Here is a 57671-nt window from a genome sequence, read left to right as displayed (position 1 = left end):
CCAGCTCGACCCCGGGTCGCCGGTCTACAACGTCTCCGCGCCGTGGCGGTTCCCGGTCGGCGTCACCGCCGCACAGGCCACCGAGGTGTTCGGCCAGGTGGTCGCCCGGCACGAGTCGCTCCGTACGCACCTGCGGATCGTCGACGGCGCGCTGGTGCAGGTGGTCCGGGCCGTCGAGCCGTTGGAACTGCCGGAGTTGGACCTGACCGGTCTGCCCGCCGACGAGCGGAAGACCCGCTACGACGAGACCCTCGCCGAACTGGCGCGTAGCCCGATCCCGCTGGACACCCCGCCGCCGTGGCGGGCCCGGCTGGTCCGGTTCGCCGCCGACCGGGTCGGGTTGCAGTTCGTGGTGCACCACGCGGTCTTCGACAGCCACTCGGCGGTGCTCTTCGACGCCGAGCTGACCGCGTTCACCCGGGCCGCGCTGACCGGCGCACCCGCCGACGTGCCCGAGCTGCCCATCCAGTACGCCGACTTCGCCGTCTGGCAGCGCGACCAGCTCACCGACACCGAGTTGGAGCGGCAGCTCGCCTTCTGGCGCGGTCACCTGGCCGGTGCGCCGGCGGTGACCGGCCTGCCGCTTGACCGGCCGCGCCCAGCCCAGCTCGGCTTCGCCGGTGACGAGGTGCGCTTCGACCTCCCCGACGGGCTGCTGGACCAGGTCGGGCGGCTCGCCGCCGGCACGTCGACCACCCCGTACATGGTGCTGCTGGCCGCCTTCGCGGCGCTGCTCTCCCGGATCTCCGGTGACCCCGAGGTGGTGGTGGGCGTCTCCACCGCCGGCCGCGACACCGCCGAGCTGACGCCGCTGATCGGCATGTTCGTCAACCCGGTGGCGCTGCGGTGCGACCTCACCGGCGACCCGAGCGTCACCGAGGTGCTCGGCCGCGTCCGGACCGGCCTGGTGGACGCGATGGAGCACGGGCAGACCCCGTTCCAGCGGATCGTCGAGGCGGTCACCCCGCAGCGCGACCCGTCGGTGCAGCCGGTGTTCCAGACCGCGCTGAACCTGATCCCGGACTCCGGCCTGGACCCGGTGCCGCTGGGCACCACCAAGGACGACCTGGCCTTCGACATCACCGGCGGCACCAGCCGGCTGGTCTACCGCACCGACCTGTTCGACCGGGCCACCGCGGAGGCGGTCGTCGCCCGCTACCTGCGGCTGCTCACCGCCGCCGTGACCGACCCGGGGACGCGGCTGTCGGCGCTGCCGCTGCTCGACGACGCCGAACGTGACCTGCTGCGCGCCTGGACCGACACCGGGCACGCGGTCGCCCCGGTCACCCTGGTGGCCGAGGTGGAGCGGCAGGTCGTCGCCACCCCCGCCGCGATCGCGCTGGTCTGCGACGGGGAGGAGCTGAGCTACGCCGAGCTGAGCGCTCGGGCCAACCAACTGGCCCGGCTGCTGGTCGAGCGCGGTGCCGGCCCGGAGACCCGGGTCGCGCTGCTGCTGCCCCGCTCGGTGGAGTTGCTGGTGGCCATCCTCGCGGTGCTGAAGGCCGGTGCCGCGTACCTGCCGGTGGACACCGGCTATCCGGCGAACCGGATCAGCTACCTGCTGACCGACGCCGAGCCGACGCTCGTGCTGGCCACCTCGGAGACGGCCGCGCTGGCCCCCGCCGACGCACTGGTGTTGACCGACACGACCGCCGCCGACCTGGACTCCGCCGACCTCACCGACGACGACCGCCGTACGCCGTTGCGTGCGGAGCACCCGGCGTACCTGCTCTACACCTCCGGCTCCACCGGGCGGCCCAAGGGCGTGCTGGTCGAGCACCGCGCGGTCACCGCGTACCTGGCCTGGGCCCGGGACACCTACCCGGGGCTGGCCGGTGTCGCGCTGCTGCACTCGCCGGTCTCGTTCGACCTGACCGTGACCGGGCTGCTCGGCCCTCTCACCGCCGGGGGCACGGTCCGGCTCGCCGGCATCGACACCCCGGCGGCGCGGGCCGGTGGTCCGCCGACCTTCCTGAAGGTCACCCCCAGCCACCTGCCGCTGCTCGACGACGCCCTGTCGCCCACCACCGATCTGGTGATCGGCGGGGAGGCGCTGACCGGCGAACAACTGGCTGGCTGGCGGGCCACCCACCCCCGGGTGGCGGTGATCAACGAGTACGGCCCGACCGAGGCGACAGTCGGCTGTATCGCGGCCCGGATCGCTCCCGAGCAGCCGGTCTCCGCCGGGCCGGTGCCGATCGGCCGGTCCACCTGGGAAACCCGGGTCCACCTGCTCGACGCCGCGCTGAACCCGGTGCCGCCGGGTGTGGTCGGTGAGCTGTTCATCGCCGGGGCGCAACTGGCCCGGGGCTACCTGGGCCGGCCGGCGCTGACGGCCGAGCGCTTCCTGCCCTGCCCGTACGGGCCGCCGGGGGAGCGGATGTACCGCACCGGGGACCTCGCCCGCTGGCGGGCCGACGGGGCACTGGAATACCTGGGCCGCCGGGACAACCAGGTCAAGATCCGGGGGATGCGGATCGAGCTGGGCGAGATCGAGTCGGTGCTGCGCGCCCGCGCGGACGTGGCCGAGGCCGCGGTGGTGGTCCGCGCCGACAACGGCGAGCCGACCCTGGTCGGCTACCTGGTCGGCCGGGTCGACGAGGCGACGCTCGCCGCAGACCTGGCCCGGGAGCTGCCCGCGCACCTGGTGCCGAGCGCGTTCGTCTGGTTGGACGCGCTGCCGCTGACGCCGAACGGCAAGCTGGACACCGCCGCGCTGCCGGCACCGACCGCCGCCACCGCCGACGGCTTCCTCGCCCCGCGTACCGACGCCGAGGTGCTGGTCGCCGAGGTCTACGCCGAGATCCTGCGACTGGAGAAGGTCGGCGCGCTCGACGACTTCTTCGTCCTCGGCGGCAACTCGCTGCGCGGCATGCGGGCGATGGCCCGGATCCGCGCCGAGGTGGACGTGGAGCTGCCGATGCGGGCGCTGTTCAGCACCCCGGTGGTGGCCGACCTGGCCGCCCAGATCGAGCAGCGGATCGCCGCCGAGCTCGACGAACTCTCCGAAACCGAGGTCGCCGCACTGCTCGCGGCGGAGAAGGACACCCGCTTATGACCGACGTGAAGGACTCGGCCCGCGACGCCGCCCGGCAGGCGCTGATCGCCCAGCGGTTGCGCCGCCGGTCAGGCAGCCCGCCCGCCGCGCGGATCACTCCCCGCCCGCCGGACGCCGAGGTGCCGCTGTCGTACGCCCAGGAGCGGGTCTGGTTCATGGACCAGCTCGCTCCCGGCGAGGCGGCGTACCACATCGCGGTGCCCTTGCGAGTCCGTGGCCCGCTGGACGTCGCGGCGCTGCGCCGCGCGCTGGCCGACCTGACCCATCGGCACGAGTCGCTGCGCACCCGGTTCCCGGCCGACTCGGACGGCCGGCCCACGGTGGTGCTCGACGAGGTCGTCGAGGTGCCGCTGACCGTGGTGGACGCCGCCGACGACACCGCCGCCCAGGCGCTTGTCGACGAGGCAGCCGTCGAGCCGTTCGACCTGGCCAACGGGCCGCTGCTGCGGGCTCTGCTGATCCGGCTGGCCGCCTGCGACGATAATCCGGCCTCCGCGCCGCAAGACGGCACTCCGGACCGGATGAACGTCGACGAGCACGTGCTCTTCCTCGGCCAGCACCACATCGTCGGTGACGGCTGGTCCGTGGACGTGCTGCTGCGTGACCTGATCGCCCGCTACCGCGACCGGGAGCTGCCCGCCCTGCCGGTGCAGTACGGAGACTTCGCGGTCTGGGAGGCACGGGAGTTGGCCGGGCCGGGCGCGCTGCGGCACGTGGACTGGTGGAAGGAGCGCCTCGCCGGGATCACCCCGCTGGAGCTGCCGCTGGACCTGCCGCGGCCGGCCACCCAGACGTACCGGGGTGACTTCGTCGAGTTCACCCTGGACGCCGCCGCCACCGAGGGGCTGGCCGCGCTGACCCGTGCCTACGGCGGCACGATGTTCATGACGCTGCTCGCCGCGTACCAGGTGTTCCTGGCCCGCCACGCCGGACAGGACGACTTCGCGGTGGGCGCGTCGGTGGCCGGCCGGTCCGCTCCGGAGCTGGAGAACCTGGTCGGCATGTTCATCAACATGCTGCCGATGCGTGCCGAGCTGGCCGGCGACCCGACCTTCACCGAGCTGCTGGATCGGACCCGCCGCGCGGTGCTGGACGGGCTGGAGCACGGCGAGGTGCCGTTCGCCCGGGTCGTGCACGAGCTGGGTCTGCCGCGTGACGTCAGCCGCTCACCGGTGTTCCAGGCGATGTTCGTGCTGCAGAACTACGAGATGGGCCGGTTCGAAGGGGTGGCCGAGGACGCCGACGTCGGCTTCGAGTGGCATCCGATGGAGCTGCGCGCCACCCGCTTCGACTTCGAGCTGCACGCCGTCGAGACCGGCAACGGGATCTGGGGCAAGCTGGTCTTCAACACCGACCTGTTCACCCGGGCCACCATCGAGCGGATGGCGCACCGGCTCACCACGCTGCTGCGCGCCGTGGTCGCCACCCCGGATCTGCCGGTCTCCGCGCTCGATCTGCTCGCACCCGCCGAGCGGGAGCTGTTGGCCGGGTGGAACGACACCGACCACGATTTCCCCCGGCAGCAGACGCTGCACGCCCCGATCGAGGAGCGGGCCGCTCGTACTCCGGACGCGGTGGCGCTGCGCTTCGCCGGCCGTTCGGTGACGTACGCCGAACTGAACGCGGCGGCGAACCGGGTGGCGCACCGGCTGCGCGCCTGCGGGGTGGGCCCGGAGACCCTGGTCGGTGTCTGCGCGGAACGCTCGGTGGAGCTGGTCGCGGGCCTGCTCGGCGTGCTCAAGGCCGGCGGCGCCTACCTGCCGTTGGACCCGGAGTATCCGGCGGACCGGCTGGCCTTCATGGTCACCGATGCCGCCGCGCCGGTGGTGCTGGTGCAGGCACACCTGCGCGACGTGCTGCCGACGACCGACGCCACCGTGCTCGCCCTGGACGACGAGGCGGTCTGGGCCGACCAGCCGACGAGTGACCCGACGCCGACGGCCGGCCCGGCGCACCTCGCGTACGTCATCTACACCTCCGGCTCGACCGGCCGGCCCAAGGGGGTGCCGAACACCCACCGGGGCATCGTCAACCGACTGGACTGGATGCAGCGCACCTACCGGCTCGGCGCCGACGACGCGGTGTTGCAGAAGACCCCGGCCAGCTTCGACGTGTCGGTGTGGGAGTTCTTCTGGCCGCTGCGCGAGGGCGCGCGGCTGGTGCTGGCCGAGCCGGGCGGTCACAAGGACGCCGGCTACCTGCGCGACCTGCTGGTGTCCGAGCGGGTCACCACCGCCCACTTCGTCCCGTCCATGCTCACCGTCTTCCTCGCCGAGGACGGCGTCGAGGCGGCCACGGCGCTGCGCCGGGTGATCTGCAGCGGTGAGGAGTTGCCGCTCGCCGCCGCCCGGGACTTCACCGCCCGGCTGCCCGGCTGCGGCCTGCACAACCTGTACGGCCCGACCGAGGCGGCGATCGACGTCAGCTCCTGGGCGTGTGACCCGGCGCTGCTGGCCGAGGTGGCCAGCGTGCCGATCGGTGCGCCCATCAGCAACGTGCGGCTGCACGTGCTGGACGCCCGGGGCAACCCCTGCCCGGTGGGAGTCGCGGGTGAGCTGCACATCGGGGGGGTGGGGTTGGCCCGCGGCTACCACCGTCGGGCGGCGCTGACCGCGGAGCGGTTCGTGCCCGACCCGTTCTCCGGCGAGCCGGGTGCCCGGCTGTACCGTACCGGCGACCTGGCCCGCTGGCAGGTCGCGCCCGGTGACCGGCCCGGCGGTGTGCTCGAGTTCCTCGGCCGGATCGATCACCAGGTCAAGCTGCGCGGCCTGCGCATCGAGCTGGGCGAGATCGAGAGCGCGTTGCGCGCCCAGCCCGGGGTGACCGAGGCGGTGGTGCTGGTCCGCGAGGACACCCCCGGCGACAAGCGGCTCACCGGGTACCTGGTCGGCGCGGCCGAGCACGACGCGGTCAAGGTGGCGCTCAAGGAGACCCTTCCGGAGTACATGGTGCCGGCGGCGTTCGTCACCCTGGACGCCCTGCCGCTGACCCCGAACGGCAAGCTGGACCGCAAGGCGCTGCCCGCGCCGGTCGTCACCCGCGCCGCCTCGGTGGCGCTCGTGGAGCCGCGCGACGACACCGAACGGCTGCTCGCTGGGATCTGGTCCGAGGTGCTCGGTGTGGCCACCCTCGGCATCGACGACGACTTCTTCGACCTGGGTGGGCACTCGATGCTCGCGACCCAGGTGGTGGCCCGCATCCGCAAGGCCGAGCATGGTGGGCGGCCGGTCGGCGTGATGGACCTGTTCCAGCAGCGGACCATCCGCGACCTGGCCACGTTCATGTCCGGTGGCGGTGGCGACGGGCCCCGTCGGCTGCTCTACGAGCTGACCAAGCCGATCTCGCCGGCCCAAAGAGTGATGACTTACGTCTGCGTGCCGTACGGCGGCGGCAGCGCGATCGTCTACCAACCCCTCGCGGACGCGCTGCCGGCCGGGCACGCGCTCTGGTCGCTGGCCATCCCCGGGCACGACGTGGGGCTCACCGAGGACGCGCTGCCCTTCGACGAGCTGACCACCCGGGTCGCCGAGGAGATCATCGAGCGTGTCGAGGGCCCGCTCGCCCTGTACGGGCACTGCGGCGTGGGCAGCGCGATCGTCGCCGAGGTGGCCCGCAAGGTGGAGGCCGCCGGGCGGGAGCTGACCGTGCTCTACATCGGTGCGATGTTCCCGTTCGCCCGGCCCAAGGGCCTGTTCGCGGCAGTGCGCACCAGGCTGGAGAAGCTGCGCAGCAACAAGCACTACGCGAGCTGGCTCAAGTCGATGGGTGTGGACACCGACGAACTGGAGCCGGAGCAGGCGGACCGGATCATCAGCAACATGCGGGCCGACTCCCGGGCTTCCGAGGAATACTTCACCGCCCTGCTCGACCAGGGCGCGGTGAAGCTGCGCGCCCCGATCATCTCGGTGGTCGGCTCGGAGGACCCGGTCACCGACTACCACATCGAGCGGTACGCCGAGTGGCAGTTCCTCAGTGACCGCCTCGGGCTGGTGGTGCTCGACCAGGCCGGGCACTTCTTCCTCAAGTACCGCGCGCAGGAACTGGCCGAGATCGTCACCCAGGTGCACCCGGCGCTGATCGCCGGCGACGTCGGCGAGCTGACCCCGCAGGCGCGGGGCGAGGACGCCGGCTGGGCGGTGGCCGGCACCCGGGGCGTCGACGCCGTCGTCGTCCCGGACAAGCCGGTGGTCCGGCCCAGCATGGCCCGCTTCGTGTCGGTCACCGTCGGGCAGCTCGTCTCCACCACCGGTTCGGCGCTGACCGCGTTCGCCCTGCCGATCTGGCTGTTCACCCGCACCGGCTCGGTGACCGACCTGGGTCTGCTCTGGGCGTTGGCGCTGATCTGCGGCGTGCTGGTGCTGCCCATCGCCGGGGCGATCACCGACCGGATCAGCCGCCGCAAGATCATGATGATCGCCAGTTGCAGTGCCGGTTCGGTCCAGCTCGTGCTGGCCGCGCTGCTCTGGACCGACAACCTGGCGCTCTGGCACATCTACGGCCTGGTGGCGCTCAGTCAGGTGGCCGGCTCGTTCCAACGGATCGCGTTCCAGTCGGCGGTGCCGCAGTTGGTGCCCAAACGCTACCTGGGCCACGCGATGGGCATCACCCAGCTCTCCAACGGGTTCGCCATGCTGCTGATGCCGGTCTTCGCAGCCGGCCTGCTGGCCGCGATCGACCTCAAGGGCATCCTGCTGCTCGACGTGGCCAGCTATGTGATCGCGGTGGTGACCCTGTCCGTGGTCCGCTTCCCCGACCTGCTCGGATGGCGACCCCGGGAGCGACTGCTGGTGGCGGTCGCCAACGGTCTGCGCTACTCGTGGCGGCACCGTGGCTTCCGGCTGATGCTGGGCTACTTCGCGCTGGGCAACATCTTCCTGGCGCCCGCGCTGGTGCTCACCACCCCGTTGGTGCTCTCCTTCGGCAACGCGACGCAGGTGGCCCAGGTGGCCCTCGCCGAGGCTCTCGGCGCGGTCGCCGGCGGCGTACTCATGTCGCTCTGGGGTGGTCCCCGCAACCGACGCATGATCGGCGTGCTGATCGGCAACCTCGGCACGGCGGTCGGCTGCGTCCTGGTCGGCCTGGACGCGTCCGTGGCGATGATCTGCGTCGGTGCGTTCTGGCTGGCCATGTCGATGACCACGGCACAGTCCATCTACGCCACGATCGTCCAGGTCAAGGTGCCGCAGCGCTATCACGGCCGGGTGTTCAGCCTCAACCAGACCATCTCCTGGTCGACGCTGCCCATCGGGTTCGCGCTGATCGCCCCGGCGGCCACCCGCCTGTTCGAGCCGCTGCTCACCCCGGACGGGGCTCTGGCCGGGTCGGTGGGCGCGGTGATCGGCACCGGTCCGGGTCGGGGCATCGGCTTCGCGTACGTCTGCTTCGGCGCGGCGCTGATCCTGATCACCCTGGGCGGGTTCGCGATCCGGCTGCTCCGCCGCTTCGACCTTGAGGTCGCGGATTCGCTGCCCGACGACCTGATCGGTGCGCAGGAGCGGGAGCGTCGGCTGGCGGCCCGGGCCGCGCAGCGCGAGGAGGAACGGGTGCCGGTCGGCGTGTGACGACTGCGAAGGGGCCGCCGCGGTGCCTGCGGTGGCCCCTTCTTGGCCGATTGCCCGGACCAGCCGACCGGCGGCGTGGTACGAGTGCTCGGTGAACTCTGACGGCCGTCGCCAACCGGGCCCGAGCTGGCGGCAGTGTCGGTGCTGCGGCGCTCGTTTGCGTCACCCACTCGCTACACCGAGATGGCCGGACTTCTGCCGATCGGACGATTTCGAGATGCCGTGGCGAGCGCATGAAACGCCGAACGGCGACCCGCTGAATCAGTCGGGCCGCCGTTCGCAGACTCTGGATCAGAGCGGGCGGATGTTCTCCGCCTGCGGGCCCTTCTGACCTTGGGTGACGTCGAACTCCACCTTCTGATTCTCGTCGAGGCTGCGGAAGCCGCTCGCCGAGATCGCAGAGAAATGGGCGAAGACGTCGGCGCCGCCGTCGTCCGGGCTGATGAAGCCGAAGCCCTTGTCGGCGTTGAACCACTTCACGGTACCTGTAGTCATGTCTGCTCCTTGCAGGCTGTCAGAGACCGCACTGTGCGGACCCTTACGCCGCCGCGTTGATCACCCGCGTCGAAACGACACGACAAACGAAAAGCGCCTGATGGGTTTCAGATGCCCCATCAGGCGCTAGAAAACGTCTACGGAAATCAAAACTGCAACTCGGTTACCGTAGCACATGATTTGTCGTCGATTCCACGGAGGTGAGTGGACCTGGTCTTGCCCACCTCATCGATGCCGCCCTGGCCACAACCGTGAAGCGAACGTCGACCAGGCCGTCGCCGTCGCGACCACCCCTGGGGCGGGCTCGTGCTCGCGGGCCCGGCGTGGACAGTGAGACCAGGCCGGGCAACGCCAGGAGGCAACGGAGAGCCCTTAGCTGTGCTGCGGGATGTCCGTCGTGTACGCCAGCTTTCGGCCCGCCTCCACGTCGGAGGTCAGTGCATCGATCCGGGCCTTGACCAGTGAGTAGGAGTCCGAGCCGAGCAGTTGGTGCAGAGGAGCCTTACCCGAGACCGCCACCTCGATGATGGCGGTTGCGGCTCGGACGGGGTCACCGAGCTGGGTGCCCGGCATCGCCAGGTGCGCCTCGGTCATCTCCCGGATCGACTCGTAGCCGGACACGGTGGTCGGCGGCAGGCCAAGGGAGTGCGTACGCAGAAAATCGGTCCGCATGTAGCCGGGCTCCACGAGGTTGACCCGCACGCCGAAATCGCCGACTTCCGCGGCCAGTGACTCGGTCAGCCCTTCCAGGGCGTACTTCCCGGCGCAGTAGAGACCCCAGCCCGGGAAGGAGGTCAGACCGAGGACCGAGGAGATGTTGATGATGTGACCGCTGCGCTGGGCGCGCAGGGACGGCAGCACCGCACGAAGAACGTTCCAGAGCCCAAAGACCTGCACGTCGAACATCTGCCGGACGTCGGCGTCCGTGACCTCCTCGATGGCGGCGAGGAAGCCGTAGCCGGCGTTGTTCACGACCACGTCGATCGCGCCGAAACGGTCGGTGGTGGAGCGGATCGCCGCCGCGACCGCCGGCTCGTCCGCGAGGTTCAGCTCAAGTGGCAGCAGCCGGGCCCGGTCCACGGATCCCAGGGCCGCGTCGAGACGCTCAGCCGACCTCGTCGTCGCCGAGACGTTGTCACCGCGCTCAAGGAGCTGCTTTACCAACTCCAGGCCGAGGCCCCGGGAGGTGCCCGTGACGAACCAGGTGGCGGGTCGGGTGGTGGGGTACGACATCGGTGTTCTCCTTGTGACTGGAGTGGCAGCGCTGTGCCCTGCCGGAAACGCATTTCATGCTGCCGCCGGGCGGGCGAGCCGAACACCTCTGGCCAGGCCCAGCCGTACCTGGGAACGACATGCCCACCCAGCCCCTGGGCGCGGCCCGCCGCGCGCGGCATCATTGGCGACATGGTGCGACGCACAGAACTGGCCGGCTTCCTGCGGAAATGCCGGGCTGACACGACGCCGGAGGCAGCGGGAATCCTCCCGCTGCCGGGGCGACGCGTCCGCGGCCTGCGCCGGGAGGAGGTGGCTCAGCTCGCCGGGGTGAGCGTCGACTACTACACCCGACTCGAACAGGGCCGCCACAGCAGTCCGTCGGAGGCGGTCATCGACGCGTTGGGCCGCGTCTTCCAACTCGACGCGGCAGCCCGGGCACACCTTGTCGACCTGGCCCGGCCGGCCCGGCACCGCACCGGGCAGGTGCCGGGCCAGCGGGTCCGGCCGGCGATGCACCAGATGATCGCCTCGATGGTCGACCACCCGGCCTTCATCGTCGGGCGCCGCACCGACATCCTCGCGTCGAACCTGCTGGCCCGCGCCCTCCTCACCGACTGGGCCCAACTACCACCCCGCGAGCGCAACTACACGCGCTGGGTCCTCCTCGACCCCGGCGCCCGCGAGGTCTACCCCGAATGGGCCACCGTGGCGGCTGACGTCGTGGGCACGCTGCGCCTCTACGCCGGCCGGAACCCCGACGACCCGCAGCTCAACGAACTCGTCGGCGAGCTGACCATCAAGAGCCCGCAGTTCCGTACGTGGTGGCACAACCACCGGGTGCACGAGCGGACCCACGGCACCAAACACATGGTCCACCCCGCCGTGGGACCGATGACCATCCGATACGAGGCGCTGGCACTACCCGGCGACGACGACCAGACGCTCTTCATCTACACCACGGATCCCGGCAGCAGCTCACACGACAACCTGCGCCTGCTCGCGCTCTGGGCGACACAGCAGCGGTACACCCCAACGACCGGCGCCTCCAAGGCCGCTCCCGCCCAGATCGAGGACAGCCCAATCAGGTCTCCGGGCTCAGCCTGATTCCGACGGGCGTCGATCGTCCCTTGACGATCGGCCAGATCCCAGCATCGGGGCAGGACGCCCCGGCCGAGATGTCTTGAGCGGCGAGCCCGATCACCGCGAGACCAGACGTCCGGCGGCTGCGGCGGTGAGGTGGCAACGGTCCGTCAGATATGGGCATGTCCAGGTATCAGCAGATGCAGCAGGCCGAGGCGGAGCAAGCCGCTGCGGGTTGGCACTCGATGACCTTGCTGATCGCCCGCGTGCAGGCGGGGCAACAGCCGCTCGCGACCCCGCCGACGATCGCGTGCCGGCCACAGGAAGTGCAGTACGGCACGCTGCCAGTCAACATGTCCATCTTCTGCGGAGCGGACGTCGAGTACTCGAGCAGCATGTTCGCCGCCGGGGGTCTCTTCTTCACTGCGGCGTCACTGGCCGCGTCGGCCGCGGTCAACGCGAACAACCGGCGCAAGGCGCAGGCGGCTGCCGCTCCGCAGTGGCGCCTGATGGGACGCTTCCCGGCCATCGTCACCAGCGAACGCCTGCTGGTGATGGCGGGGCAGTGGAGTTCGTACTACCACGGCCACCTGCTCATGATCGAGCCGAACCCGCTCGGCTACTCCGTGACGCTGCACTACGAGCGGACCGAGCCGATCATGTTGCATGGGCCGTGGGTCCCGTGGGCGACCGTAGCCATCTGCGCGTCCCGCTGGGGTACCCCGTGGCCGCCCGGCTTCGTGCCGCCGCCGCAGCTCCAGGCGGTGGCGCGGCCGCAGGCGCAGGTGATGCCGCCGCAGCGGCCGCAGGCGCAGGTGATGCCGCCGCAGCGGCCGCCGGGTCAGGCAGCCGAGTAATGCTGATGGCAGAAGACACCCGGGTGATCCTTGGGCTCAGGGCGGCCGGGCGCCAACTGCCGGCGATCTGCCAGAGCCCAAGTCGGTTCAAGCGAGGAGGACGAACGTCGGCACAGCGATGAGGATGCCGGCCAGAGCGCCTGCGACAACCTGGCCAATCGTGTGATCCGCCAGCCGCACGCGGGACCAACCCACCAGGACGACGACCGCCAGCGAGAGGAGCAGCGCCGGTCCGAACACGACGATCAGTACGGACATCGAGCCGCTGGCGACGGCGGCGTGCGCACTGAGCTTCCACACCTGGTTGATCGCGGTGACGATGAGCAGCACGGCGAACATCACCACGACCATGGCGACGAGCGGCCGGGGCGCGCCGGCGAGAACGAGCGCGGCGAGACCAGCAAGGACGGACAGCAGACCGTAGACCAGAGGCATGCGGCGCTGCTCGCGTACGCCGATGTGGTGGTCGGTGAGCCGTCCTCGCCGTACGCCGACCCAGATGACGGCGTACGGGACGGCGGAGCAGAACAGTATGGCGAGCAGTGCCCAGCCGAGGCCGGTCATTACGGCGGGGGCGGTGCTGTGCAGGGCGATGATCAGCGGCATCAGGGCCGCGAAGACGGCTGGCGCACATGCTTCGGTGACGACCCGTGCCGGCGGTGACCGGCGATCGGTGGCTTGATTGTTCGAAGACGTCGGTCATCAGCGGCGCTGCCGATCGGTGCTCTCCGCCCGGCCGCGGGCGGCAGCCTCCAGCCGCTGCACCTGCTCGATCATGGCCACAACTGCGGCATGGCCCTCTGGCGATAGCCGGGCGTCTATCAGGCGCATGGCTACCTGCTTGATAAGCGGATCGGTCAGAGCCTGGGCGAGCTTGTGCTCATGTTGATCTTCCGACGTCTCAGCGAAGAAGGCGGGCGGCTGCCCAAAGAAGGCAGCAATGGCGTCGACGACCGAACGCCGTGGATCGGGCGACCGACCCTGGCGGAGGTTGCTCAGGGTGTGACCAACGGGACTCCAGTGTCATCTCCCGCTGCCAGAGTGCTCCTGCATTCCGGCTGCAGCGCCATCACCACCTGCCGCGCTGGCCGCGGTCATCTCGAGCCGGCTCGCGACAGAGCCTGCCTTGCAGTCGGCGGTATGGCCATGCGCGTGATCACTGAGGGCGGCGAGCCGGTGACGCCCATTGATAGGGTCACCGCCGTGACGGCGCTGCGACGGGGTGGCATCCCTGTCGGGCACCCGCACGACCCGCTTGCGGCGGTCCGCACGACTGCCGGAAAGGACCGATCCGATGACCCTCGGGTCACGAAAGCCGCCAAGTCCTGACGTGCCCGCTCCCGGCCCTGATGTGGATGTCTACTCGCCGGATCGGTCTGTTCGCATCGCCGCATCACGTCAGGGTGATGTCGCGGTCGAGGTAGACGACCTGCACCGCCACACGGATGACTCACTGGCCCGGCAAGTGCGGGCGGCGGCCAGGATCGCGTTGGCCGCACTGCAACCGTCGGCACGCGACGGGGAGCCTTCCGTGTACGAGCGAGGGTCTGGTCGATGAGCGGTCTGATGGGCAGGAAGAAGCTTGCCGTCGTGGCTGGCGCCGTGATCCTGGCTCTGGGGTTGCTCGGCGGTTGGCGGTGGTGGCCGTTCGGTGACGACGAGGTCGTTCCCTCGTGCAGTGACTTGGCCGCAGCCCTACCAGATGTCGTCGAAGGGTCGTGGACCCTGACGCGTACGGAGCCGAAGCGTGAGGCTGATAGATCGCGGGTCCGCTGCGATCTCGATTTCACGTCTGCTGATCAGTCGTATCAGGGCAGGGCCGTGCTGAGCGTCATCGAGAGCAACGACGAGGCATTCCTGCGTAGCACGGCCACGACCGGCCCGTGCGACGGCGATCAGGTCCCGAACCCGAGCGCGGCACGATACGAGGTGGCGCGCTCCTGCTCGACAAAGATCAACGACAAGGTTTACGCAGGCGTCTTCCTAGCCTCCGACAAGCGTTACGCCCATATCCTCGCGGACTTCAGCAACGCCGGATCTGCGGTCGAGCAGCTCGTCACGTACGCCAACACCAGCGCCCAGCGCATCACCGATCGAGCGATGACGCTGAAGGCCACGGATTAGGAGGAAGCCGTGGGCAAGTTGGAGCGCTACTTCGAGGACGTGGCTCGGATCAAAGCCGAAGGCGTCTCCGTCAACGGTTGGGTGACGGTCGTCCGGGAGCACGACGGCGACCTGAAGGTCGACATTCGGCCGGGGACGCTGCGCCGGTGCAGTCCGGACCAGGTGGCGTCCGAGATTCGGACGGCCCTGCTCGCGGCGGTGGCGGATCATCGGCGGCAGTACCGCCAGCTGCGCATCGACTACTTCGGCTCGCCCGTTGGTGTCGAGCTGTTCACTCCGGGCGAGCCAACGCAGGGGGAGGGGCACGCATCATGACCACTGATACGTCGGCCCTGCGGGTCGAGTCGCGGGCCTTGGTGGCCTTCGGAGTGGAGCGTTACGAGGACGCGGTGACCTACAGCGCCGTTCGCCGCTACGCCGGCGACGTCGGTGCGATCCCGGTCGCCGCCTGGGGCACGATCGAGGGGATCTCCGACAGGCTCAACCGGGACTGGGCGACGGCCCTGGGTAGCAGATTGTCCGAGGCGGCGATCGCCCGCAACGAGATGGAGCGCATCGCCGACGGGCTGATGCAGATCGCCGCCGACTACGAGGGCACCGAGCTGGACGTCGCCACCAACCTCGACGTGTTCAACCGGGACCTGGGGCCCTATCTGCCGCTCGGCGACGGCTACGGCAGCAGCGTGCGAGTCCGTCCGGGTGGCGCTGGCATCCTGTCCCAACCGCACGACCGCAGACTCCCGGACGACCAGCCGGTGGTGGTCATCCCGGACGGCAACGACCGGCTGGGCGCTACCCGCAACGAGCGGCTGCCGCGGACCCGTGTCGTCGAGGAGCCGATCACCATCGGCAGCAGCGACGGCAACAATCTCGGCTTCAGCGGCGGCCGGACCACCTACTACGAGAACGGCGAGGGCGACCAGCTCGACACGTTCATCCACGAGCACCGGGACACGCTTCTCCAACTGGAGGCGATCCTGATCGAGCTCGGCACCGGGGACCGCCTTCCACTGACCGACCTGATGGTCCACGCCTGGCGCTCGGCACCCAAGGTGATCTGGAACCGGGCCGACCTCCTCCATTCGGTCGCCGGCACCTACGCGGAGCTGCGCGCCGAAATGGACGGCGAGCTGCGGAACCTCAAGCTCTACTGGGAAGGCAGCGCCTCCCTGGCGTTCAGCCAGTACGCCGAACGCGCCTCGGCCTACCTGCTTCAGCTCGAGACCCAGACGCGCTGGCTGGCCGAGGAGGGCAAGAAGGCCGCCAGCATGCTGGAAGGCCTCCGCAACGCGTACGCCGGCCTCGGCTACCAGCACATCGGCAAGCTCATCGAGGCCCTCAAGGGCTACATCGAAGCCGTCAACGGCCTCTTCTCGTCGTGCTCGAACCCGGAGGCCGCGCTGCAGAAGGTGGTACAGGAATTCGTCACCTTCCTGTTGGAGGCCGAGCGCCTGCACGCCGAAGCCATGTCCGACCTGATCAAGATCGATGAGCAGGAGCGTAAGGAACGCCCCGACCTCGGCACCCGAAACCACACCACGACGCCCTTCCCACAGGCCGAGGTCGGTGCCGATGCCTGGCTGGACGGCGGCAAGTGGGCGCCCCGGCCGGATCGGCCGGCGGCATGACCACACGCCTCGCAACTCGGCGCTTTTGGTACGGGGGAACGCCGTCGTGCTCGCCCACTCCTGCTGACCACGCGGACGGCACGCGTGTCCGCCAGCGTAAGAGTGCCGCGAACATCCTCGCCGTACTCAAGTCGATCCGCGCCGCCCGCCCGACGATCCCGCAGGACGACTGGACGGCCCAGTGAGATGGACGTACCCGAGCGAAACTGAATTTCCGAGTGGAGTTGAACCCGGGCCCGGCTGCGGGCGGTGTGCCTGGCCGCCCGCACCCGGTTGGTCCGACGTCCTCGACCCGCCTCAGCGGGACACCGGGGTCGCCCGGTCCAGCGCGGGCGGGCGGACCGGGGACGCGTTCTCCAGGTAGCGCCACAGAGCGTCACCGCCGTTGTACAGGCTGCGGTCCTGCTTGCGCGCCTCGAACAGCGCGGTGAAACCGGGTGTGGCGTTCTTGGCGAAGAAGTTGTTCGCCAGGGTCGCAATCCGATACGTCGACTTGAGCCTCAACGGCTTCCCGCCGATCCGCACGCTGCCGGGGTCCACCCGGTCGCCGACCGGCCTGGACAGGTCGTAGCGATACCGGACGTTGCCCCACACCGCCATGTGCCGGTACGTCACGGTGCCGTCCGCCGCCTGCTGCCACTGACTCTCCAGCAGTTGGTCGAGCTGGGCGCCTGTCACGTCGCCCCGGACCAGCCCCACCCCGATGCCGCTGTCGTAGACGGTGCCCAGCGCGAGCTCGGAGAAGAGCACCCGGCCCGGTGCGTCGGCCGGGTTGGCAGGGTCGGCGGCGTACCGGACGTCCCGGCGCAGGATGCCGGGCATCGCGACCGCCAGGTCGGCCTTGCCATCCCGGTTCGCGGCCCAGAGGAACGCGTCGGCGGTGGCGTCATACATGGTCGACTCGGCGCTGTCACCCGGGGCCCGGGTCAGGTCCGCGGTCACCCGCGCGACCGGCAGGTTCGCCCGCTTCGCCAGCTCGGCCCGCCAGTAGTCGGCGATCCGCAGGGTCTCGGGGTCCGGAGTCACGTCCTGGGTGTTGGCGTGGTTGACCGAGGTCGTCCGGTCCCGCAGCACCTCGCCGGTACGCGGGTCGAGCTGGAGGTTGATCTCGTTGAACAGTCGGCCGTGGTTGGCCGCCTCCACCACCGGGCGCGGGTTGCCGGCCGGGTCGGGGAGCATGCAGTTCACCAGGGCGTGCCAGTGGCCGGTGACGATCGCGTCGACGTCCGCGCTGATTCGGGCGTTGGCGTCGTACATCGGGCCGAACGGGTTGACGCACTCGTCGTACCCGGCACCGGCCTCCTGGGAGAAGCCCTCGTGGATGACCGCCACGATGGCCTTCACGCCCTGCCGGCGCAGCTCGGCCGCGTACTTGTTGACCGTGTCAGCCTCGTCGAGGAAGTCGAACCCCTTCGGGGTGTAGGACATCTGCTCCTCGGACATCAGCTTGGTGGTGGCGTGCACGAAGCCGACCGGCAGCCGACCGCCGTGCCCGTCGCTGACGTACTCGACGTGGTATGGCGGCAGCTTGGGCTTGCCGCTGCGGTCATCCACGAGGCTGCCGGAGTAGTAGTCGTAGTCCGCGCCGTGGAAGCGCCGGCCGGTGGAGTCGGTGAAGCAGATGTCGTTGTCGGGCCGCCACCGGCAGGTGCCATCGTCCATGTGCCGGAGGAACTCGTAGCCCCGATCCATCTCGTGGTTGCCGACCGTGGAGAAATCCAGCCCGATCGAGTTCAGGTATTCGATGGTCGGCTCGTTCCAGAACCACCCGGTCTCGTTCGGCCAACCGCTGAAGTCGTCCCCGGCCGAGAAGAGGATGGAGTTCCGCTGACCGGCTTGGCGCTGCTTGAGGTGTGCCGCCAGGTAGGCGCCACCGCCGACCTGACGGGCCGGCTCGCCGGCCCGGGCTCCGGGCACCGTCGTGGTGTAGTCGCCGAAGTAGCCGTGCAGGTCCGTGATGGACAAGAGTTGCACCGGGACCGGCGTACCCGGCCGTGCGCCGGCCGGCGAGGCCGAGGCGGCCGGCGAAGCCGCCCCACCGGCCAGCAGCAAGCCGGCGGCCACCGCGGCGGCCAGGGCGGCTCGGCCACGCCGGAGCATTCGAGCGCTGTCAAGCATGTGTGGGGCTCCCAAGGATGGTACGGGTTGGTTCGCCCGGACAGCCTCCGCCCAGTTGATCAACATTGTGTGAACTGCCGTGGTGCTCGGCCTGGCCACGCACTGACGATGCGCCGCTGAGCCGGCCGAGTGACTTCCACGTCCAGGCGACCGATGTCGGTGGTGGTGTCCACCGTCCCGTCGGGAATACCCGCAGCAGGAGATCCTCGATTAGCGCCCGCGCGAGTCAGGTTCCTGACTACTCGCGTTCGCGCGGGTGCCTTCGACACCTGCCCGCTTCCTGGGGGGCGAACGTGAAGGGTGGGCACGCCGCGCGGCGGAAGCCCACCCTTGCGGCTGCCAGGCACGATTGACCGTCCGGCACTGTTGGAGGTGGGCGCATGCGGCAGCCGAGGCGAAGGGTGCGCGGCGGGCGGCGTGGCCGTCGAAGCTCGGGCACTGCTGGTGGCGCCCCCACGACAACTGACTGGGTGCAGGCGGTGGCGGCGCTCCTTGCCGTCACGCTCGCGGCACCGGCCCTCTGGATTGCGGTGTCGACCTACCGGGATCAACAAGCACTCACCCGGGAACAGTTGGAACTTACGAGACTTGAGCGCGAGCGGTATGAGCAGCGCTTCGCGTCCCGAGTAGCGTTTTGGATCCCGACAGAGGATGAGGTACGAAGACCCAAGGGCATCGCCTTTGTCGTGCGGGTGCAGAACCGTTCGCCCGTGCCGATCGGGAGCATTGTCATCGCACCCAGGTTTCCCCAGGCGCTTGACGTCGGCTTCTTCTCGACCGTTGACATTCCGCCGTGTTCGCTCATCACGCTGGGCCTGGATCACGAAGGAGCTGTTCGCAGCATGACGCTCCCGGATCGCGGGTTGCCCATGCTGGGAATGTCCTTCTACGACTCCGTCGGCATTTGGGCGATCGGATCTTCAGGCGTGCAGCGCACCATGGGTACACGGCTCCGCCCATCGATCGGGGCGGCTGAACTGCCCGGCACCCGCGAGGTGCTGTCGGACTGTGGCGAGGGCGGCTGAGGTCAGCAGCCACCGGCTGCGCGGCAATCGGAAATCGGACACTCCCTCGCACCGCACCCGCACCGGATGATCGACTGCCACCTGCGATGCTGTCGAAACGCCGATCGGGCGGTGCATGCCGATCGTGATCACCCGGAGGTGCGGATGACCAGGAAGGGCGGCCTGGACCTGGCCGACGCCATCGAGGAGCTGCGTCGCGAGTTGACGCTCGCCCAGACCAGGGCGGCCAGCGCGGAGATCCGGTTTCCCATCAACGCCGTCTCGGTGGAGCTGAGCGCGGTGGCCACCACCGACATCGACGGCCGGGCCGGCTTCAAGATCCCGGTGATCGAGGCGGAGCTGGGCGGGGGTGCCAGCTACTCGCGCGAGGCCACCCACACCATCACCATCGAGTTCGGGGCACCGGTCGACGCCAGCGGCAACCCGGTGCAGGTCAACCGGGTGAGCGCGACCCGGCTGCGGTGAGGGGAGGCCGGTCCTGGTGACACCGTCGGCCGGCCTGTCCTCGGCGGAGCGGCTGGTCCGGATCGAGGTCGGGGTCGAGGGCGGTTACGTCTACGGCAGCGGCTTCGTCGTCCGGCCCGAGGTGGTGCTCACCTGCGCGCACGTGGTGGCCGCCGGCCGGACGGTCGCCGCGGTCGACCTGCACGGAGTGCGGCATCCGGTCCCGTGTGGCCCGGACGCGATCTGGACGCCGGGCCCGGACGGCCCCGACCTCGCCCTGCTCCGCGTACCCGGGCTTGGAACGGGGCTGCGCACCTTCCCGGTGGCACGGCTGGATCGCGCCGGCACCGACCTCGCGCCACTCGACGGGGTGGACGTGTGGGGTTGTCCGGCGTTCGCCGAGACCAACCGGGGTCTGTCGTTCTGTGAGCGGGGTTCGCTGCTCCGGGCGTCGCAGCTGGAATCGGGCCTGGTCGAGGTTCGCCTGCCCCCGGTGACCGACGGCGACCCCGGCGGCGCGCGGACGAGAGGCTTCCTCCACCAGCCGAACTCGGCCTGGGACGGGATGTCCGGCGGCCCGGTGATCGTGCGGGACCACCTGGTCGGTGTGGTGGTCGAGCACGCACCGCGTACCGGCCGCCTGCTCTGCGCGCCGCTGACCCTGCTGGAGCCGGACCGGGCGTGGCCGGAATGGGGACCGGGCGTCCCGGATCCGCAGCGGTGGTGGCGACTGCTCGGTGTGCCCGACCACGCCGTGGCGCCGGTCCTGCCGGGCAACGGGGCCAGCGCCGGTTGGCTGGACGACCTGCGGGCCGTCCACGACGAGCTGCGGCAGAATCCCCGCGTGCCGGAGGCGGCGCGGCGTCCCGGCACCTTCGCGATCCAGTTGTACGAGGTGCTGGAGCGCGCCTTCACCACGGCAGATCCGCAGGATCCCGGTGCCGCCGCGCAGCGGATCCACACCGAGTTGACACGCTCGGAGGCCGCCGAGCCGGTGTACCGGGTGGCGGCGAGCCGACCCCTCTCCGCGGGCGTCCTGCGCCAGCTGCTCGACGAGTTGGCCCGGGTGCACTCGACCGTCGCGGCGCTGCCCCGGGCGAGCGCCCGGTTGCGGTACCGGATCGAGGCGCCCCGTATCGCGGTTGCCGACCCGCACGCGGAGATGCGGCGGTGGCTGACGGACATGCTGGCCGGCCAACCGGCGGACGAACTGGAGGACGCCGAGCGCGCCCTGCACGACCTGATCGACCGAATTGACCTGCACCCGGGCGCGGACCCGCAGGGCCGGTTGATCGCCCTGCTGCACAACGGCGGGTGGGCACAACCGGCGGCGCGGGCACCGAAGCTGGTCAGCGAGATCTTCGCCTCGGGTCTGGGCGAACACCCGGAGCAGCTGCTGCGGACCACGCTCGGGGAGGCCGGCCCGGCGCCCGTCGTCATGATGACCGGCCGGGACCGGGCACCTGAGGGCGTCGTCCCCCGTCCCGGTGGGGTCCTGGTCAACCAGAAACCCACCCTGGCCCACCTCCGCGAGGGTTTCTTCGCCCCCACCGACGCCGTCGACGAGGTGGAACGGGCCTACTGGGCCTGGTACGAGGACGTCATCCTGGCCGACGCGGGTCAGCTCGCCGGCCGGCTTCCGATGTTCTGGGTCACCGGGCCGTCCGGCGCCGGCAAGAGCATCCTGCTCCTGCAACTGCTGGCCCGGCTCAACGCCCGCGCCGGCGTGTCCGTGCTGTGCCCCGCCGGCGGGTCCCACCTGTCCGACGCCGCGCGGCACGCCGACGGGCTCGGTCGTAGCCGGCACGTGGTGATCGGGGTGGACGACCCGCTCACCGTCGGCGACGGGCAGGGGCCCGACCCCTGGCGGCAGGCGTTCGACATCCTCGCCCACCGGTTGCAGACCGAGCCGGTGAGCGGCCTGCCGGTCTTCGTCTGCTGCGCCCCGACCGAGCAGCGGGCGATGTTCGAGCGGCGGCACGGCGACGTGGTCACCGGCGGCTACCGCCATGACGGGTACGACACGACGCTGCGCGAACAGCTCCGTGACTGGTACGCCCTGCGCACCGGCACCCCGGCACCCGCGCTGCCCGACGGGGGAGTTCCGCTGCCCGCGCAGCTGTTCTTCGAGTGGCGCAACAACGGTGAGGGCATCACCGCGTACGCCCGGCGTTTCCGGTCGCGGGTGACCGCGACCAACAGTCCGGAGCTGTACCGGTTCTTCGTCGACCTGCTCGCCGTCAACCGGCTGGACGTCGGCTACCCCGAGGAGTCGTTCCACCTGCTGCCCGCCGGGGTCCGGGACGCCCTCGACGGCTACGGGACCGACCTGCACGTGCTGCCGTCCGACGACGGTCGCCCCGGTTACCGGCTCGCCCATCCCCTGCTGGCCGGCCTGATGTACGACGTCTGGTTTCCCGTGGCGGGGCACGCCGCCGTCCGGCGGGAGCACCTGCGCGACGCGCTGCTGGGCGCGGTGCGGGTCAACCCGCGCGGCTGGGCCAGCCTGCCCCTGCTACGCGTGCTACTCGCCGCCGTCACCCGGGCCGCCCTGAGTCAGCATCCGACCGAACCGGCAGGTCGCGTCGACGGTCCGGACGCCGCGTCCCCGCTTTCCCGGCTGGACGCCGAAGCCGCCGTACTCGCCGCCGCCGAGGCGATCGGTGCGGACCTGACCCGCCTCGCCCACCCGGTGCTCGCGGTCTGGGTCGGCCTGGAGCGCCAGGTCCGGTTTGCCCGGGGCTGGAGTCCGGTGGCCCACGCCCTGCACCGGCTGACCACGTCGGCCGGCACCGACGTCGGGCTGACCGACCTGGTCGACGCGCTGGTACGGCTGCGCGATCCGGTCGCGGACCGGGCGGTGTGGGCCTTCCTGCGGGCGAAGCGGAGCTGGCCGGCCTGGCACTCCACGGCACGCCGGCTGGTCGAGCATCGACCCGACGACGGGGACCTCGACGTGTTGATCGAGACGACGGCCGGCCGCGTCGACGGTGACGGACTCCAGACCCTGGTGGCCGTCCTGCGCCAACCGTGGTCGTACCGCCCGCTGCTGGAGGTGGCGCACCGGCTGGTCCGCGGCGGGATCGCGACCGACGGGTCGCTCGCGCCTCTGGTCGCAGCCCTGCATCGCCGGGGCGGCGACCACCAGGGCGTCGTGCACGGTTGGCTGGCCGGTCCTCCGCGCCGGGAGCAGGCCCTGGTGTGGCGGCAGATCCTCGCCGCGCCCGTACCTGTCGACCTGCTGCCGGCGCTCGGGGCGTGGATGCGGGAGTTCCCCACCGACGTCGGCACCGGCCACGCCCTCGCCCGCCTGGTCAGCTGGCCCTGGTTTCTCCGGGGCGGTTGGCGGCGCGACGTGCTGCGTGCCCACCTGGAACGGCACGGTGAGCTCTGCCCGCCGCTGCGGGATCGACTGGTCGGCCTGCTGGCGGCCGACCACCCGGCCTGGTCGCTGCTGTTCGTGCAGCTGCGGGCGGCGCACGTCCGGCAACCCGAGATCCGGGCCGCGGCGATCGACTGGCTGGACCGCAACCCCGGTTCGACCCGCTGGCCCCGCGTGTACAGCCATCTCTGCCTGAACGTGGTGGAGCCGGACGACGGGCTCGTCGGCCGTGGCGCCGACCGCCTGACCGGCGGCCTGGACGCCCTGCACTGCGCCGACGTGTTCGCCGGCATGCTGCGCGTCGCCCCACCGGCGCGGCGCGCCGAGGTGGCGGACACCGCGCTGCTCTGGCTTACCCGCCACCCCGACGAGGAGACCGCGTGGGGTGACCTCGCCTCCCGGATCGCCCGGGCCACGGCCCCCGAGCACCGGGAACGGACGGCCCGCACCCTGCTGGACTGGGTACGCGCCCACCCGGCGTCCGGCCGCGCGGCGCAGCTCCTCCAGGTCGCGACCACCGCCTCGGCGGGCACCCCCGCCGAACCGGCCGTGCTGGTCCACGCCGAACGGTGGCTCGGCGTCCCCCGACCGGCGTGGGGCGCCGTGTACGCCGCGATCCGCCCGGCACTGCCCGCCGACCGGGCCCGCGCCCTGGCGCTGCCCTGGCTGCTGACCGAGATGACCGACAAGCGGTGGGCGGGGGTGCTGGCCGCGACGGCCGGCGACCTCGACGACACGCACCTGGGCGAGTTGGTGCACCGCTGGTTCGGCGCGGCGGACACCTACGAGTTCTCGGCCGGCCCGCTGTGGCGGATCGCGATACACGAGGGGCCGTGCCGGCACCTGCTGCGGGACCGGGATTTCCGTGTGGTCGTCGCGAACTGGCTGCGCCGCAACGGAACACGGCCGTCCTGGGCGCTCATCGCCAAGGACCTCATCAGCGACGATCCGACCGACCTGGACGTGGTGAGGGCGGCGGTCGAGTCCAACGCGCCGGTCGACCAGGCGTACGGCGTGATCGACCGGATCGTGGACGAGTGGCAGGCGCGGCCCGAGTTGCTCGCGGCCGCCCAGCGGGAGCTGACCTCCTGGCAGCGCACCGAGGTCTGGGCTGTCCTGTGGCGGTGGCTGATCTCGGTGGCGCCGTCCGAGGCGGCGTGGCGGTTCTCCCGGGAGCTGCTGCCGGGCCTGGCGGCGGAGGTGTTCGCGCCCCTCTGGGTGCGGTTGTGGGACGCGTACCCCGACGAGGTGCACCGCGCGCACCTGCGCCCGCTGGCGCAGCCGCGGCTCGACGCGGCCCCGGCGACCGGCGCGTGGAACAGGGTACGGGCGCGCCTGGCCGACCGGCCGACCCCGACGGGCTTCCCCGCGCCGGGGGCCGCCTCGACACGGTTGGTCGGTCCGCGCCCGGGCAGCCCGCCGCCCGCACCGGACGACCCACCCGCCGGGCACTGGCGGCGACCGTTGACCTGCGCCGGCTGCCGGGCCCCGTTCGTGCTGCAGGGCAACGGCGCGCACCCCGCCCTGAAGTCCTTCACCTGCCAGGGGTGCGCCAGTGACCTGAGCATCGACATCCGAACCGGTCGCGTCGCGGTCGCCCAGCGACTCACCCGTCTGCCGGCCCCCGCTGCGCAGGTCCGGGGCAGCCGCCGAAACCCTCGGCCCCGGGTGCACTGCGACCGCTGCGACACCACGTTGGACGCCGACATCTCCAGCGTCGACGGCGGCGCTCTCGCCGTGGACCGCGGCTGCGGATACCTGTACGAGATCCCACCGGACCTGCTCGCCGACCTGGTGGCGCACGGTCGGTACGCTTCGCGTCCCGCCGACTGACCCCTGAGCTTCCGGCGGCACCCACATACTAGGTTGGGTGCTGCCGAGGCATTTGTCGGCGTGGTTCGGGGGAACCGTACGGGGGTTACCGTCTTGACTGTCAGTCGCAACAGGCTTGACCTTGCCGAGTTCCTGCGAAGCCGGCGGGAGCGCATCATGCCGGCACACGTCGGTCTTCCGGTCGGTCCTCGGCGACGCACCCCGGGGCTTCGTCGGGAGGAGATCGCCGTCCTCGCCGGGCTGAGCCCCACCTGGTACACGTATCTCGAACAGGGTCGCGACATCCGCCCCTCATCGGAGGTACTCGACAGCCTCGCCCGGGTGCTGCAGCTCAGCGAGGACGAACGCCGCTACCTCTACCTGCTGGCCAACGGCCAGGCGCCCCCGGCAAGTCCCGACCTGTCCGAGGCGGCCGACGAGGGCCTCGTACGGCAGATCGTCGCGCTGACCGGCGAGACCGACTACCCGGTCTACGCCGGCAACATCTACGCCGGGGTGACCGCGTGGAACGCCGCGGCGGCCCGGTGGTACACCGACTTCGGCCGACTGCCGCCGGGCCGGCGCAACATGCTGTGGTGGATGCTCACCGACCCGCAGGCCCGCGAACGGATCGGCAACTGGGCCGCGGACACCCGGGACGTGATCGCGCGGTTCCGGATCGCCTCCGCCGCCCGCCCCTGGGACCAGCACTTCAACGAGCTCATCGAGGCCATGCGGGAGGCCAGCCCCGAGTTCCGCACCTGGTGGTCCGACCACGACGTGCGGGGCCCGCACACCCGACTGCGTCACCTGCGGCTGCCCGGTGGACAAGCCCTGACCGTCCAGCTCGTCGTACTGCGGATGACCGACGCCTTCAACTCGGTCGTACTCCACGTGCCCACCGGTGCGGAGGGCGACCGGCTGCGTCGTGTCGCCGCCGAGAGTGTTGTGCTGCGCGGGCAGGGAAGCGCCGTCAACGGTGGTTGAGCCCGGTCACGTCGGGGCCGGCACGTGGGGCGGCCGGGCCCGTCGGGCCGGGTCGCCGACGCAGCGCCAGCATCGCGATGTCGTCCGCCTGTTCCGGGCGGGTTGTGTCCGCCGCTGACCACCGCCGCAACGTGCCAGTCAGGACCCGTTGACCGTCATGCCGGGGTGCCGGCGGTGACGGGCCGTCTCGCGGGCCGGCGGAGGAACAGCGCGGCGACCACCGCACCGGCCACCGTGACGACGGCGGCCACCAGGAACCCCGCGTGCAGGGCGGTGAGGGCGGGCTGCTGGCCCGCGGTGGCGAGCTGCTCGTTGCGGGCGGTGACCACCGCCGCGAGGATGGCGACACCGACGCCGCTGCCCACGTGCTGGGCGGTCTGCGCGAGGCCCCCGCCCAAGCCCTGCTCGTGCTCACCCAAACCGGAGGTCATGGTGCCGATGAAGGCCACCACGGCCAGGACGTGGCCGAAGCCCAACCCGGCGGTCGACGCGACGAACAGGACCAGGTTGCCCTCGACGGGCAGCGCGAGCATCGCGGCGGTGCTCAGGCCCTGCACGACCAGTCCGGTGACGAGCGTTCCGGTCGTGTCCAGGCGCCCGACGACCCGGGATGCCAGGCTTCCGGCGACCATCGCGGCGATGCCTTCGGGGAGGAAACCGAAGCCGGTCGTCATGGGCGTCCACAGCAGCACGTCCTGCATGTAGAGACTCAGCAGGACGGTGGTCCCACCGCACATGCCGAAGGTGATGAACCCGGTCAGGCCGCCCCACTTCACGGTCCGCCGGTTCAGGACCGGCAGCGGTGCCAGGGGTGCCGGTTGCCGCGCCTCCACCAGCAGGAAGCTGACCAGCAGAACGATGGCGGCGGCGACGGTCACCACGGTCGGCGTGCTTGTCCAGCCGTTCTCACCGCCGACCGAGATGGCGAACACGAGGGTGAGCAGGCCGAGGGTGGCCAGCAGGGCACCGGGAACGTCCAGGGTGGTGGCCCTGCGGTTCTCCGAGCGCGGCAGCAGCGCCAGCGCGCCGACGAGGACCGCGCAGCCCATGAGGACCAGCAGCAGCATGGTCCACCGCCAGCTGATGCCCCCGGTGATGAGGCCGCCGCCGATGGTGCCCAGCACGAAGCCCAGGGACAGCAGCGCCCCGCTGAGCCCCAGTGCCTTGTTCCGTCGGGGCCCTTCAGGGAACGAACTGGTGAGCAGGGCCAAGGCCGTCGGCCCGACCATCGCCGATCCGATTCCCTGACCGGCTCTCGCCGCGATGAGCATCCACGGCTCTGTGGCGAGGCCGGCTACGAGGGAGAACCCGGTGATGATGACGAGGCCGGTGAGAAAGAGCCGACGGCGGCCGAAGAGGTCGGATGCCCGTCCCGCCAGGAGCAGGAAACCCGCGGTGGGCAGAATGAAGGCGGTCATCACCCATTGCAGATCGCCGGCGGTGACGAAGTTCAGGTCCTGGCCGATCACCGGCAGTGCCACGGTGACGATGGAGAAGTCCAGTGCGACCATGAACTGGGCGGCGCATAGGGTGATCAATGTCAACCAGCCGCGGGTGCCGAGTTTCGCCGACGGTGCGGATGTTTCAGAAGGTGTGTCGACGGTCTTGCCAGACACAGACGCCTCTCAATTTGTGCGGCGGAGGTGTGTTTGATCAGAGTGCAACGACTCATCGGGCTTATCCAGCCCAGTGGTTGGGCTAGAACCAGGGTTCCTGGTATTCGGAGTTCCAGGTTCTGCGGCGGCGAAGAATGGCCGGATAATGGGGGGCATGGAGCCGAGAACGGAGTTGGGCGAGTTCCTGCGTTCCCGACGGGCACGCCTGAGGCCCGAGGACGTGGGGCTGGTCAGTCACGGCGGTCGACGGCGGGTGCCCGGGCTGCGCCGGGAGGAGTTGTCCATGCTGGCGGGGGTCAGCGTCGCCTACTACACCCGGATCGAGCAGGGGCAGACCAGGGGCGCCTCGGACGCCGTGCTCGACGCGATAGCGCGGGTGCTGCGGTTGACCGACGACGAGCGCACCTACCTCTACAACCAGGCGCGTCAACGGCCCAGGATGCTCCGTCGGCCCCGGCCCGAGCAGCTCCGGCCCGCGGTCAGGGCGATGATCGAGGCTTTCGGCCGGGTCCCCGCGCTGGTGATCGACCGTCGGGCCGACGTGTTGGCGTGGAACCGACTGGGCCACGCCCTACTCGCCGGCCACCTGCCCTTCCTGGCGCCGCGCAGCGAACGCGAGCGGCCCAACCTCGGCAGGTTGGTCTTTCTCGACCCGCACATGCGTGACCTCTACGTCGACTGGCGGGGCAAGGCCCGTGACGCGGTGGCGTACCTGCGGATGTCGGCGGCCCGCTATCCGCACGACCCGCGACTGACCGAGCTGATAGGCGCCCTGACGGTGCTCAGTCCGGAATTCGGCGGCCTGTGGGCGGCCCATCCCGTCCGGGAGTGCGCCCATTCGGTACGAGAGTACCGGCATCCTCTGGTGGGGTCACTGCACCTTCGGGACGAGTTGTTGTGGCTGCCCGACGACGAGGGTCAGCGAATGGTGATCTACGGGCCCGACGCTGACGACCCGCCGACCGTTGCGGCGTTGGCTCTGCTCGCCGACACCATCGAGCAGGCGCAGGCGCAGGCGCAGGCGGGCGGACCGGACCCGGGCGCCGCAGCCGGGACCGCCGGCCGCCGCCTGCTGGCCACGTGAGCCGTCTCCGCACGAGTCACCGGATTGTCCGTGTCCTGGGCGGCGTTGTCCGATCAGACCGATGAAGGACGAGACATGGGGTCGCAGCGGTGAAAGGTATCGGCCGAGAGGTACTCGTCAACCGGGTCAGTTCAGTTCCAGGGATCGGCGTTCGAATTCTCGCCGAGCAACTGCGCGCTCTCCGGGCACAGGTCCTCGCCGAACAGTTGATTGCCGCGGCAGTCGGTTGCCCCATGCGTCGTCGGCGGGGGCGGTCCTGCGGTCCTGGCCTGGGACAGCGCGAGGCCCAGGTCAGGGCCGTTGTTGTTGGTGCGCCGTCAGGCCGGCACGTGACCTGCCGTCCAGCACGCCGAGTGGCTGTGGCAGGCGACGTACGCGGCGAGCGCGTCGTGTAGTGCGGCCCGGCGGTTAGCCGAGAGCCCGGCGGCGATGTTGTTGAGCTGGTGGGGGTCGACGCTCCGGTCGTAGTACTCCCGCTCGCCGTTCGAGTACTCGACGTAGGTGTAGGTCGCCGTCCGCAGCGCCTCGTAGGTGACTGGGCTGCCGTTGCGCCGGTCCTGGGCGTCGGGGTCGTCGGATGCCTGGTTGGGGCCGTGGTGCTCGATCAGCGCTCCGGTACGCCAGTTCGGTGCCGGGTCGCCCTGGGCGAGGGGGAGCAGGTTTCGCCCGTCGACGTGCGTGCCGACGTCGGCCGCGCCGATACGCTGGAAGGTTGGTGCCAGGTCGATGTTCTGCACGATCTCGGCACGCTGCGATCCGGGGACGACGCCCGGCCCGGCGACGACGAGCGGTACCCGCACATCGGTGTCGAAGGCGGTCTGCTTGCCACCGGTCAGCCGGTACTCGCCCATGTGGAAGCCGTTGTCGGAGCTGAACACCACGTAGGTGTTGTCGGCGATGCCGCTGGTGGTGAGTTGGGCGCGCAGGTTGCCGATCAGTCGATCGACGGCCTGCACGGACTGGGCGCGCTTGCGGAAGTTCGTGTCCAGGGTGTTCTTTTCCTGCGTGGTCAGCGGGGCGTTGCCGGCCAGCCAGGACGGTGGGTTGGTGGGCAGCCGGTCGTACGCTGCGGTGCGCGGGGCGGTGAGCCCGGGGAAGTCGTCCAGGTCCTGGTTGGCCGGGGTGAACGGGCTGTGCGGGGCGAAGGTCGAGACCTCCAGCAGGAATGGCTCGTTGGCCGCCGCCGAGCGTTGGATGAAGTCCTTGCCCTTGCGGGACAGCACGTTGGTCAGATAGTCGGCCGGCTGGTTGCCGTAGTGGACGACTGTGTGGTTCTCGTTGAGGTCGTAGTTGTACTCGGAGTAGCCGTTGCCCGCCACGTACCACTCCGACCAGCCGGGTGGGACGTACGGCAGCGACCCTCCCTGTGTGTCCGCCGGCAGGTAGCCGTTGAGGTATTTGCCGAGGAAGCCGGTTCGGTAGCCCTTGGCCTGCAAGGCGGTCGCGAAGGTTCGGTTCTCGTTGCCTCGGCCCTTGAAGACCGCGAACCCGCCGTCGGCTCCGCCGTTTGTGAACACGCCGGTGTCGTGGGGGAACTGGCCGGTGAGGATCGACGAGCGGGACGGGCAGCACAGCGAGTCGGTCACCGTGTAGTTGGTGAAGGTGACCCCCTCACTCTGAAGCCGCTGCACCTGAGGCAGGTATTGCACGAGGTTCCAGGCGAGGTCGTCGACGAGAACGAAGATGATGTTGGGGGCGGTGGACGCCGGAGTGGGCTCGGCGCCACGTGCCGGTGTCCAGGCGGCGAGCAGGGTCAGCCCGGCCACGAGGGTGGCGGCGAGGAGGCGTCGGTAGGTGATAGCCATGCTGCCCAGCCTGGTTAAAATTAGTCAGCGTCTATTCAACAGGTAGTGAAGATCCGGTCAACACCCCGGTAGCCTCCCGGCACGGCCCGCGTCACAGTGGCCATCGAGGCGAGGGGAAGGCCGTCCGGCTCGCTGGCCCGACGAGCGGCAGTCCGGAAGACGACGGATACTCGCCTGATGACTGGACCGGATCTCGACCCCGAACAGTATCCGCCCATCGACCCGCATGAACCGGTGCCCGACGACGCGGGCGTCCTTCTGTCTGGCGCGCCGGACGAACTGCCCGAAGCCCCGGCCGAACCGATGCCAGACGACGGTGGCAACGCCGGTGGCGTGCGCGAGCCGGCATAGATCCATCGGCGATCGGGCGCGACACCAGCCCGACCGCCGATGCCGGCGCCGACGGCGCTCACGATGTCGGGGCGCCGCCCACCGGATCCGCATACCCGTCGGCGACCCGGTCAGCGGCAGGTCCGTCGGTGCGGTTCCAGCCGCCTGCGGCCAGGATGCAGGGTCACGTGCGACGGCCGGGTGCGCCAGAGTGATGCGGTGAGCGTCGCGAGTCGCGCCGTGGAGGCGTGGAACGAGGAGCGGGTCAGGGAGCTGCGGGCGACGTAGGCCGGTTCGAGGCTATGTGCCAGCAGGCGTCGCGTGCCTCGGTCAACTGTTCGGGGCTGATGCCCTCAAGCGTTCTGGAGAGTCGGCCGGCTCGTTGGCGCATGGTCGTGTTGACCTGGTGGGTGCCCGCCTGGGTGAGGTGCACGAGTGTCGGGGCTCCGGATGCGGTGCTCGCTGAGCGTTGCAGGATGCCGGCCCGCTCGGCCTCCGCGACGAGCTTGGTGAGGTCTGCGTCGGCGCTGGGGACCAGTTCGTCCAGCGGTCTGCCGTCGTCGTGCAGGTAGAGCTGGCCCAGGATCTGGGTTAGCGGGTCGGCGATGGTGGTGCGTAGGTTTTGAATCAGTGGGTCCAGCATGATCGCGGCGGTCTGCAGCGCGTGGAGCGTTTCGGTTTCGAGGACCTGCCCTGGTTGGAGTGTCGGGGCTGCCGCGTGTCGGACGTCGGTTGCGTAGAGGTGGCCGGCGTCGTCGCGGGCCATGGACAGACGTGGTAGACGCGCTATCCGATGGTGGATCCAGTTGGAGATCGTCATCAGACAGGCGTGGCGGACTACCGCCATCTGGTCGGGGCTCAGACCACGCAGCAGCGGTGCGAGCTGACGATGCTGCCAGAGCGGGAAGGTCCGTTCATGGTGGCAGTGCGGTGGCAGGGCAGTGGCCACCGCGCTCACGGCAAGCGACGCCGCATTGATCGCAAGCAGCGTCTGGCAGCTGATGACGTGTTCGGGTCCGGCGAAGGCCGGTACCAGTTCGCGTGCCCTTGCCGGATCTGAGCCGTGATCGGCGGCGGACGTGGGCGGCGACGTCTTCTCCGGTAACGGTGGCGGCATGCCGGTGTCGGGTTGCCAGACGACGCTGACGTACCAGCTGGACGGCTGCTCACCCGGTTTGCGCATCTCGTGATAAAGCGAGACGCTGCCGCCCTCGTCCTCCCGGCGTAGCGAATACCTGACCATGCACGTCGTGTCGACGTAGTCGGCGACCTCGGTCGCGGCGACGCTGCCGAGCTCACACCCAAAGATCCGCAGCTGCTCGGTGTATTCGGTGAATGGCCGGTCGGAACGCCGCCACGCGGCGTGTTCCCAGGCGCCGTCGGGGGCCTGCTGAGCGAGTACGAGCGTGCCCCCCTGCGGTATCGGGAAGCCAGCGGGAAAACGTGGCGGCAGCCCCCGCCCGTCCAGCTCCATCAGCCCCGTCGCGGTGCCGTAGAAGATGTCCGCCCCGCCGTCATAGTCGAAGGGCGGCCGAGGTGGCCTCTTGGGCTCGAGCCGACCATCGATGCCGGCCGCCTCAAGCCCATCAAGAATGATCCGCACGACCTGCTCGGCGTACTGGCTCTCATCCTTGAGGTCCAGACGGAACACCGGAACAGCATCCTCTATGAGTACCGTGCACCAGCTCGGCAGCGGGTCTTCGGGATCGTCCGGATGTGGTATCCGGCTAACTGCCCGAACCACACGTCGCAGCGCCGCGACGCCTGCAGCCTGGTCCGTCGCGTCGTGCAACGCCAGGGCCACCCCGGAGCAGTGCTCAGCCACATAGGCGATCAGGTCCGCCTCGTCATAGCGCAGCATCGAGTGATGATCTCACGCGCCCCACTCCGGGACGACCAGCCGCCGGCAGAGCTTCGCCAACGACCTCACCCGCCCACAGTTGATCGCGGTGACCGACAACGTCAACCAGTCCAAGGGCGACCAGGAGACCTCCACCTGGCAGCCAGCCCTGTCGTCGTACCGGTGCACCCACAGCAGAGCAGCTGACCCTCCGCGGCATCATGGACGGTCAATCAGTCTGCCGACGTGCAGGGTCGCGGCGAGCAGCTCGGGATCGCCGGTGCGGTCGTACGACTCGACGGCCGTGTCGGCGAACTTCAGGACGTGCTCGTCGCCGTGTTCGGCTGCCTGCTGAAGCGCGTCCTCGCGGTTCAGCTCGGGGTAGCGCCGAAAGATCTCGGAGCACGGGGCCGGCCGGGCCGGGGCGTACGTCGCGATGACTGCCGCAGCGGCCGCCCAGGCCGCGGTCAGGCTCGGTAGCCACTGCTCGGTCGGCAGGACCGGGAGCACGTGCCGCACGGCGTTGGGCGCGGTGGCGGCATGGACCAACAGGACCGGCGAGCCGTGGCCGAGCCCCAGGTACGCCTTTGCGGCGCTGTCGACGAGCGACTCCAGGCGCGCGGGGACCTCCTCGGCGGAGGCGGCCGGTTCCAGTGCGCGCAGGCTCGCGGTCCAGCCCGGACTGCGCTGGAGCCGGTCGAGCCGGTGGGCGATGAAGCCGCTCTGGTCCTGCAGCCGGGTGACAGCCGGCAGGGCCTGTCGCGGTGTGAGGCTGCCCTCGGGCGGTGCCACCGCGGCGAGCTCGCGGTAACGCGCCGCCCAGAACGCCAGCCCGTGGGCCAACTCGTCGAGGGCTTGGCGTGCTGGGGCGCTAGCAGCGCCGCGCAGGGTACGCACCGCGTGGCTGACCCGGATCACGCCGTGGGTCGAACCGGCCACGATCCCCGGCAGCAGCCGGGGCCACCACTCGACGAGCACGTCCGACCACGGGCGCTCGGTCAGCTCGTGCCGAAAGTACGCGGCCCAGTCGGGCAGCCGCCGCGCCTGACCCAGTGCGGCGCCCCACTCGCCGGGCCGGATGGCCTCGCTCGTGCCGGGCAGTGCCGCCAGGCGGCGTACGTAGCGGTCGAGCCAGCCCTCGACGTCGATGTCGAGTCCCCGCCGGACCATGACCTCCACGGCCATCGGGCCGTGGTTGGTCATCCCGTGGTTACCTTCCTCGTCGCCGCCGAACTCCGGCCCGTACGCATGCAGCCGTTCGTACGCTGCGGGCAGGGCCTCCGTCTTCGGTCCGCGGGTCATGGTGTCCACCTCAGCGGATGACGTCATAGACGAGCTTGGTGATCCCGTTGGCGTACGTCTCAGACTCGACCACCTTCAGCATCTGCTTGTCCCTGTCGGTGTCGCTGAACATCCGCTTGCCGGCTCCGAGCAGCAGCGGGTACACCAGCAGGTGGTAGCGGTCGATCAGGCCGGCGTCGGACAGACTGCGGGCGAGCGTGGCACTGCCGTGGATGAAGATCGGGCCGCCGTCGGTCTCCTTGAGCTTCGCGACGTCGTCGAGGGAACGCAAGATCGTGATGTCACCCCAGTTGTCGACGAGGGCGTCCTGGCTGAGGGTGGTCGAGACGACGTACTTCGGCAGTTCCTTGAGGGCGGCGAAGTCCTTCATGTCCGGCCACACCGGCGAGAACACCCCGTAGCTGGTCCGGCCGAACATCAACGCGGTGGCCTCCTCGGTCTCCCGACCCTTGAGCGCGTACGCCTCGGGCAGGACCTCGATGTCCTTGTAGGTCCAGCCGCCGCTGCGGTGGTTCTCCGATGAGGTGCCGCCGCCGGGAGAGTCGACGACGCCGTCGAGCGAGACGAATGCGGTGTAGATCAGCGTGCGCATCTTCGGTGTCCTATCCGTTGACTGGGTGGATGTCCTCAGTCTTCTGTGGTGCCAGGCGCACGGCCACGATTAGGCTAGGGCCTAATCGGAGGGGCGGTCGCGTGATCCACCTGCATTTCACGGCGACCGACCTGACCCGCGTACGCTTCGCCGCCTCGCCCGTCACGGAGACCGTCGCCAGCCTACGAACGCTGGTCGCCGGCAGGCAGGGGCGGCGACTGCACCGTCCCTGGATCGACAGGTTCGCCGAGCGAGCGGGCCGGCTGCGCACGCGCGACCTGGACCTCCTCCGGGCGCTGGTCCGCCCGGAGGGCTATATCCCCGACTTCCTGCTGCCGTCGCCGGATCGCCGGTCTTCGACCTTCGCGGACGGGATCGCGCAGATCGCCGGCGCCGACCCGGAGATCGTGGCGCAGGAGTTGGCGCACCTGGCGGCCCACCGGGTCGCCCAGCAGGGGCCCGGCCGCGAAGGGCGGCGAGCCCTGCTCCAAGCGCTCGTCCAGCGGCCCGACGCGGGCATCGGCCCCGTCACCGAGGCGCTTGAGGCGTACCACCGCGTCGCGATCGCCCCGGACTGGCCACGCATCGATGCGCTGCTCAACGACGACATCGCCTACAGACTCGACGCCCTGGCCGACGGCGGCGTCGACCGGATGATGAGCAACCTGCACCCGTCGGTCACGTTCGCCGACCAGACGCTGAGGATCGTCAAGTACTACGAGGGCCACGCCGACTGCGGCGGGCGTGGCCTGCTCCTCGTGCCGTGCGCCTTCGCCTGGCCGGACGTCCTGGTGCGGACCAGCCAGCCAGGGGCCACCAGCGTCTCCTACTCCCCGCGCGGCCTCGGCCGGCTCTGGGAGGAGCAGCACCCCGAGCAGGCCGGCTCGGCGCTTGCCGGCGTCCTCGGGCAGACCCGGGCCGCCCTGCTGGCTCAACTCGACCTGCCGATGTCGACCGGCCAGGCCGCCACCCAGATGGCGCTCTCCGCGCCGACGCTCAGCGTGCACCTCCAGGCGCTGCGCGCCGCCGGGCTGCTCGCCTCGCGCCGGGCCGGCCGGCAGGTGCTCTACTCCCGGACCGAACTTGGCGACCGACTGCTCAGCGGGGCAGCCCGGGAGCCCGACGCCTGAGCCGCTCACCGCGCTGACAACACCGAATCCAGGCGAACACCCCTGACCTGGTGTGCACTCGCGGACTCCCGTAGCTCTCGCTCGAAGATGCCGAATGGTCAATGACCAGACGGGCATCCTTCACGGCCATGACCATCGATTGACATGATCGTCAGGGACGGTTGCCGTCCAACCGATGACGAAAGGTCGCCGCTCATGCCGATCGCGCCCTCTGGCACGTCCCTCCCGCGTCTCACGCGCCGTGCTGCCGCCCTCGCGGTCGCCGCCCTCGCGGGGACCTGTCTGGCCGCCGTGACGGCGCAGCCGGCCTCGGCCACGCCTCCCGGGATCCCGTCGAAGGCGACAGCTCAGTCGCAGCTCAACGCCCTGACCGTGGCCAGCCAAGGCTCGACCAGCGGCTACTCCCGCGACCTCTTCCCGCACTGGATCACGATCAGCGGTAGCTGCAACACCCGCGAGCAGGTCCTCAAGCGCGACGGCACCTCTGTCGTCGTCGACGGCTCCTGCGCGGCTACGTCGGGCCGCTGGTACAGCCCCTATGACGGCGCGACCTGGACGGCGGCCTCCGACGTCGACATCGACCACGTCGTGCCCCTGGCTGAGGCGTGGCGCTCCGGCGCGAACTCCTGGACGACCAGCCGCCGGCAGAGCTTCGCCAACGATCTCACCCGCCCCCAGTTGATCGCGGTGACGGACAACGTCAACCAGTCCAAGGGCGACCAGGACCCCTCGACCTGGCAGCCGTCCCTGTCGTCGTACCGGTGCACCTACAGCAAGATGTGGATCACCGTGAAGTACAACTGGGGCCTGACCCTGCAGTCCTCGGAGAAGTCGGCGCTACAGGGCATGCTTGACACCTGCGTCTCCTGAGCAGCGAGCGGTCACCCGGTCGACGGCCATGCGGCGAACAGGTCGGCCGGGTCGCTCGCCGACGGACCCTCTCGATCTCTCTCCTCCAGCCAAGTTCCGGGTCTTCGTCGACTGACGGTCTCGGGGCACCGTCGTGGTCTGATCATGTATCCACTTCTGTTTCATGTGAGCGGACAGCGGATGTTGGGAACCTGGCCTGTCGTGGTGGCGTCCAAGCCGGTATGCCGACGCGCCGCATGGTCATTGTGGGTGTTGTCCTGGCGGTCTTCGTGGTGGCGGTGACCATTGCGGTCATCGCGACTGGGAGGCCGGAGCCGGCCTGCGGGTGCACCGTGGAGCCCAACCTCCGGGGTCCCGCACGCGACGCGGCCGTACGGTTCGAGGCCGCGGTCCGGCGTGCCGATGTGTCCGGCGCCTGGGCGTTGTTGAGTGACGGGGCGCGGTCCCGTTATGTGGATGTGGATGGCTTTCAGCCCGTCTCCGCCCGTCTCGGCAAGGCGCTCCACGAGGCCGACGCTGGCGCCGGCGGGGATGGCGCGGCGGCGGGCTGGCTGGCGGTGGACGACCGGGTGCGCTCCGACATGCTGAGCGAGGTCGTGGTCGTGCGCTACTCGACCGGCCCGCTGCGACCGGTCTGGCCGTTGCTGGTCCTTGTGCCGCTCGGTCAGGTCGGCGACGAGCGGATCGATCCCGAGCTGCCGACGCTGCCGATGACCGCCGTCAGCGATGGCGACGGGGTACGCGTCGACGTTCCGGACGGCGACCTGAGGTTGACCTCGTTCGTGGTGATCGACGGCACCGGACAGCACAGGCTGCCGAGTCGGGACCAGGTGACCGAGGATGTGGTCAGGTTGACATGGAGCCGCCCGTTGCGGGGTCCGGTCGTGGCCGTCGCGATCGAGAGGAGCGGGACCGGTTTGCGGGTGGGTGCCGCTGCCGCCGGTGTTGGTTGACGACCACGGCGCACGCACGGTCGTGGCGACGCGCTGCGTGGATACGCTTGTTGGCGTGTCGGCCGCGTGGGCGCTCTCGTTCGAGGGACCCGTCGGAGGCGACGGTGAGTGGTTGTCTTCGGCGAGGATCGGCGCGCCCGCAGCGATGGCCCCAGCAATGGAACACGCCCGCGGCTGAGTCAGGCAGCGGCGGGCCGGCCGCGCCGGCCGCCGGGCCACCGCCGGCGGCTCACCAGCACCAGGACGATCAGGATGACGGAGAGCAGCGGCAGGGGATGGCCGAGCACGAGCGCGATGCTCAGCTCGGCCACACCGCCCAACACCGTGGCGGCGAATATCCAACCCGGTCCGGTCGGGGCGGTGCCCCGCTGGGCGCGGCGCACTCGGCCCCACGGCTTGCGGATGGACACCCAGCCCTGGAACGCGATCGCGCCCGCCATCAGCGCCGTGCCGATGACCAGCCCGAGCGAGGGGCCGCCGGTCAGCGAGCCCGTCAGCGCGGGTGACAGCACGAAGATGCCGGCGTACACCTGGATCATGCTGATCGTGAACTTGGTCAGCACCCACCAATGCAGGAAGAACCCCCACGGGGTCGCCGCCGCGAGCACGATGCCGGTGCACACGGACACGCCGGCCATCGGCGCGAGCAGCCGACCGTCGATTCGGTGCGCCATCGCGGTCGCGGCGTCCCGCACGACGACGTCGTCGGTGGCCAGGCCGACGGCGAGCAGCACGCACAGCGCCATGGCCTGCGCCATCCACCCGACCGACGTCAGGATGTGCAACCACACGGTGAGCTGACGCCAGCGTCTGTTCATTCCCCGATCGTGACGGTTGCGGTTGTCAGGAACAATCGGAGGAAACCCGGACTCGGTTCCGAGGGTTCGCGAATGCGTGCAAGGGCTCGGTCACGTCGAGCGCTCTTTACGGCCTGGCCATGGTCCGGTTCCTAGCAGCATCGGCACAAGCGGGCACGATGCGGGGCTGCCTGATCATCGCCGCCGCTTCGCGGTGGCCGCCCGCGTGAACGTCCGGGAACTACGTGCCAGGCAGCTTCTTCCGGCTATTCGCCCGCAGTGACCTGACCGCACAGTTAAGGCGTTCCGAACGGAACAGCCGGACGGACGAAGCAAGGGATCTGGTGATCACAATGAAGAAGAACGCCCTGTTCGCAAGCACCCTGGCGGCCATGATCGTGATTCTCTTCCCGGCCGCCGCGAATGCCGACGCCCCGACGGACCCCGCCCCTTCCCCGGTCATTGTCGTGGACAGCGACAACTCGACGGCCTGGGACTGAACGCAGCGACCAAGACTCGCCCTGCCGGCCTTGGCGGTCCGCAGTCGTGGGGATCGACCCGCCGAAGAACGCCAGTGGAAGGCAGTTGACCGATGACTGAAGCGGTACCGGTCACCCCCGTCGCGGGACTGATCGTCGTCGGACCACGTTCAGAACACCCGCAACTGCACGATCTGCTGACCGAGCGCACCGCGCTCTGGCGGCGGGCGCAGCTTCCGGCCGGTTCGGTGAGCGGCAAGCCGTGGACCGCCGGCTCGGTCGACGCCGCGGTGCGCGACGCCGTCCTGTCTGTGGACTGGGCCGACGACAGCACCGCGGCGATCGTGGACCCGGAGCATCGGGTCACGACACTCCTGGTCCTGCCCGGTGAGGGCCGAACCAGCTGGACCGGAATTCGGAGCTTGACGGATCTCGAGTCGATGCCGACGGCCACCCACGTACCCGGTGACGCCCTGGCGATTTTGGCACCGTGGGCCGGACTGCTTGCTCCCGAACCGCTCGCGGCACACGATTCGACGCGAGTCGCCGCAGCCGCGGTGCGGACGCCCGACCCCGCGCAGCGACACTGGGGGCTGGGCTGGGCGACTGGAACGGACCTGGCGCTGCGGCACGCGGTTCTGGACAGCCTGCGGTCGATGTCGTCGGACGCGGCCCCGACATCTGGCCGTGCGGTGGTGGGCGCCTCGGGCTCGACGGAGTGGACGTGGCTCCTCGACGGCTCGCTCAACCTCCTGAGCGCGTACAGCCGGGATGCCCAGCGGCACTCCCTGCCGGACACCGGCTTCGACGTCATCACCCGCCATGTTCCGCAGTTCAGCGGGCCGCTGCGGCTCGCCGCGGTGGTACGGCGGTCGTCCAGTGCCGCCGTCGCGGCAGCCTGGGGTCGGCAGACCGAGGAGGCGATCGGCTACGCCCTCACTGCGGCCCGTACCCGAGATCTCCTGCTTCCGGCCACTGCCGGCGCGGCCGTCGCGAGCCCGCCGGAGACCGCCTCCCTGATCAGCGCCCTCTCCCCGGTCGATGTCCGTCGACTGCTACACGACATCCACGTCGCCGTCTTCGGCAGGTCCGGCCGGCGGGTGCTGGGGATCCGGGTCGCCGCCGACGCGTTGCTCGGCCCGCAGAATCTGGCCTGGGGACCGGTCTGGCTCAGTTGAGCCGGTGACGTGTGATGTCAGTGGAGTGACAGCGAGACGTAGGTCGATCGGCTACCAGCAGGCGATGGAATGGTCTCAGTCACCACGGCGGGCCGGACCGAGAGGGACAGCCCAGACATCGCTGAGGAGTAGCAATGAACATCGACAACAAGACCAACCTGGCCGACCTGGCGAACGAGATCCTCGAACTCGAGTCGGAGACCTTCGAGATCTCGGACTACGCGGACGCGAGCGGCGTCCTGCTGGCCGTCGCCGCCTCGTGCAGCACGAGCTCCACCAGCACCTGCTCCAGCACCACCAGCACCACCTCCTGCTCGGCCTGATCGTCGCCCGAAGACCTGTTCTCGCCGAACGGCCCGCCTGGACGAAGACGTCCAGGTGGGCCGTTCGGCGTGTCGGACCGGCAACAGGGTGCGGCAGGAACAACGTGGCGCCCCGCCGGAGATGCACCGGCGGGGCGCCACGTGTCGTACCGGGGCTCAGGGGAACGGGTGCGGGACCGTGCGAAGGTCGTGATCGGTCAGGTCGCTGGTGCGCAGGCCGGCCCGCCGGGGCGCGGAGCGCAGCCGAGGCATCTGCAGGGCCCGTTGCCGGGTCCAGCCGAAGTCGATCGGCAGCAGTCCGGGAACGATCGTCGACACCGTGTGCAGGCCCATGCGGCGCTGTTCCGGGGTGGTCTGGTCGACCACGATCACGTCGAAGCCGGCACGTTCCAGTTCGCGTTGGCAGGTACGGAGGTCGAGCAGGAGGTCTCGGGAGTCCGGGTCGCCTGGGGGCCGAACGTCCTGGATGGAGCAGTGGCTGACCGGTTCGAGGTAGCTACGGGCGTGCTCGGTCATCCGTGGCAGGCCGAACAGTTGGGGGTGGTCGCCCAGGTTGGCGCAGAGGTCGTAGTCGTCGGCCATGGCGTCGAGGTCGTCCCAGCGCTCGTCGACCTGCCGGGACAGGTGGGGAATGTAGGTGAGCACCTCCGACAGCGCGCCCTCGACGGCTGTCTCCGGGTTGAGGCTGGCGCCCGCGGCGAAGGCGAGGGCGCCCGCGCCGCCGTCCCGGCGGACCGCGAGGCCGGTGACGACGGGTACCGCCAGGTCGACCCGGCTGTCGAAGGCGTGGACGTCGTAGCCGCGGAAGGCCGCCCGGTCCACCATGGCGCGGACGGCGGGGCTGCGGCACGAGTCGAGGTCGATCTCGGTGACCGCCAGGTTGCCGTACCAGTTGAGCAGGAACGCGTCGCGCTCGATGAGTTCGAGCAGACCGAAGAGGATCGCCTCCTCCAGGCAACTGCCGATGGCGCAGCCGTTGGAGGATTCGTAGACGAAGTTGTCGGCGGCCTGCCCGGACGCGTAGTACGTGAGGCGGGCCGGTACGAGCACGGGCCGGTCGTCACGAAGGGAGTAGCCCCACACCCACGGTATCGGTCGGTCCGGGGCGAACGGCGCGACCATCGGGTCGGTCCGGTACGTCTGCGCCGAGTACTCCCCGCAGCTGCGCGGGTCGAGCGCGGTGTCCCCGAGGTCGGTGTACGCGGCGACGACCGGCTCGGCCCGGCGTCGCTGGTGGGTGCCGGCGTACCGTTCGAGCCCCTCCAGATACGCGAGGTCCTTGCTGGTGCGGAAGGAGTTGGCCTGCCCGCTCCAGCTGAAGTTGACGAGGCCGGCGTACCCGCGGATGAAGACGCTGCCGGTGACCGCCGAGGTGGTGGGCGAGGTGACGTCGAGCCAGGTGCCGGCGCCCAGGCTGCCGCAGACCGGGTTGGCCATCGCCCCGGTGGTCAGCGGGTACGACGTCGTCGAGGTGAGCCGGTAGCTGTCCGGGTCCGGCCTGGGGCGGGACACCAGGTCGAGGCTGGCCAGGAGCGGGGTGGTCTCTTCGACAGGCGCGCAGTTGGGGCAGAGCGGATCGGTGAGCAGCGGGAACGTCAGCACGTGCAGCGTCTGGAGGTCGATCCGGGTGACCTGCGGCAGGCTGAGGTCCGCGGTCGCGTGCCAGCCTCCGGCGGCCCGCCGACCGACGACCCCGGACCGGCCGAGGACGGCCGCCTGGTACACCGACCAGACGGCGTCCACGACGTAGTCCGGGACGACCGGCCAGGTGCCGGCCGGGATGACGGTCTGACCGTGTTCGAGGGCCTCCCGTTCGGACCTGGTCCGCAACCGCTGCCACCGCATCGCGAGGCACTGGCCGCAGGCCTGGGCGTCCGAGGCGCCGCCCCACGGGCCGACGAGCACGGCCTGGGCGGTGAGATGCACGTCCGCGGCGCCGCGGACGGGGGCGAGCCGGGTGGCCGGCGCACCGAACACGTCGACCGCACCGACGGTCTGCACCGCCGGTCCGGGACCGTGCGGGGCGTCCCCGACGTCGCGTCGGAACCGGTCGGTGAGCGCTTGCTGCAGGGTCAGCCGGGCGAACTCCATCGGGATGGGGGGAGTGTCGGCTCGCGTCTTCGTGCTCACGAGTTGTTGCTCCAGCGAAAGGTCCGCACCGCGAGGAAACCGAAGACGAGGGTGAACCCGGCCAGGGCCGCGCTGCTCAGGCCGATGGTCGCGAGGTCGCCGCTGCCGGTGAGGGCGGTCGAGATGCCGTCGTTCATGTAGCGCAGCGGCAGGATTCGGGAGATGTTCTGCAGCCACGCGGGCATGAGATCGATGGGCAGGAACGAACCCGACAGGAACGCCATCGGCACCATGATCGAGTTGGCGATGGCGGCGACGGCCTCGGGGGTGTTGGCGCGGGATCCGACGACGACGCCCATGGAGAGGAACGCGGTGACGCCGAGCAGCAGCACAGGTAGGGCGAGCGGCCAACTGCCGGCGAGGGTGAGGCCGAACACCGGCAGCAGGGCCACGCCGACGAAGAGCACCGCCTGCACCAGGCCGATCACCAGCGCGCCCGTGTAGCGCGAGGCGAGCACCGTGGTCAGCGGTGTGGGCGTCATCCGGATCAGGCGCAGGATGTCGTCGTTGCGCCACTGCATGAGCGTGAACGCGATGCCGAAGAGGGCGGCGTTGCCGACGCCCCAGGAGAGCACGCCGGGTGCGATGTAGTCGATGTAGCTTCGCCCGGAGCCCTCCACCCGCTGTCCCGCGAAGATCAGGCCGAAGACCACCAGGAAGAGCAGCGGGAAGGCGAACGTGAAGAACACGGTGGTCTTGTCGCGTACGGATGCCTTGTAGGTGGCCGTGCTCAGCGCGGCGAAGGCGGTCATGGGCGCGTCTCCGATCCAGTGAGTTCCAGGTAGACGTCTTCGAGGGTGGCGGTGCGGGTCTGCACGTCGTCGAGGCCGATGAGGTCGCCGACGGCCGCCAGGGTGGCGCCGGCCGCGGTGGTCTCCAGCACCACGGAGCCCCCCTCGACGGTGACCCGGACGACACCGGGAAGAGCCCCGGCCTGGTCGACGGAGATCTGGCCGACCGGCACCATGACGCGGGTGGGTACGTGCGCCGCGCCGACGAGCCGGTGTGGGGTGTCGAGCGCGATGACGGAGCCGTCGACGACGATGGCGACGCGGTCGCAGAGCGCCTCGGCCTCGTCGAGGTGGTGGGTGGTGTAGACGATCGTGCGGCCCTGTGCCTTCAGGCCGCGCAGCACCTGCCACAGGTCGCGGCGAGCCTGCGTGTCGAGCGCCGCGGTGGGCTCGTCGAGAAAGACGAGTTCCGGCTCGTGGATGAGAGCGCCGGCGATGGCGAGCCGCTGCCGCTGACCGCCGGAGAGATCCCCGACCCGCTTGTCCGCCTCCCCGGCCAGCCCGACCAGCTTCAGTGCGGGACCGGCCGTCGTGGCCGGCAGTCCGTACAGGGCGGCCACCGTCGCAAGGTGCTCGCGGGCCGTCAGCCGGGCGAAGAACGCGCTCTTCTGCGTCTGCAACCCGAGGCGGGGCAGCAGTGCCACGTTGCGGGGCCACGGGGGCATCCCGAGCACCTGGGCCGTGCCGGCGTCCGCCTGGCGCAGGCCCTCCATGATCTCGATCAGGGTCGTCTTGCCGGCGCCGTTGGGGCCGAGGATGCCGAAGAACTCTCCCCGTCGGATGGTCAGCGAGACGCCGTCGACGGCCTGCACGTCGCCGTACCGCTTCCGGACGCCGTCCAAAACGACGGCTGCCTCCACGGCGGGTTCCGCACTGCTCGGTGTCGAAAGTTCGATGGCGTGCGTCGTGGTCATTTCTGGACCTCTCCTCTCCGGCCGGCGGCCGGCTTGCGGGTCGCCGTGAACGACGTGCGGGGCACCACGAAGAACATCCCGATCAGTACGGCGAGCCCGGCCGAGACGGCCCCGGCGACCGGCCCGAAGTGGGCGGTGGCAACACGTTCCGCGGCCAGCGCGACGATCGTCACGATGCTCACGACCAGGGCCGCCGCGCCCAGCGCGTACCCGGAGTAGGCGATCCGGGCGGCCCGCGGGTATCCCGCCAGACCCGGTCCGCGGCCGACCATGCGAACCAGCGCCCGGCCGGCGAAGCGCCGGCTGCCACTCGCGTAGCGCAGCATGCCCAGTGAGTGGGCGAGCATCTTGTAGCCGTCCATCGGTGGCAGCGGCAGCAGGAACAGCGCGGCCTGGGCGAGCCCCAGCAACAGGAACGCGCCGAGCAGCGCTCGGGCCGGCTCCCGTTCCGGCAGCAACAGCCAGCACGGCAGCACCGGCAGCAGCAACAGCAGGTTCACCAGGATGCCGGCCGACGCGGTCGTCACCTGCTGACGGCGGGTCCGCAGGAACAGGTAGTCGTCGATCCGGCAGTACATGACGACCATGGGCAACTGCCAGCGGATCCCGATCTCACCGACCGTACCGCCGAAGTGGTGCGCCACCACGCCGTGCCCCAGCTCGTGCAGGCCCATGGTGACCCACAGCGCGGTGGCGACCGCCATCAGCGCGAACGGGTCGTCGAGCACCCTGGCGGTGTCGGCGACCAGGGCCGGTCCGTGCCACACCACCCCGGCCAGCATCAGCAGGATCGCCGCGAACGCGGGGACGAGGAACCAGCCGCGGAACGTGAACCCGAGGAAGCGGTGCAGGCTGGCCGTGGTGGCCGTGGCGTCACTGACCAGCCGTAGCGAGCCGCCGAGGAGCTTGCGCCGGGCCGCCGGTGGCGGATCGACCGCCGGCGCCGGGCACCCCTCGATGAGGCCCCGGGCGGCCAGCAGCCCGAGGAGCTGCTGCCAGGCGGCCGGGCCGAGGGACCGACCGAACTGCCGGCCGTACGCCTCAGCGATCTCCTCGCGCGACGTCACCCCGTCGAGGCGACCGAGGACGAAGTGCTCCTTCACCCCGATCTCGAACGTCTTCCCCGCGGCGGGATCCCGGACCAGGTGCACCGGCGTACCGTCACGCAGGTAGCGCCCGCTGATCTGAATGTCGGCGCGCACCGCCGGCCCGGCGGCGACGGCGGTGGTCATGCCCCCTCGCCATGCTCGCGCAGCGCCCGGCCCAGCATGTACGACAGGTACGCCTCGTCGGTGATCGTGACGTGCAGCCGGTTGTTGGTCATGTGCATGTACGGCGACAGCAGCAGCGGCAGTGCGGTCTGCGGGTCGGTGGGGATCTCGTCGTGGGTGTCGTCCCAGGAGCGGAACACGAGCTGCCCGCGCTCGGTCAGCTCGGCCGCCCGGCGGCGCAGCTCAAGGCAGTGTTCCGCCCAGCCGCGCAGCAGCCCGGGCAGGTCTCGGCCACCGGTGGTCCGCAGCGAGTGCCGGATCTCGGCGAAGCGCCGGCCGATCTCGGCGCCCGTCGCGGCGTACTGCTTCTGGTACTCCTCGTCGCCCGCGTAGTTGGTGTCCGGGAACGCGCTGCGCCAGAACTTGTGGTACCGGTTCAGATAGTCGACGAGGTCGCCGGTGTCCGGCAGGAAGCACGCCGACATCACCATCATCAGCTGCGCCGACGTGCCGAGCAGCACGGTGCGCAGGTGCAGGTTCTTCGTGCGGATGGCGTCGACGACCATCTCGCTGGAGTGCGCGAAGTGCCACTCCGCGAGCGCGATCCCAGCCTCGCCGCCGTACTTGCCGTACTCCGGCTCGTACGGCTCGTAGCTGTAGGTGTTGTTCTCCCGCAGGTTCATCCGGCCGTCGCCACGCAGGTAGCTGGATTTCTGGTCGGCGGAGAACTCCATGTCGAACAGGGAGTTGTAGAAGTCCTCCAGGAACCCGGCGTCCACCTGGTACAGCGCCGGCCGGACCCGCAGGTACTCGGTGATGGCCGCCTCCGCGCGCCGCTTCACCTCGGCGGTGGCCGCCACGGTCACCGGCTTGAGCCGCAGCCGTACGTGCGGACCCTCAAGCCAGTAGTTGATGAAGAAGTGGCCGGCGAGCAGCCCGTCGGCCTGGAGTCCGCCGATCAGCGGGCGCACGCACTGCACGAGCAGCGGCTGCGGGTTGGCCGCGTAGTAGATGTGGATGGCCTGCCACTCGCCGGCTGCCACGTCCGTCACGGGGTCGATGAGGGTCTGCGTCATGGCTGCCCGTCCTGTCGCGTCGCGGGGGAGAGGATCGAAGGGGAACGGAGGGTCTCGACGGCCAGTTCGGCGACGTGTGCGCCGCGGCTGGACCGCACGTGCAGCGCGTCCTCGTCGGGGAGCATCTCCCGGAACACCACCCGCGCTCCCGGGCTCTGCAGCAGTCCGTCGAGGGCGTACAGGGAGAGGTAACTCGCGAAGTCCACGTACTGCGGCTTGCCGCTGCGCGACCGGCCGTCCCCGGCGGTTTCGGTGACCGTGGCGAACGTGCGGTCCGGCAGGTCGTGTGTCCGCCGCCACCGCTGCCAGGCCAGGAACCAGTCCTCGTCGGCGACCTGCGGCGACAGCCGGGGCAGGTCCTGGCCGGCGACGGTCCAGGCCCGGCGGCTCAACACCAGGTTGCGATGGCGCACCCGTGGCCGGTACCGCACCCCGTCGCGCGGCTCCCCCTCGGGCACCCCGCCCCACATGTTGACCGGGGCCAGTGACGACGGCGACAGCAGCAGCAGGGTCCGGGGGATCTCCGGAAGTGCCAGCGGCACCAGGTAGCCGAGGTAGACCGGGATGACCTCACGACCCAGCCGGTGTGACCGCAGCACCAGGCGCTCCTCGGCCACGTCGTGCTGCAGGTAGAGATCGTCGAGGTGGAGTTGGTCCTCGGCCGGCACGGAGCTGGTCTCGCCCGGGCAGACAACCTGGTAGCGGGTCAGCCGCCCGTGCAGGTTGAGGTTGGTGACCACCGCACCACCGGTGATCTCCGCGAGGACCGCCCCGTCCGGTTCGATCTCCGCCGCCTGCCGCAGCAGCTGTTGCGCCAGCCCGTCCGGCTCCAACTCGTCCGGCGGCGCGTCGAAGCAGTGGGTGAAGCGGCTGAACGGGAAGGACAACCCACCGTACGACTGGTTCAGCACCGCGACCGGATCACCGGGCCGGTCCGCGAGCTGGACGAAGTGGCTCTGCGGGGCGAACCGGGTGGTCACCGGGGTCAGGTGCGCGGCGACGGCGTCGACGGTCTCCTCGTCGAGCCGTACCTCCGCCGCGTCCGCGGCACCGGCCCAGACCTCGCGCATCCGGACGACCAGCTCGCGGCGGGCGTCGTCGAGGGCGGTGATGCTGGGCAACCGCAGCCAGTTCACCTCCGGGACGTACTCGCCGTCCTCGAACGACTTGGGACGCCCGTTGAACGTGAGGTACTGGTCGAAGAAGTCCTCGTGGAAGTCGTGCACCAACTTCAACAGGTCGTCGCAGCGCCCGCCGCGGCCGTACCGGGCCAGGAAGTACCCGGTGAACGTGATGCGCTGGGGCAGGGTCACGTCGAAGGCCGGCAGGATCCGTTCCACCGACCGCAGCGAGTCCGCGAGCAGCCCGGACCACGCCTGCCGGTCGAGCACCAGGTCCTCGACGCCGGCCCGGACGTCCTCGTAGAGCAGGGTCCGGGGCAGCGTCGCGCCCTCGTCACCGAGGCTCGTTTGCAGCTCGTGCAGACTGGCGCGCAGCCGCCCGAGCAGTTCCCGGCGTTCGGCGTGACCCGCGAGCGCGTACCTGTCGACGCACGAGATCGGCTCGGCCAGCCCGTCGGCCAGCTCATCGGCCCAGGGTCGCTCGATCGCCCGCAGTGCCTCCTGGAAACCGCGCAACGGGTCACGGCTGTGCACGTCCGTCAGCAGCGACGGGAACTGCAGCATGCCGAGTTGCAGGAGCGCGGCAAGGTATCTGTCGCACTCGTCGGCGGTCGCCCGCTCGGTGGCCCCGAGCCACCCGGTGAGCTGCCCGAACGACACGCCCGGGGTGCGCTCCATCATCCGCAGCATGCGTTCGAGAACGCCGGTGCGCTGCAGGAAGTAGAGCCGGTCGGAGGCCGCGTCGAACGTCACTGCGGCGTTGTCGTCACCGGTGGTGACCCAGCGGCGGACGAACCGTACCCGGTCTTCGTCGTTGCGCCATCCGGTGGCCGCCTGCACCGGCAGGTCGGCGCGACGCTGCGGGTCGGCCAGGACGAGTTCGGCGAGCCGGCCCAGCACGACCACGTTCAGCCGGGGATGACTGGACCAGTCGTCAGCCACGCCCACGCGGTGCCCCGCGTCGGCGGCAGCCGCGAGCCGACCCACCCCGACTGCGGTGAACGTGCTGAACGGGCTCGGCTTGCACGCGGTCCGGTACAGGTAGGACAGCACCGAGCGGGTGATCCGCCGCTCCTTCTTGCCGGGTCGGTCGGCGCGGCCGTCGATGAACGCGTCGAGCTGCGAATCCAGCGATGGCGAGGCGAGCAGCACACCTCGGCGCAGCCGGTCCTCGGCGGCCAACTGGCGCAGGCGCGCTGTCGTGCCGGCGGCCTCCGTGCCGACGACCCGCCCGCCTTCGGCGCGTAGGTCGTCCAGCCTGCGCCGGGCCGCCAGCCAGCTGGTGAGCCGCTCGGCGGCGGCGGCGTTCAGCCCGGCCAGCAGGGTGACGCCGGCAGCCGCGTCCTGGGGCAGCCGGTTGTTGAATACCTGTCGGCGCAGCCGCAGCAGCTGCCGGCGGACGAGGTCGTCGTCGTTGTCGTTGACCAGGCCGTGGAGCAGGTCGCTGAGCTGGCTCGCCGTCTCGGCAAGCGACTCCTCCTGCTGCAGCATCTCCGCGGCCCAGCGGCAGCTGTCCGGGCAGCGAAGGCCGGCGACGGTGGCCAGGGGGAGACCCGCGACCCGGGCCATCAGGCGGTTTTGCAGGGTCCAGCTGGTCTCCGTCGGTGTGCCGGCGAAAACTGCCGGTTGGAGATCGGGTTCGGTGGTCAGGGTCATCACGGACTCCGTTCGACTCGATCGATCAGGCGATGTCATAGCGAAAGTCCGCGGGTCGGGCCCGTTCGTGCCCGAGCAGCATGATCAGCAGGGGCGCCTCGCCGGTGCCGCCGAGGTCGAGCTCCTCGATGAAGGAGATGTTGTCGAAGCCGAGGGCCACCCCGGCGCCGACGTCCAGTGCCGCCCCGGCGGTGTAGAAGTTCTGCGCGACGGCGCCGATCGTGGCGTTGACCAGGCGGTAGCCGCGATCCCCTACGGCATCGAGCACCGCGGTCGTGCGCACGGTCGGCACGATCACCACGCCCGCCTGTTCGAGGTTGTAGTTGGACAGGAAGTAGTTCCGCTGGAGGAACGGCCCGGGCCTGCCCGCCTTGACCAGGTACAGGGCGTGTCCAACCGGGTCGTACTCGTACGCGCCCGGGGGCACACCGTCGACGTGGTTGACGAAGGCGTAGAGCTTCGCCAGTGGGGCCGCTCCGGCGCCGCTCGCCGCGGTGGTGAAGGGCGCACGGGCGCTGGCTGCCAGCCCCGTGCCGAGCTGCGCCGCGGTCAGTGGCACCTTCGCGTCGAAGCGGCCGAAGCTGCTGCGCCGACGGCGCAGCGCGGTGCGAACCGGGAGATCGAGCGCGAGCGGGGGCGGCAGCTCGACCCGCGGGCGGCCTGGCTGCGGCGGATGGGCCGCGGCGGCCACCAGCTGCCCGGGTGCGGGCGACACGGTCGCGCCCTGCACCGTCCCGGCGTGGATCTTGGTCATCGTGTCGAAGGTCAGGACGGTCCGTGACCGCTCCTGGTCGCGGTGGCGGACCGACACCCGCGCCGTCGCGCCACCGGGCCGTCGCGCCGAGTCCCAGGCCAGCGGTACGACGGCGAAGATGCCCTCCTCCTCGTTCGGCACGCCCAGCAGATCCGCGATCCGTGGCTCGTCGAACCAGAGCTCCGGCTCCACGACCCGACCGCGGGCACCGGCCCACAGCCGCCAGGTCTGGACGATCGTGCCGATGTCCATGGTGACCGCGTGGAACGAGAAGCTGTTGTACTTGAAGGAGTTCTGCCAGTACTTGACGCCGAGCACGAGGAACTGGTCGTCGTCCTGGCCGGCGCGGGCACCGAGCGCCTCCCGGACGACAGGCGTCACGTCACCGGTGAGCAGGCGCTGCATCGCGTGGTGCTTGGTCGAATAGTGGTAGACACCCGGCGGCATCGGGCCACTCGGCCCGCAGACCCAGTAGACACTCACCGGGTAGAGGCCACCGCCCGACGCGGTGCCCCGGTTCCAGTTCGCCGTGGTGTACGTCGGCAACGCGCGCAGGTCGGTGTTGGCCTGGACGCCGAGGCGACGGCCGACCAGCCCGTACGAATCGTGCAGCATCGCGGCGAGCAGCGGCAGGTCGAACGGGAGTGCCGGGTCCCGCCCCGGGCCGTCCAGCCCGTCCTGGACGGTGGCGTCGCCGGGTGGGCTCCCGTCGTCCAGGGGGAAGGTCTCGACGCCGGGGTAGTACTTCCCCTTGCGCGGCTGGTCCGGCCAGTTCGGAACGAAATCCTTCGGCTCCATCAGGACACGACCGCGGTGCATGATCGCGGTCGCGTAGTCATATGCGTAACCCATGTCGGTCCTTGTCTCCTCGTGTGGTGACTCGCGCACTCACGGGAACGGATGCGGGACGAGATGCAGGTCCGCGACCTCCAGGTCGTGATCCCGCAGGCCGGCGGCGGCCAGTGCGGCGCGCATACGCGGCATGTACGGCGCCCGCTGTCGGGCCCAGCCGAAGTCGATCGGCAGGAGTCCCGGTGCCAGGACGCTCACCGTGTGCAGGCCCAGATCCCGCTGCTCGGGCAGCGTCTGGTCGACCACCACCACGTCGAAACCCTGCGCGGCGACGTCGGCCACGCAGCGCCGCAGGTCCACGGCGAGGTCGTCGGAGAGCGACTCGGCGCGGCCGGCGGCCGGGTAGACCTCAGCCATGGCCCGGGACTCCCGAGGGGCCACGAAGAACGCCCCGTGCTCGGCCATCTCGGGCAGGCCGTACACGAGCGGGTGGTCGTGCAGCGCCTGGACGTTGGCGAAGTCGGCGACCATCGTCCGGTACCGCGCCTCCTCCCGCTCCGTGCGGCTGCGCAGGTTGACCGAGTCGGTGGCGATCTCGCAGAGGGCCGCCGAGATCGCCGTCTCCGGGTCGAGGCTCGCACCGGCCCCGAAGCAGATGGCGCCCAGACCACCGTCGATGCGGGTCGCCACCCCGACGACGACCGGGATGCCGAAGGTGATCCGGGCGTCGAAGAACCGCGCCCGGTATCCGCACATCTCCAGTCGGTCGACCATCCACCGGGTCTCGGCGCGGGCACTCGTCCGCGGGTCGATCTCCGGCAGCGTGACCCGGCCGTACCAGGAGAGCAGGAACGCGTCGCGCTCGACGACCTCCATCAGGCCGTGGTAGATCGCCTCCTCGGCGCTGCCGCCCGACGCGCAGCCGTTCGAACTCTCCTGTACGAACCGGTTCTCCAGCCCCGGCGCGTGGTAGTAGGCCAGGATCTCCGGCACCAGCACCGGCCGGTCGTCCCGCAACGAGTGACCCCAGACCCACGGGATCGGCCGATCCGGCGCGAACGGTGTCACCCGGGGGTTCGCCGCGTAGAACGCGTCGGAGTAGAGACCGCAGACCCGCGGGTCGACAGCCGCGTCGCCGAGTTCGTCGTACGACGCCGACACCACGGTCCGTTTGGCCTTGGCGCGCATGCCGGCGATCCGTTCGAGCCCTTCCAGGACGCCGATCCGGGCGCTGCGGGCGTAGCTGTCGGCGTGCCCACCCCAGTAGGTCTCCCGCAGGTAGCTGCCCGAGCGCAGCAGGAATCCGCCGCTGACCGCCGACGTGGACGGCGACACCGGGTCGTAGGCGACCAGGGGACCGACCGGCCCACACAACGGGTTCGCGAACGCCTCCACGGTGAACGGGTAGTCGTCGACGGACCGCAGCCGGAACGAGTCGGGCGCTGACTTGCGGGTGGTCCCGATGGGCGGGCGCGCGGCCTCCGGTGTGTCCGGCACGCTGCGCCCGCAGGACGGGCACTCGGCGTCCGGCACCACCGGGAAGCGGCGCACCGCCAGCACGGCGAGGTCGACCACGTACACCGAGGCGTACCCGTCCCGGGCCGCCGTCGTCGGGCCGGCCGCGCGGTCGGCACGCGCGTCGACGAGCGCCGCGATGGCATCAGCGCCGAAGGCCGACCGGAATGGCGACGGCCCGGCCTGCCGGGTCGGGCCGCCCAGCTCCAGCGCGTCGCGCAGCGAGCGCTGCCGAACCGCCTGCCACCGCCGGGCGAGGCACCGCGGGCACGCCGGGTGCGCGGCGGCCCCCGGGAACGGCCCGACGAGGGCGTACTGGCCGTACAGATGCACGGTCACCGACGCCGCTTGCGGGCCGTCCGACACGGCCAGTTCATCCCGTACGCCGAGCGGCACGACCGAGACCGTCAGCTCCCCGCCGAGTCGGCTCCGCAGCCCCTCCTCGAGGTCGGCGCAGTCCCGCGCCCAGTGCTCCGGGGAGCCGACGAGGTCAGGCCGCATGGGCCGAACCGCCAGTCAACACGATCCGGGCCGTGTGGATGCCGCCGACGAGCAGGTCCGGCGGGGTGGTGCGGATCAGCAGCACGTCGCCGCCCGCGTTGCGGACCCCGTCGAGCAGGTCGTCCCACGTGACGTCCGGTACGTCGGCCGGGACGCCGGTCACCGCGAGCACGGCCGGCTCGAAATCGGCGACCAGGTCGTCTCCCGGGTCGACATCGGCGTCGCGCTCCCGGCCCAACTGCACCCGGCCGAGCAGGTCTCGCACGGCGGTCACCACGGCGGCGTTCCAGGTCAGCTCACTCCCGGCCGCCCAGCGCACGCCGCCGGTACGTGGGTCGGTGGCGTAGGCGATCGCCACGGGCGAGGTGCCGAACCGTCCGCCGCGCAGGTTCAGCACTGTGACATCCACCCCGGCGTTCGCCGCCGACCGGCGCAGGAAGACGATCTCCGGGTTGTCGATGTCGGCCAAACGCGCCGGGGCCACCTCGGCGTGGCCACGGACCGCGTCGATGATCCGGGTGTACGCGACGGCCGACAGCAGGCCCCGGGCGGCGGCCTCGGCGGGGGATGTCCCCGCCCCGGCACCCGCCGAGGTGGCGACGACCGGCCGAAGGGCGTTGTGCTCGCCGAACGGCCGGACCGCGGCGGCCGGCACGCCGATCTCCTCCTTCGTGAGCAGCGACGTCGCCGTCACGACCGGCCCGGTCGCGGCTGCCGTGCCACTGCACGTGACAATCTCGGCAACCGTCACGGTCCGATCCGGTGCGGCCTGCTCGGCGGGCAGGGGAACACCGTGGTCCACGTAGCTGACCGCGGCCGTCCGCAGGGCTGCGAGCCGGGCGCCGGCCAGGGTGTGCAGGTCGAACGTCGCCACCTCCCGGGTACGCCCAGGGCCCGGCGAGAACCGCAGGGTGCTCACCTTCAACGGGGTCTGGGTCCACTGCTCGTCGCTGAACTCGGCGAAGACGCCGACGTGGGGCTGGATCAGGACCTCCCGGCTGGTCAGTTCGGCCAGCAGCTCCGCCGCTTCGACCTGTGCCTCGACGACCCGGGTCTGCCCGATGGCGAGGTCCGTCGTGACCGGCTCGTCGAGCACCGCGTCGCCGGAGCAGAACCCGCAGGCCGGGTGCGGCAGCAGCGGCTCGGCGACCACGTCGAGCGACTCGAGGTCCTGGATGATGACCTTGCCGGCCGTCTCCGCCGGGAGGGCGCCGGTCAGGGCCCGGAACACCTCGTACCCGAGGAGGTTCCCGATCATCGCGGCGAGCGGCCGGCCGACGGCGGCGTCCCGGCGGGCCGTGGCGAGGGACACGCCCTGCCACAGGTCGGCGGCGGCCGCCGGGTCGCCGTTGGCGGCGAGGCGCAGTGCGGCGCACAGCCAGCAGCCGGTGCTGCCGGCCGTCATGTGCGGGCCGATCACCGCGCGCCGGCCGAACGTCCACGCGGTGAGCAGGTGACGCCCGGCCGGCACCCGTTCGCTCAGCAGGTCCAGCGTCTGCCGGGCGCCGGCGGACCCGCCGGTCACGACGACGACGTCGTACGCCGCGAGTTCGTCCCAGGTGTAGCGGGGGCCGGCGGCCGGGACGACCTCGATGTCGACCGGGCAGCCCTCGTCGGTGAGCACCCGCGCCTCGGCCCGCACCTCGGCGAACCGGTTGTCGGGGTGGTCCAGGTTCGGCATGATGCCGATGCCCGCCGACCCGTTGCGCACCAGACTCAGGACGCACCAGCGTGCCACCAGGTCGTCGCCCAAGACCGCCACCCGGGCATCGCGGAACGTCATGAAACGGGCATCCGCGCCGTCGGCGTAGTGATCCACGTACGCGATCTGCGGCGCGAACCGCCCGGCGACCGCCGCCTGTCCCTCGCCGGTGACCCGGGTTGCCAGTGGCACGTCGCGGGCGAAGCCACGTTCGTACAGCGTCCCGACCAGGTTGGCGACCATGGCCCGCTGCTCCGCGCCGAGCGCCGCGCCGAGGTCCGCCACCTGGTGGTCGCCGGTGAGGTAGGGGACGATCAGGGTGGCCAGCCGGTACGCGCTCCGGCCGCTCAACTGGAAGCCGCCGAGGGAGTTGTGGAACAGGACGCCGTCCGGCGTCTGGGTGTAGAGAACGTCCCGGCGGATGCGCGGCCGGGTCTGGGCGATGTCGTCGAAGGTCGCTGCGGCCATAGCGGAAACACCTCTGTTTCTTGTGGATGACGGCAGACGCCGTCGGGACGGGGTGGACCGGCAGTCACGCCGCGAGAGCGGTGCTCCGTTCGCCGTAGCCATCGACGGCGAAGGCCCGGACCAGTTCGTGCATCGTGTAGGTGCCGGAGCCGCCCTCGAGGGCGCCGGCGTCCGCCAGCAGGTCGAGGATCTGACCGGTGGCGGTAACGGGCCGGTCGAGGACGCCGGCGAGGTCGGCGAGGGTCATGGATTCCGGGTACGAACATCGGGCGATCCGGACGAGCGCGTCGCTGAGCCGGGGATCGAGCTCGTCGAGCCACGCCCCGAAGGTCCCGGTGATCGACATCCGCGGGTCGTCGATCAGAGACATCCGGGCAAAGCGATCGCCCCGCAGCCAGGTGACACAGTCGGCGATCCGAGTGCGCGGGCGAACCTGCAGTCGAGCCGCCATGATCCGCAGGGCCAGCGGAAAGTTCCCGCAGAGCGCCGCCAACTGATGCACCGCGCCGGGTTCGGCTCCGGTCCGGTCCGGTCCGAGTAGGACCGAGAGGAGCTCGAAGGCCTCGTCGTCGGTGAACGGGTCGAGCCGGTGCACCCGGCCGCCGTGCGTCGCCACCAGCCCGGTGAGGCTCATCCGGCTGGTGATGAGCACGGAGGGCCCATCGTCGAGCGACAGGAGCCCGCGGATCTGCTCGGCGTCGAGCACGTCGTCCAGGATGAGCAGGGCCGGGTCCGCCGCCCCGGCAAACTGGAGCCGCACCAGCTCGGCGGTCAACTCCACGGGCGTCCGGGGCGTACCGTCGGGCCGACGCATGCGGAGCGTGGCGTGGCCCGCCACGGACCTGGCCCGGAGTCGGTCCGCGACGTGTAGCGCCAGCGCCGTCTTGCCGATGCCTGGCGCGCCGGTCAGCACGACCGTCCGCGGGCCCGGCCGATCGTCACCGAGCCACCCGGTGAGCAGCGCGACGTCCGCCGTCCGCCCAGTGAAGTCGCTCGTCGCCATCGGTGGAGGTGGCTCCTGCGTCCTCGCCGCGCCACCGGTGGTGATCGGGACATCGTTGGCCGCGCCGACGGGCGTCAACTCGTCACCGCGCAGAATCGCTGCCTCCAGCCGTTGCAGCGACGGTCCCGGGTCCAGGCCCAACTCGTCGAGGAGGTACTGCTTGACGTTGCGGTACTCGACCAACGCCTCGGTCTGCCGGCCGGTGCGGTACAGCGCCTCGATGAGCTGCTCCGCGAAGCGCTCGTGCCCCGGGTGCGAGCGGGCGGCTCGCCACAGGTCGGGCAGCACCTCCCGGCAGCGACCGAGCATCAACTTGAGGTCGTGCACCCGTTCGGACGCCCGCAGCCACTCCTCCGTCAGCCGCGGCGCCTCGTCCCGGCACAGCGCGTCGGACGGCACGTTGGCCAGCAGTGCGCCGCGCCACAGCCGCAGACCCTCCGTCAGGAGGTGCAGCTCGGGCTCGGGATCCGTCTCGCTCTCGGCCCTGCCCACCAGTTGGCGAAACCGCAGCAGGTCGAGCGTGTCGGCGTCCGCGACGATGCGGTAGCCGCCCGGAACGGACTCGATGACGTTGCCGGCGATGCCGTGCTTGGCGAAGAGTCGCCGCAGGCGAAGGACGCAGGTCTGTAGCGCGGCCTTGGCCGACGCCGGCTGTTGCTCGCCCCAGATCGCGCCGAGCAACGAGTTGATCGACACCACCGTGTTGGGGCGGAGCAGCAGGGCCGCCAGCAGAGTGGTCGGCTTGGACGGCGGGAGCACGGCGACCTCACGCCCGTTGGTCAGGTTCAGCGTGCCCAGGATTTGAAAACTCATGCGCCGGAATTGGGCTGTGCCCACAGTTTCAACATTCGCGAGAGTCGTCATCGCGTCGCCCTGCTCAACAGAGACACACCGTTTCTCCCCCCACTCGACATCGATGACCATTGCGGGATGATTTCGACCGCGCCCCCTCTTGCGGGATTAGCGCTTTCGCTCTGCGGTGCTCTCGACAAGTTTGTTGAGTTAGCAATAGGAGGGTCAAGGAACGACCGGCGGTAAGAAGCTGCATGGCAGCTTTCCCGCGAATGGCACGGCCGCCTCGTCGCAGGATCGCCGCTGGTGGCGGGCGGTGGGCCGGGCCGTCATCCGGGATCACCGCCCCAGGTGGGCGAGCGCGGCGTGCGTCATCGCCGAGATGCCGGTGGGCAGGGCCAGCGCCACGTGCGGGGCGAACGCGGGTGAGTGGTTGGCGGGCACCGGGATCGTCGCCGCCGCCGACCATTGTCGAGGGCTCGCCACGCCCAGCAGCCAGTAGACCGTCGGGATGCCCGCACGGCCGTGCACACCGCTGCCCTCGTCGCCGAAGAGCGGGAAATCCTCGGTCGCCATCGCACCTGGCCAGGGCGCGATCCGCGAGGCGCCGAAGGCGGCCTCGTGCGCCGCGCGTACCACGGCGGTGGCCCTGGCATCCGGCAGGTTCACCGGCGAGGAGGAGACCGTCCGGATCTCGGGTTCACGCTCCACTCCGGACGCCGAACACTCGGCCCGCACTATCCGGGTGACCGCGGCGACCACCCGGTCCAGGGTGGCGGCGGCGAACGCGCGAATCGTCAACCCGATGACGGCGTCGGCGGGAATGACGTTCCCCGTCTCGCCGGCTCGCAGCGAGCCGACGGTGAGCACGACCTGCTCAGCCGGGTCCACCTCCCGGGACACGACCGTCTGCAGGCGGAGCACGACGGCCGCGGCGATGACCACGGGGTCGATGGTGAGGTGCGGTGTCGCCGCGTGACCGCCTCGACCGAGGATCGTGATCTCAAGGGAGACGCTGCCGGCCATTACCGGTCCGGCGCCGAACGCCAGCATCCCCGCCGGGAAGGGCGCGCTGTGTTGGGCCAGGACGACATCGGGTCGACCGGTCAGGTCGTACAGGCCCGCCGCCAGCATGGCGCGGGCCCCCGCCAGGGTCTCCT

Annotated in this window: 41 protein-coding genes (2 of these 41 running past the window's edge); 19 read left to right on the top strand and 22 right to left on the bottom strand. The window is 70.8% G+C overall.

The window, feature by feature from the left end; genetic code table 11:
* Positions 1-3058: the 3' portion of an amino acid adenylation domain-containing protein gene (locus ACGFIQ_RS26650; RefSeq protein ID WP_393248077.1), read on the top strand. It extends 59 nt beyond the left edge of the window; the window shows 3058 of its 3117 coding nt (coding positions 60-3117); the start codon falls outside the window, past its left edge; the stop codon is at positions 3056-3058.
* Positions 3055-8619: an amino acid adenylation domain-containing protein gene (locus ACGFIQ_RS26645; protein WP_393248075.1), complete on the top strand. Its 5565-nt coding sequence runs from the start codon at positions 3055-3057 to the stop codon at positions 8617-8619. Before ACGFIQ_RS26650 ends, ACGFIQ_RS26645 begins: the two co-directional genes overlap by 4 nt.
* Before the next feature lie 291 nt (positions 8620-8910).
* Here ACGFIQ_RS26645 and ACGFIQ_RS26640 read toward each other — a convergent pair whose 3' ends face one another.
* Positions 8911-9114, bottom strand: coding sequence for a cold-shock protein (locus ACGFIQ_RS26640; RefSeq protein ID WP_043326981.1), 204 nt, complete (start codon positions 9112-9114; stop codon positions 8911-8913).
* A 372-nt stretch (positions 9115-9486) separates the two neighbouring features.
* On the bottom strand, positions 9487-10347 hold the full coding sequence (locus ACGFIQ_RS26635; protein WP_393248072.1) for an SDR family NAD(P)-dependent oxidoreductase: 861 nt from the start codon (positions 10345-10347) through the stop codon (positions 9487-9489).
* A 171-nt stretch (positions 10348-10518) separates the two neighbouring features.
* Between ACGFIQ_RS26635 and ACGFIQ_RS26630 the strand changes: the two genes are divergently transcribed.
* Together ACGFIQ_RS26630 and ACGFIQ_RS26625 are read left to right on the top strand one after the other, a co-directional pair.
* Positions 10519-11433: a helix-turn-helix transcriptional regulator gene (locus ACGFIQ_RS26630; protein WP_393248070.1), complete on the top strand. Its 915-nt coding sequence runs from the start codon at positions 10519-10521 to the stop codon at positions 11431-11433.
* A 176-nt stretch (positions 11434-11609) separates the two neighbouring features.
* Entirely contained in the window at positions 11610-12266 is a 657-nt protein-coding gene (locus ACGFIQ_RS26625) for a hypothetical protein (protein ID WP_393248069.1), read from the top strand.
* Positions 12267-12353: 87 nt separating this feature from the next.
* Here ACGFIQ_RS26625 and ACGFIQ_RS26620 read toward each other — a convergent pair whose 3' ends face one another.
* Complete coding sequence (locus tag ACGFIQ_RS26620) at positions 12354-12872, bottom strand: hypothetical protein (RefSeq protein ID WP_393248067.1); 519 nt, start codon at positions 12870-12872, stop codon at positions 12354-12356.
* Between the two features lie 948 nt (positions 12873-13820).
* On the opposite strand from ACGFIQ_RS26620, the gene ACGFIQ_RS26615 reads away from it, so the two are divergent.
* The 3 genes from ACGFIQ_RS26615 to ACGFIQ_RS26605 are packed head-to-tail and all read left to right on the top strand — an operon-like array spanning position 13821 to position 16018.
* Positions 13821-14390 carry a hypothetical protein gene (locus tag ACGFIQ_RS26615; protein WP_393248065.1) on the top strand — a complete coding sequence of 190 codons (570 nt, stop codon included), beginning with the start codon at positions 13821-13823 and terminating at the stop codon, positions 14388-14390.
* A gap of 9 nt (positions 14391-14399) precedes the next feature.
* On the top strand, positions 14400-14705 hold the full coding sequence (locus ACGFIQ_RS26610; RefSeq protein ID WP_393248063.1) for a hypothetical protein: 306 nt from the start codon (positions 14400-14402) through the stop codon (positions 14703-14705).
* A complete protein-coding gene (locus tag ACGFIQ_RS26605) occupies positions 14702-16018 on the top strand; it encodes a hypothetical protein (RefSeq protein WP_393248061.1) in 1317 nt (438 codons plus the stop codon). The genes ACGFIQ_RS26610 and ACGFIQ_RS26605 overlap by 4 nt, the downstream gene beginning before the upstream one ends.
* 297 nt (positions 16019-16315) lie before the next feature.
* Here ACGFIQ_RS26605 and ACGFIQ_RS26600 read toward each other — a convergent pair whose 3' ends face one another.
* Entirely contained in the window at positions 16316-18136 is a 1821-nt protein-coding gene (locus ACGFIQ_RS26600) for a bifunctional metallophosphatase/5'-nucleotidase (protein ID WP_393248059.1), read from the bottom strand.
* A gap of 479 nt (positions 18137-18615) precedes the next feature.
* Between ACGFIQ_RS26600 and ACGFIQ_RS26595 the strand changes: the two genes are divergently transcribed.
* The 4 genes from ACGFIQ_RS26595 (at position 18616) to ACGFIQ_RS26580 (ending at position 25786) form a co-directional block, all read left to right on the top strand.
* Complete coding sequence (locus tag ACGFIQ_RS26595) at positions 18616-19161, top strand: hypothetical protein (protein ID WP_393248057.1); 546 nt, start codon at positions 18616-18618, stop codon at positions 19159-19161.
* 144 nt (positions 19162-19305) lie between these two features.
* Entirely contained in the window at positions 19306-19626 is a 321-nt protein-coding gene (locus ACGFIQ_RS26590) for a trypco2 family protein (RefSeq protein ID WP_146758808.1), read from the top strand.
* A 16-nt stretch (positions 19627-19642) separates the two neighbouring features.
* Positions 19643-24820: a trypsin-like peptidase domain-containing protein gene (locus tag ACGFIQ_RS26585; protein ID WP_393248054.1), complete on the top strand. Its 5178-nt coding sequence runs from the start codon at positions 19643-19645 to the stop codon at positions 24818-24820.
* A gap of 60 nt (positions 24821-24880) precedes the next feature.
* Positions 24881-25786 carry a helix-turn-helix transcriptional regulator gene (locus ACGFIQ_RS26580; RefSeq protein ID WP_393248052.1) on the top strand — a complete coding sequence of 302 codons (906 nt, stop codon included), beginning with the start codon at positions 24881-24883 and terminating at the stop codon, positions 25784-25786.
* Between the two features lie 155 nt (positions 25787-25941).
* On the opposite strand, the gene ACGFIQ_RS26575 is transcribed toward ACGFIQ_RS26580, so the two are convergent.
* Positions 25942-27330 carry an MFS transporter gene (locus tag ACGFIQ_RS26575; protein ID WP_393248050.1) on the bottom strand — a complete coding sequence of 463 codons (1389 nt, stop codon included), beginning with the start codon at positions 27328-27330 and terminating at the stop codon, positions 25942-25944.
* 226 nt (positions 27331-27556) lie between these two features.
* Here ACGFIQ_RS26575 and ACGFIQ_RS26570 point away from each other — a divergent pair, with 226 nt between their 5' ends.
* Positions 27557-28486 (top strand): helix-turn-helix domain-containing protein, encoded by a 930-nt coding sequence (locus ACGFIQ_RS26570; RefSeq protein ID WP_393248048.1) that lies wholly within the window; start codon positions 27557-27559, stop codon positions 28484-28486.
* Between the two features lie 317 nt (positions 28487-28803).
* On the opposite strand, the gene ACGFIQ_RS26565 is transcribed toward ACGFIQ_RS26570, so the two are convergent.
* Positions 28804-30291 (bottom strand): sulfatase, encoded by a 1488-nt coding sequence (locus ACGFIQ_RS26565; protein ID WP_393248046.1) that lies wholly within the window; start codon positions 30289-30291, stop codon positions 28804-28806.
* A gap of 177 nt (positions 30292-30468) precedes the next feature.
* Here ACGFIQ_RS26565 and ACGFIQ_RS26560 point away from each other — a divergent pair, with 177 nt between their 5' ends.
* Positions 30469-30642: a hypothetical protein gene (locus tag ACGFIQ_RS26560; RefSeq protein WP_393248044.1), complete on the top strand. Its 174-nt coding sequence runs from the start codon at positions 30469-30471 to the stop codon at positions 30640-30642.
* Positions 30643-30886: 244 nt separating this feature from the next.
* Here the strand turns inward: ACGFIQ_RS26560 and ACGFIQ_RS26555 are convergent, their stop codons facing one another.
* From ACGFIQ_RS26555 to ACGFIQ_RS26540, 4 genes are read right to left on the bottom strand one after another with little or no spacing between them, the layout of a single operon-like run.
* Entirely contained in the window at positions 30887-32482 is a 1596-nt protein-coding gene (locus ACGFIQ_RS26555) for a hypothetical protein (protein WP_393248042.1), read from the bottom strand.
* 12 nt (positions 32483-32494) lie between these two features.
* The gene (locus ACGFIQ_RS26550; RefSeq protein WP_393248040.1) at positions 32495-32650 is read right to left on the bottom strand and encodes a hypothetical protein; all 156 of its coding nucleotides are present in this window, start codon (positions 32648-32650) and stop codon (positions 32495-32497) included.
* A 30-nt stretch (positions 32651-32680) separates the two neighbouring features.
* A complete protein-coding gene (locus tag ACGFIQ_RS26545; RefSeq protein WP_393248039.1) occupies positions 32681-33763 on the bottom strand; it encodes a questin oxidase family protein in 1083 nt (360 codons plus the stop codon).
* Positions 33764-33773: 10 nt separating this feature from the next.
* Entirely contained in the window at positions 33774-34355 is a 582-nt protein-coding gene (locus tag ACGFIQ_RS26540; protein WP_393248037.1) for a dihydrofolate reductase family protein, read from the bottom strand.
* Between the two features lie 101 nt (positions 34356-34456).
* Between ACGFIQ_RS26540 and ACGFIQ_RS26535 the strand changes: the two genes are divergently transcribed.
* The 3 genes from ACGFIQ_RS26535 (at position 34457) to ACGFIQ_RS26525 (ending at position 37308) form a co-directional block, all read left to right on the top strand.
* Positions 34457-35485: a DUF5937 family protein gene (locus ACGFIQ_RS26535; protein WP_393248035.1), complete on the top strand. Its 1029-nt coding sequence runs from the start codon at positions 34457-34459 to the stop codon at positions 35483-35485.
* Positions 35486-35680: 195 nt separating this feature from the next.
* On the top strand, positions 35681-36355 hold the full coding sequence (locus tag ACGFIQ_RS26530) for a DUF1524 domain-containing protein (protein ID WP_393248033.1): 675 nt from the start codon (positions 35681-35683) through the stop codon (positions 36353-36355).
* Between the two features lie 245 nt (positions 36356-36600).
* The gene (locus ACGFIQ_RS26525; RefSeq protein ID WP_393248031.1) at positions 36601-37308 is read left to right on the top strand and encodes a hypothetical protein; all 708 of its coding nucleotides are present in this window, start codon (positions 36601-36603) and stop codon (positions 37306-37308) included.
* 179 nt (positions 37309-37487) lie between these two features.
* Here ACGFIQ_RS26525 and ACGFIQ_RS26520 read toward each other — a convergent pair whose 3' ends face one another.
* A complete protein-coding gene (locus ACGFIQ_RS26520) occupies positions 37488-38126 on the bottom strand; it encodes a hypothetical protein (RefSeq protein WP_393248029.1) in 639 nt (212 codons plus the stop codon).
* A 332-nt stretch (positions 38127-38458) separates the two neighbouring features.
* On the opposite strand from ACGFIQ_RS26520, the gene ACGFIQ_RS26515 reads away from it, so the two are divergent.
* The 3 genes from ACGFIQ_RS26515 to ACGFIQ_RS26505 all read left to right on the top strand — a co-directional run bounded on the left by ACGFIQ_RS26515 (position 38459) and on the right by ACGFIQ_RS26505 (position 40085).
* The gene (locus tag ACGFIQ_RS26515) at positions 38459-38605 is read left to right on the top strand and encodes a hypothetical protein (protein ID WP_393248027.1); all 147 of its coding nucleotides are present in this window, start codon (positions 38459-38461) and stop codon (positions 38603-38605) included.
* Between the two features lie 92 nt (positions 38606-38697).
* Complete coding sequence (locus tag ACGFIQ_RS26510; protein WP_393248025.1) at positions 38698-39762, top strand: hypothetical protein; 1065 nt, start codon at positions 38698-38700, stop codon at positions 39760-39762.
* Positions 39763-39896: 134 nt separating this feature from the next.
* Positions 39897-40085, top strand: a complete 189-nt coding sequence (locus tag ACGFIQ_RS26505; RefSeq protein WP_393248023.1) for a thiazolylpeptide-type bacteriocin — start codon at positions 39897-39899, stop codon at positions 40083-40085.
* A gap of 156 nt (positions 40086-40241) precedes the next feature.
* On the opposite strand, the gene ACGFIQ_RS26500 is transcribed toward ACGFIQ_RS26505, so the two are convergent.
* From ACGFIQ_RS26500 to ACGFIQ_RS26450, 11 genes are all read right to left on the bottom strand, one after another.
* Positions 40242-42176, bottom strand: coding sequence for a TOMM precursor leader peptide-binding protein (locus ACGFIQ_RS26500; RefSeq protein WP_393248157.1), 1935 nt, complete (start codon positions 42174-42176; stop codon positions 40242-40244).
* A gap of 35 nt (positions 42177-42211) precedes the next feature.
* Positions 42212-42967 carry an ABC transporter permease gene (locus ACGFIQ_RS26495; RefSeq protein ID WP_393248020.1) on the bottom strand — a complete coding sequence of 252 codons (756 nt, stop codon included), beginning with the start codon at positions 42965-42967 and terminating at the stop codon, positions 42212-42214.
* Positions 42964-43920: an ABC transporter ATP-binding protein gene (locus tag ACGFIQ_RS26490; RefSeq protein ID WP_393248018.1), complete on the bottom strand. Its 957-nt coding sequence runs from the start codon at positions 43918-43920 to the stop codon at positions 42964-42966. The genes ACGFIQ_RS26495 and ACGFIQ_RS26490 overlap by 4 nt, the downstream gene beginning before the upstream one ends.
* Entirely contained in the window at positions 43917-45152 is a 1236-nt protein-coding gene (locus tag ACGFIQ_RS26485) for a hypothetical protein (RefSeq protein WP_393248016.1), read from the bottom strand. Before ACGFIQ_RS26485 ends, ACGFIQ_RS26490 begins: the two co-directional genes overlap by 4 nt.
* Positions 45149-46207 carry a lantibiotic dehydratase C-terminal domain-containing protein gene (locus ACGFIQ_RS26480; RefSeq protein WP_393248013.1) on the bottom strand — a complete coding sequence of 353 codons (1059 nt, stop codon included), beginning with the start codon at positions 46205-46207 and terminating at the stop codon, positions 45149-45151. Before ACGFIQ_RS26480 ends, ACGFIQ_RS26485 begins: the two co-directional genes overlap by 4 nt.
* Positions 46204-48984 (bottom strand): lantibiotic dehydratase, encoded by a 2781-nt coding sequence (locus ACGFIQ_RS26475; protein WP_393248011.1) that lies wholly within the window; start codon positions 48982-48984, stop codon positions 46204-46206. Before ACGFIQ_RS26475 ends, ACGFIQ_RS26480 begins: the two co-directional genes overlap by 4 nt.
* Positions 48985-49009: 25 nt before the next feature.
* Positions 49010-50590, bottom strand: coding sequence for a SagB family peptide dehydrogenase (locus tag ACGFIQ_RS26470; protein ID WP_393248009.1), 1581 nt, complete (start codon positions 50588-50590; stop codon positions 49010-49012).
* A gap of 36 nt (positions 50591-50626) precedes the next feature.
* Positions 50627-52546, bottom strand: coding sequence for a TOMM precursor leader peptide-binding protein (locus tag ACGFIQ_RS26465; protein WP_393248007.1), 1920 nt, complete (start codon positions 52544-52546; stop codon positions 50627-50629).
* Complete coding sequence (locus ACGFIQ_RS26460; protein WP_393248005.1) at positions 52536-54716, bottom strand: TOMM precursor leader peptide-binding protein; 2181 nt, start codon at positions 54714-54716, stop codon at positions 52536-52538. The genes ACGFIQ_RS26465 and ACGFIQ_RS26460 overlap by 11 nt, the downstream gene beginning before the upstream one ends.
* A gap of 64 nt (positions 54717-54780) precedes the next feature.
* Positions 54781-56532 (bottom strand): BTAD domain-containing putative transcriptional regulator, encoded by a 1752-nt coding sequence (locus ACGFIQ_RS26455; RefSeq protein ID WP_393248003.1) that lies wholly within the window; start codon positions 56530-56532, stop codon positions 54781-54783.
* Between the two features lie 318 nt (positions 56533-56850).
* A protein-coding gene (locus ACGFIQ_RS26450; protein ID WP_393248001.1) for an amidohydrolase crosses the window boundary here: on the bottom strand, positions 56851-57671 show its 3' portion. It continues 442 nt past the right edge of the window; the window shows 821 of its 1263 coding nt (coding positions 443-1263); its start codon lies beyond the right edge, outside the window; its stop codon occupies positions 56851-56853.

This window comes from Micromonospora sp. NPDC048898 (assembly GCF_043198035.1).
GTDB lineage: Bacteria > Actinomycetota > Actinomycetes > Mycobacteriales > Micromonosporaceae > Micromonospora.
The sequence above is the reverse complement of the archived record's forward strand: the minus strand, read 5'-3'. Positions and strand labels throughout refer to the sequence as shown.

Bases quoted from the DNA above. Each gene is read 5' to 3' on its own strand.
- ACGFIQ_RS26645 (WP_393248075.1), top strand. From the start codon at position 3,055: ATGACCGACGTGAAGGACTCGGCCCGCGACGCCGCCCGGCAGGCGCTG.
- ACGFIQ_RS26640 (WP_043326981.1), bottom strand. From the start codon at position 9,114: ATGACTACAGGTACCGTGAAGTGGTTCAACGCCGACAAGGGCTTCGGC.
- ACGFIQ_RS26635 (WP_393248072.1), bottom strand. From the start codon at position 10,347: ATGTCGTACCCCACCACCCGACCCGCCACCTGGTTCGTCACGGGCACC.
- ACGFIQ_RS26630 (WP_393248070.1), top strand. From the start codon at position 10,519: ATGGTGCGACGCACAGAACTGGCCGGCTTCCTGCGGAAATGCCGGGCT.
- ACGFIQ_RS26625 (WP_393248069.1), top strand. From the start codon at position 11,610: ATGCAGCAGGCCGAGGCGGAGCAAGCCGCTGCGGGTTGGCACTCGATG.
- ACGFIQ_RS26620 (WP_393248067.1), bottom strand. From the start codon at position 12,872: ATGCCGCTGATCATCGCCCTGCACAGCACCGCCCCCGCCGTAATGACC.
- ACGFIQ_RS26615 (WP_393248065.1), top strand. From the start codon at position 13,821: ATGAGCGGTCTGATGGGCAGGAAGAAGCTTGCCGTCGTGGCTGGCGCC.
- ACGFIQ_RS26605 (WP_393248061.1), top strand. From the start codon at position 14,702: ATGACCACTGATACGTCGGCCCTGCGGGTCGAGTCGCGGGCCTTGGTG.
- ACGFIQ_RS26600 (WP_393248059.1), bottom strand. From the start codon at position 18,136: ATGCTTGACAGCGCTCGAATGCTCCGGCGTGGCCGAGCCGCCCTGGCC.
- ACGFIQ_RS26590 (WP_146758808.1), top strand. From the start codon at position 19,306: ATGACCAGGAAGGGCGGCCTGGACCTGGCCGACGCCATCGAGGAGCTG.
- ACGFIQ_RS26570 (WP_393248048.1), top strand. From the start codon at position 27,557: ATGGAGCCGAGAACGGAGTTGGGCGAGTTCCTGCGTTCCCGACGGGCA.
- ACGFIQ_RS26565 (WP_393248046.1), bottom strand. From the start codon at position 30,291: ATGGCTATCACCTACCGACGCCTCCTCGCCGCCACCCTCGTGGCCGGG.
- ACGFIQ_RS26560 (WP_393248044.1), top strand. From the start codon at position 30,469: ATGACTGGACCGGATCTCGACCCCGAACAGTATCCGCCCATCGACCCG.
- ACGFIQ_RS26555 (WP_393248042.1), bottom strand. From the start codon at position 32,482: ATGCTGCGCTATGACGAGGCGGACCTGATCGCCTATGTGGCTGAGCAC.
- ACGFIQ_RS26545 (WP_393248039.1), bottom strand. From the start codon at position 33,763: ATGACCCGCGGACCGAAGACGGAGGCCCTGCCCGCAGCGTACGAACGG.
- ACGFIQ_RS26540 (WP_393248037.1), bottom strand. From the start codon at position 34,355: ATGCGCACGCTGATCTACACCGCATTCGTCTCGCTCGACGGCGTCGTC.
- ACGFIQ_RS26530 (WP_393248033.1), top strand. From the start codon at position 35,681: ATGCCGATCGCGCCCTCTGGCACGTCCCTCCCGCGTCTCACGCGCCGT.
- ACGFIQ_RS26520 (WP_393248029.1), bottom strand. From the start codon at position 38,126: ATGAACAGACGCTGGCGTCAGCTCACCGTGTGGTTGCACATCCTGACG.
- ACGFIQ_RS26515 (WP_393248027.1), top strand. From the start codon at position 38,459: ATGAAGAAGAACGCCCTGTTCGCAAGCACCCTGGCGGCCATGATCGTG.
- ACGFIQ_RS26510 (WP_393248025.1), top strand. From the start codon at position 38,698: ATGACTGAAGCGGTACCGGTCACCCCCGTCGCGGGACTGATCGTCGTC.
- ACGFIQ_RS26505 (WP_393248023.1), top strand. From the start codon at position 39,897: ATGAACATCGACAACAAGACCAACCTGGCCGACCTGGCGAACGAGATC.
- ACGFIQ_RS26500 (WP_393248157.1), bottom strand. From the start codon at position 42,176: ATGGAGTTCGCCCGGCTGACCCTGCAGCAAGCGCTCACCGACCGGTTC.
- ACGFIQ_RS26495 (WP_393248020.1), bottom strand. From the start codon at position 42,967: ATGACCGCCTTCGCCGCGCTGAGCACGGCCACCTACAAGGCATCCGTA.
- ACGFIQ_RS26490 (WP_393248018.1), bottom strand. From the start codon at position 43,920: ATGACCACGACGCACGCCATCGAACTTTCGACACCGAGCAGTGCGGAA.
- ACGFIQ_RS26485 (WP_393248016.1), bottom strand. From the start codon at position 45,152: ATGACCACCGCCGTCGCCGCCGGGCCGGCGGTGCGCGCCGACATTCAG.
- ACGFIQ_RS26480 (WP_393248013.1), bottom strand. From the start codon at position 46,207: ATGACGCAGACCCTCATCGACCCCGTGACGGACGTGGCAGCCGGCGAG.
- ACGFIQ_RS26475 (WP_393248011.1), bottom strand. From the start codon at position 48,984: ATGACCCTGACCACCGAACCCGATCTCCAACCGGCAGTTTTCGCCGGC.
- ACGFIQ_RS26470 (WP_393248009.1), bottom strand. From the start codon at position 50,590: ATGGGTTACGCATATGACTACGCGACCGCGATCATGCACCGCGGTCGT.
- ACGFIQ_RS26465 (WP_393248007.1), bottom strand. From the start codon at position 52,546: ATGCGGCCTGACCTCGTCGGCTCCCCGGAGCACTGGGCGCGGGACTGC.
- ACGFIQ_RS26460 (WP_393248005.1), bottom strand. From the start codon at position 54,716: ATGGCCGCAGCGACCTTCGACGACATCGCCCAGACCCGGCCGCGCATC.
- ACGFIQ_RS26455 (WP_393248003.1), bottom strand. From the start codon at position 56,532: ATGAGTTTTCAAATCCTGGGCACGCTGAACCTGACCAACGGGCGTGAG.